Below are 57,671 nucleotides of genomic sequence, written 5' to 3'. Positions count from 1 at the left end.
GAATGTTTCAATTCCTCTTGCTCCCAGTTCCTGACTCAAAGTTTTTGCTTCAGCGATACTGTTTGAAACTCCGATAAAAAGGGCAAACTTCCCGCTCATACCTAGATTCTCCATATCCATTACCTGGGCGGGAATCCCCTTATTCCTCAGTTTAGACTGCTCTTCGTAAGCCGTTTCTTTTACAGAATAAATTCCCGCTTGGACAACAGAGGCGGTTATAGGCGGAAGTTCTATTTCACCGCTCCCCACTGCAGCTGCGGGCGGCTTTGGCTGTTCTTGCTGTAATACAGGCTCACTCCTTCTTGCAGCTCCTTCATCGGGCAAAACCATCTTCAGCATCGTTAAGCCAAAAATAGTGCCGAGAATAACGGCGCAAAGGATAATGAGAAAAATGGTTGTGACCCATTTCCGCTTCTCCGGGTTTAGCTTTTTCCCTTTGTTATGCATAAAAGGAAGTTTTTCAGGCCTCTGTTCCTTCTTCTTTGAACCTTCTTCTACCTTTTGTTCCAGTTTTCCCTCCTCAGCTTCTGTCGGAAGAATCCACTCAAAGGGCTCCTCTTCAACGGCTGCTTCTTTTGCAGCCGCTGATTCCAGCTCGATATGATTGGCTGCAGGGGACTGTGTACTAACTTGTTCCTTTGCTGGTTCTAGTACTGGTTCTTGTACTGGTTCTAGTACTGGTTCTAGTACTAGTTCTGGTACAGGTTCTGGTTTATTTTTCTTTTTCGGGCGTTCATTTCCATCTATTTTAATGGTGATCGTCCTTCCTTTTTGCGGCTTGTCCATTCACTTGCCCCCTTCCGGCTTCTCTCGTGGTTTCATCCTATCACAGGAGGCAAAAAAAATAACAAGACTTTTGTCGTCTTGTTATACAATGCTTTCGCCATTTTTTTACAGATGGCTGTTTGATTTTCATATACAATTACAAATGAGACTTACACGATAGGGAAAACACCTATTTCCCACTGTTCGTTGGAAGTTCGTTAAACGGATTCTTTTTATTGGCTGCATCCGGTGTATCAATTGGAGGAAGCTCGCTGTGCAAATCTGCTAATTTAGGAAAATAAAAAGCGGAAACGGAGAGATCAAAGGTGATCTTCTCATTTTGTTGCCCGGCATCCATCACTTCAGTTAATCCTTTAAACGATAAATTATCAAGCTTTATTTTCCGTGGCAATGCCTGCAGGCTGTCGAGAAATTTCTGCAGTTCAAAGTAGTTTTTTGCCTCACCGTTAATCGTAAACGGCGTTTTCTTCACGCCGCTTGGCAGAACGGCAGCTTGCTTGTCGGTTTCTTCATCGAGCACAGTCGTTGACGCCGTTTCTTTTCCATTTGTCTGATCCTGATTATCACTCTTCGTGTCGGCTTGATTTTCATTTGTATCCTGCGGCGTCTGCTGAGCTGCTGTCTCTACACTCTCATCGGCTCCCGAACTCCCCATTGTAATGGTTTTGATGGTTACATTTGAAACGGTTTCTGCCTTTTCAATGTCCAACATTAATTGTTCCACCGAGCGCTTCACTGGAATCTGCTTCTGCAGCTTCATCGTACTGTTCGCCGTTTCCTCGCTTGTATTGCTTAACTTATTTTCTAGTATTGTTAATTGCTGATTCGCCATATCCAATTCCGCCTGCTTGCTTTCCAATTGATTGTTCAATGGCTGTAAAAAATAGAAATATCCCCCTGCCGCAACAGCACCGATAAGTACAATACCTAAAATCATTATGAGGAGATTTTTTTTCGACATGATTAGTTCTCCCCTTTCTTCTCATCAGTCTGTCCAGCAGCTTTCTCTAAAGCCTGAAGATTGAGGATAATTTCATACTGCGCGATATAGCGCGGCAAAACATTTGATTCATTATAGTAAGAAACAGAAGCCGTTTTTCCTTCCTCTGTATCTGCTCCCAAATCTAATTCATCACTTTTTGCCTCTGAAATAACGGCTTCCTCGACCCAATCATGTGCCAGCAAGGTGTGTAAATAATAGGCCGCGTCACTTCTTGTGTCGAATTGGATCACTTGATTAATCTTATAATTTTCATCGATTTTAAAATCTAAGATAAACCCGCGTTCCGGCAGCATCTTTGTCAGTTGATCTAGAAGAAAGACGGAATCAAACGATTGGGTATCTGCCCATTTGATCGCCTGCTCAAGCTCCTGTACCGATGTGGAGGCATTATATTCCTTTAATTGCTGGTTTTTTTGTTCAATCATCGCCAATTTGGTGTCTAATTGATTTTGTGTCTCAGAAAGTTTCGCTTCTTTTGCATTGATCTGCCAGACAAAAAAAGCTGAAGTTGCAACGAAAAGGAAAATAATGATGCCGATCATAACAAAGATTAACTTACTTTTACTGTTTTTTTGCGGAAGGAGGTTGATTTCAACTAACATTAGTCCACCTCTTTCAAACCAAGGCCAATATTGAGATAAAACCCAGGGTCAACGGGATCGCCCGTATTGGTCACAATGGATGGGCAATTCATGATCTCGATTGGAATATCAATCTGTTGTGCCAAATTGCGGCAAACTTCCGCTAACCATGGATGATCGCCATTGACAACTATTTTATTGACCAATCTGTTGCCATAGTTTAATGAATAATTATAAAAGTTCCTCACCCGGTCAATTTCAAGAAATACATCTCTAAAGGGGAAGAATACCTCCTCTTTATCTCCTTGATAGGTATCAAGTTTATGATTATTCGGATCTTTTTCCCATTTATCAAGATCGACATCCATTAATAAGTGACGGGCTACAACCGGTTTATGGGCTTGGAAAATACAAAGGTTCACCGAAAGCAAATCGATTTGCACCAGCATGATATTATCCCGATCGTCAGGACGCTGCTGATGGTAAAGACGATATAAGCCCAAGGAAGAAATATCGGCGCTTATCGGCTGCAGCTTGACCTCCTCAAGCAATTCTGCATATTCTTGAATGACTTCCTCCGGACCGGCAAACAGGAGCAGTTCCTGCTCATTTTTTTGCTGCGGCAGGAGCGCATAATCAAATATCGGATTCTCAAACGGAAGATGGATACTCGAACCGATTTCCATAAAGATATACCCTTCTATTTCATCTTCCTGAATATCATTTGGTACGGCAATTTTCTTCAGCATGATTAACGATTCCGGGACAATGAAACGCACCTGGCGTTTCGCAATTTTCCAATCCTCGGCACATTCTTCTAAAATCGCGGTAAAGATTTCCGGATCTTGAATTCTGCCGTCATGAATAATCCCTTTTGGTAAATAGCGTTCACCATATCTTGCGATGGCCAAAGGATTCTTTTGCTTTAATTCGACGAAGCGAATAATATGATCCTTAATCGTTAAATTAATGATTTTCTTTTTACCGATAGTTAATGGAAAGCCCATCAGCAAAACTCCTTAAATAAAAAATTGAAAATACCATTGTAGTATTCTGCCGCCAAAAAAATAGGCGATCAAGACAGCGAAACATATATACGGTCCGAAAGGGATCGCTTTGCCCTTCTTCACTTTTCCCATCAGCATCCCAATACCGCCTATGAAAGCACCGAAAAAGACGGCAAGGAAAAAGCTGAGCAGCACGAGCTTAAAGCCGAGGACAATTCCTAACACACCGTAGAACTTAATATCGCCGCCGCCCATGCCGCCTTTACTGACTACGGCAATTAAAAGCAGCAGGCCAAAGCCGGTACCTGCTCCGAGCAAGGAATCCCACCATGGAGAGAGCGGGATAAATATCCGCTCCAAGACAAAAAGCGGCAGGAAAAAGAGCAGCACTTTGTCCGGAATAATCAGATATGTATAGTCGGAGACAAAGACAATGATACAGAGTGAAATCAGTGTCAATGCCACAAATAATTCCGGTGTCCAGCCCAGCATAAGCGCTGCAAAGAGAAACAATAACCCTGTCGTGAGCTCCATAATAGGATAAAGAGGGGAAATACCAGCCTTACACTGGCGGCATTTCCCCCCTTGGAAAACATATGACAGAACCGGAATTAATTCCAGTGCTCCTAATGTATGACCGCATTGCGGGCAATGCGATCGCGGTTTCACAATTGATTCTCCCGCTGGGATGCGGAGACCTACTACGTTGTAGAAGGAACCGGGGATGAGACCAAATAGAAAAATGCTCAGATAATAATAAGAGTACATTTTCTTTTCCCACTTTATTTAAGAATAAAAATTATTTAGCTTAGTTCTGTTTGACACTATCTCTTACTAACGCATGTTCAGCAGTTAGTGCAATGCTTTTTTCAGATCCAACAAGTGCTACAGAATAAGATAATTTTCCAGCAGTATTTGCTACTTCAACATAAGATTCTTCTTTTGCACCTGTATACGTACCATCTGCCGCAACTGCTGTTCCTCGTGCATAACCATCAGTAGCGGTAAGACCTCCATCTGGATCTTTGAGAGTTTCCATATAGCCTTTTTTCTCTAAATAGTCAAGTGATAAGTAAACCTTTGTATTTACTTTTGGAAAAACCCCATTGTCTGATGATACCGCCATTTTCGCCGCACTAATCATTTGCTGAGCATTAGCTACATGGGCATCTTTTCTTGAATTATCAATAAGTCCACCAATACTAGGAATCGCAATCGCAGCAATAATCCCCAAAATAACAATTACTGCTAACAGCTCAATCAATGTCATACCCTTCTGATTCTTAAGTCTCTCTTTCATTTTCTTAATCATGTCATTTTCCCCTTTCCATAACTTTCATCCTATGACATATGTCTCTATTTTTAGTATATTACATAAAACAAAATATGAATATAGTAAAATATTAACAATAATAAATTTTTCATCCGACATACTGATAAATTTTAAACATCGGGATCATAATCGATAATACAATCGTCCCGACTAAGGCCGCTAAAATGATAATCATCACTGGTTCAATGAGCGATTTCAGACGCTCTGTCGTTGTTTCCACTTCTTTTTCATAGAAATCCGCTACCTTTGACAGCATTTCATCCAGCGCACCGGATTCTTCGCCAATCGCGATCATCTGCGAAACAAGGGGCGGGAAAACCCAGTGAGTTTTCATTGGTACGGTCAATGACTGTCCCTGTTCGAGGGAATCATGTGATTCTCTAATGACCCTGGCAATAACTTCATTATCAACGACATTTTCGACAATCCGCATCGATTCTAAGATTGGCACGGAACTGGCAAATAAAGAGCTTAAGGTGCGCGTCATTCTCGCAATGACGGCCTTTTGCAGCACCTTGCCAAAAATAGGAATCCGAAGCAATGCATAATCAAAATAATAACGGCTCTTTTGCTGGTTGCGGATAACCATAATTGCCGCTACAAGTCCAATCGCTAAAATCAATATCAGCCACCAATAAGCCTGCATAAAGGCACTGGCATTCATAACAAACTTAGTAATTACCGGCAGCTCGCCGCCAAAATCATTAAACATATCGACGAATGTCGGAACAACACTGACTAAGAGAAAAATGACAACACCGACAGCCACAACTGATAAAACAGCCGGGTACATTAACGCCGAGATGACCTTCTGCTTCGTATCATGCTGTTTCTCATAGTAGACCGCGAGACGGTCTAATGTTTCGTCAATCCGCCCGCCTGCTTCCCCGGCGCGAACCATATTGATAAACATATTGGAGAATATCCTTTTATGTTTTGCCGCTGCTTCTGATAAAGGACGCCCGCTGCGTAAATCTACTTCAACATCCAATAAGGCCTTTTTTAATGCCTTACTTTCCGTTTGCGCGGCAAGGATCGAAGTGGAATCAACTAACGAAACGCCGGCACGGATCAAAGTGGCAAATTGACGCAAAAAAATGACAAACTGCTGTGATTTCACACCGCTCCCCAATTGAATATCCTTTGTTAACAGCGTTTCCGGAACCTCATTGATTTCTGTGACTTTAACGCCCTTTTCCTTCAGCTGCAGCAGGGCATCTCTTTTCGAGCCGGCATTGATACTGCCTGTTTTTTTTCCTTTTAAGTCCCTGCCGCTAAATTTAAATCTTGCCATCTTCAAACACCTTTTCCTGCAGATATGGCTGCACTGTTTCCATGGTGATCATGCCTCTTTGCAGCAGGGAATGAATGCTCGACTCAAGGGTATGCATTCCCTGTGCTCGTGAAGTTTGGATCACGTTCATGATTTGCTCGATCTTTTGGTTCCGGATTAGATTGGCCACTGCGGCATTATTGAGCATGATTTCTGTTGCTGCAATCCGCCCGCTGCCATTTGCGGTGGGAAACAAACGCTGTGAAATGACAGAAACAAGAACAGAAGCCAGCTGTGTGCGAATCTGCGATTGCTGTGAAGGTGGAAATAAATCGATAATCCGGTCAATGGTCGAAGTCGCGCTCGATGTATGTAAAGTGGCATAGACAAGATGCCCTGTTTCTGCTGCCGTAATCGCTGTCGAAATCGTTTCAAGGTCGCGCAGCTCTCCGACGAGGATGACATCCGGATCCTGGCGCAGGGCCGCTCTTAACCCGGCGGCAAAGCTTTTTGTATCATGGCCGATTTCCCGCTGGTCAATAATACAGTTTCCATGTCCGTGCAGATATTCGATTGGATCCTCCAGCGTAATAATATGCTTCGACATCATTTTATTCATGTAATCGATCATGGATGCCAGAGTCGTTGTTTTCCCGCTTCCTGTCGGTCCTGTGACAAGAATCAGCCCCTGCGGTTTTTTCACTATTTTTTTCAGCACCTGGGGCATATTCAGATCTTCGAGAGCGGGTATTTTCGTTGGCACGACCCTGAAGGCAATGGCGATACTGCCCCGCTGCTGGTACACGTTCACACGAAAGCGGGCAGCACCGGAAACCTCATACGACAAGTCTACTTCCCCTTTATCGTGCAGGACATTTTCCATTTGCTCATGAATTACAACCTTGGCGATCTCTTCTGTATCTTCAGGGGATAGAACTTCTTTGCCGTAGCGTTTTAACCCCCCATGAATTCTCATAATGGGCGGTACCCCGGTCGTAATATGAATATCAGAGGCCTTAAACTCCACCGCAGCCCGAAGAATGTTGTCAAGTCTCGTCTTCATTCTCTCACCCCCCTATTAATCTGGTACTGCCACTCGCAATACTTCTTCCGTTGTCGTCAGTCCCTGTTTGATTTTAAGCAGACCGTCATCAATAAGGAAGATCGTTTTATTTTTAATAGCAATATCTCTTAGTTTCGAAAATGGTTCGCCATCCATAATCGGGCGGCGCAGCCCCTCGTCCACTACTAAAACCTCCTGCAGCGCAATCCTTCCTTTATACCCTGTCATATCACAGGATGGGCAGCCCTTGCCGCGTGCTACTTTTTCAATTTTTAACCCTCTTTTGGCGAAAATTTCTATTTCTCGTTTCGATGGCGGATGAAATTCTATACAGTCACGGCAGACTTTTCTCACCAAACGCTGTGAAACGATTCCGGAAATTGAAGAAGCCACGAGGAAGGGTTCCACTCCCATATCCTGCAAGCGGGTAATCGATCCTAAAGAATCATTTGTATGCAGGGTGCTTAAAACTAGGTGTCCCGTTAAAGATGCCCGTACGGCGATATCGGCTGTTTCTTTATCACGGATCTCCCCAACCATGATAATATTGGGGTCCTGCCGCAGGATCGAACGCAATCCTGCAGCAAAGGTCATGCCAACATTGGCATTGACCTGAATCTGATTAATCCCTTCAAGCTGGTACTCAACCGGATCCTCAATCGTAATAATATTGACTTCTTCATTGTTTATACGATTTAACGCAGCATATAAAGTGGATGATTTACCAGAACCAGTCGGACCGGTAATCAATATAATTCCCGTTGGTTTTTCCAGCATGTTCAGAAAACGTTTTAAATTCAAAGAATTAAAACCGAGATTATTTAAATCAATGAGAGCCGTCCCTAAATCCAAAAGACGCAGGACAATTTTCTCACCGTAAATCGTCGGCAATGTTGAAACACGCAAATCTAACGGATGGTAGCCGACATTGATTTTAATACGGCCGTCCTGTGGAATACGGTGTTCGGTAATATCCAAATTCGCCATAATTTTAATCCGCGCTGTGAGCATGCTTTGCATATGCTTTGGCAGTGTCCGTTCTGTGCGGAGGACGCCATCGACACGGTAGCGGATTAATAATTTTGTTTCATGCGGATCAAGATGGATATCACTCGCTCTTGAAGTGGTCGCATTGGTCAGGATTTGATTAACAAGTTTGACAATTGGAGAGTCTTGATCCACAATTTTGTCTTTTGAAACTTCAACATCCATTTCATTTTCACTGAATAATTCTTCAAGTCCTTCATCCATGCCGTAATACTTATTAATTGAGCGCAATATATCGTCCTTTGTCGCAATCGCAGGTTCAATTTGAAAGCCAGTAACGAGTTCGAGATCTTTTATTAAGTAGTAATCCATCGGATCGGCCATCGCAATAATTAATCGATCCGCATCTTTCTTTAACGGAATAATGATATTGCGCTTCGCCATATCTTTTGAGATCAGGGAAAACAACTGCTGATCGAATGGGTACTGATATAAATTTACATGGGGAATGCCCAGCTGGAATTCCAATACTTCAATCAGCTGCTGTTCCGTAATTAACCCGCGTTCAAGCAGAGCATCGCCGAGCTTTTGCTCGGGACCTTTTTCTTTAATGGCCGCATTCAGCTTTTCCTCTGTAATTAATCCGAATTCAACTAGGATATCGCCTAGTCTTTTTCTAGTTTTCTTCAATTTCATCCCTGCTTAATTCTTATTTTGTATGATTCATATAGTATGAGTTATCGCTAGTATCCTTATTGGTATTATTTTCTTGCTGTGTTTGCTCTGCTTGAGGAGCTGTCCCATTCGTATTAGCATTTGCATTCGCTTGTGGAACATCGGTCTGAGTTCCTGATGCTCCTCCGGTACCAGGCGGCATTTCACTTTCAGGGATCTCAGGTTTAGGCTGAATGCTTTGCAGCACGACTGTGTGGATAGGCGGATAAAAATCCTCCGATAACAGCTCCCGATCCGTTGTAACCCCAGTGCTGTCAACGGTTTCCCGGTAAACCTTCTGCAGGAAGCCCTCTGTCCCTTGAGTTTTCACTTTTTGTTGGCCATAAGCAAGCTTTGCATCATACTGAAAAATATTTTTCGGCTTAAAGGTTTCCTTTTCAGAAAGAACGATCTTGTATTGGTATAATAATTCAGGTCCGGCGAGCGAAACATGCAGCTGATTGTCTGCCTGTTTAAATTCGAGAACATATTCATCGTCATTTGGATTGGCAATAATCAAATCCATATTCTTAAAGTAATCAACCTTCGCTTCATACCCTGCCTCAGCATAATAAGGCAATTCCCGGCTGATGCTTCTTTCTGTAATAGAAAAATTCGTCGGCAGGACAGCCTTATAAATGGCTGTTGCGGCAATGCTTAAGCCTTCTGATGTAAAGGTTTTGATCCCCTTCTCAGCAACTGCATCCATGATGGAGAACTGGGAATGCGGCTTGATTGTTACAGTTGGAAATTGGGAAACCCAAAGATCCATTTGTTCACTGTTATCGCGGAACGTAACCGCCGCTTCAGAAATGACTTTTTTTCCCTGCTGTTCCTGAAGGAAATCCTCCAGCTTTATGCTATGTACACCCTTTTGCAGTGTAGAAGGATAGGAGAGCAATTCCTGAATAAATGCTTTTCGATTAAATGACCCTTCCTCAATAGCAAAATCAATCAACACAGCAGAAATCATTTCCCCAGCAACATCAACAACCAGCGGGTTTTTGACCCCTGACGCTGCCCCGTCAATCGATTTCCCCGGTGAAAATATGAAACTGCTATTATCAAATGGTATTTTCTTTTCTTTATACTGGAGATTAATCGTTGTTTGCTTCATCCAAGTATTCTGTTCCTGCTGAAGTTTTTTGAGCGCCCCTTCGCTTGTTAACAGCGAAACATCAACAGGACCGATTGCCGTATTTTCTTGAAATTCCGCTTTCGATGCAGAGACTCGATCATAAGCCTGTTCGCCAAATATTGAAAAACTAAAGAAGAAACCCGTACATAGAAGCATAAGCAGAATCAATTTTAGATCACGTTTGTTCTCCAACCCCAAACCCCCTTTTAACTAAAAAAACAGGCAGTCTGCCTAAAAAGAGAAAACAATAGGACAAGACATACCTGCGGAACGTTCTACTCCTCCACATTCATGGATAATTCAACCACTGTACTTGGACTATCCTCCTGGGCCTTTGTAATATCCTCAGGTGTTAAAACAATTCCTGCCTCGAGCAGTACCTGTCCATTTGTACTGTAAATGGTTTTTGTTAATTTTTTTCCCTTTAAAATATCAATTTGTTTTCTTTTTAAGGCAGCTAATTCATCATCTTCAACTGCTGCAGCAGCATCTGCTTTTGCCTGTACCCCCATTTCGGGAAGTAATTCACTTACTGGATCGGCACTATTTTCTAAATTAACTGCTTCTGTCTTTTTTACTGCGGGATCTAACTCATTTGTACTGGAAAGAAAATGCTCCGTCGCCTCTTCTTTCACAATGATGATATCTTTCCCGTAGGTTAGGACAAATTCGGATGGAAGCGCCACTTCTCTATCTGAAGTTTTCAAGGCCATTCCAAGAATGAGTCCATTGTCTTCATCAACGTAGAATTCATTTATTTCCCCGATCAGTTCACCTTTTCTTGTCATCACTCTGGTGTTAAGGATCTTAATTTTTTTGTTAACAAGCTGATTGGCAATTGGAATTTCATTTAAATCAATAATGGCACTATCGCTGTCAATGGTTACAGCAAATTCCCCTACCCCGATTACCTTCTTAAACGGGATCGCCTTCACACTGACCTGCCAATCATCCTGTTCAATGGTTAAAAAATCAACGGCCCCTTTTTCAGGGTTTATGACTAATGATTTTACTTTTCCGACCTGTATACCGTCTGTAATACTGATGATCGGTAAGCCTGTAATTTGAGCACTATTTTTCATTCATATTTCACCACGCCTAATTATTGAGATACATTCAGCAAACATTCATATAGCACTATAATAAATGATTCCTTCGTATAATGCTCTTGTAAAATAATGAAACTCCTGTCATATTTATGAAAAAATAAGAATAAATCTCCTCTTAATTTTCCCATAAAAACAAAGAAAGAATCATTATTTCATTATCTTTATATAATCTTTCAATAAATTCTTTAGCATTTTATAACGTTCATTATCTGATTCATCATAGGTCAGGAAGCTTTCTACTATTTGTTCAAACTGCTCTTTGTTTTGCATTTTCTTCGCAATTTCAGCCTGCAGCAGCAGTGTTTCGAACACTTCTCTATGTTCGATTGTTCTGCCGTTATTTTCTGAAAGGGCTGGATGTTCCTCAGGAAATACTTCTGTTTCCGCTGCCGCTTCCTGAATCTCTGCTAATGCTTCCATTGGATTCTGCTGCTCCGCAAAAGGCGTTACTTGAATTTCTTGAAGTTTCATTTCATCAATTGTGTCTTCATACACAGCGCCACTTCCATCGCCTTCTGCCCCTTGAACTGGGTGCTGAACATCTTCTATTATGTTTTCCGGTGCCGCTTCAACGACAGGTGCTTCATTCATCGTTTCCTCAGGTTCCACTTCTTCGTTGTAAACAACCTGTAAATCTTCATCAGAAAGATCGGTTAAGTCTGGATATCCGGCCGTACTGACTTGCTCCATATCTTCTTCAAGTGCAGCTTCTGTTCTACTATCGTTATCGTGTTCAGTCTCTTCCTCCAGCTGACTGTTGAGCAGTGTTTCAATATCAGCCGTATCGTCTGATTGAACTCCCGTTTCCGGTTCGAATTCAGTATCCGTTTCTGTTTCAGGTTCAGCAAATATTTCAGAAGAAGCTGCGACTTCTGCCTGTGATTCAAGCATGAATTCTTCCAATTCACTTAAATAGCTTAAATCACCATTCACTACCATTTCTTCTTTCTCCGCTTCCGGCTGCTCTTCCAAAGCGATAGGTGCAAGCTCCTCAATCTCCTCCCATTCCAAATGACTTAACGGGGGAGTTTCTTTATTCTCAATAAAAGCTGCAGATTGTAAAGAAGGGCTGAATAATGCATCATCATTAGGAAAAATGACCTCTTTTTCTTTGTCCGCGTTATTTTCAAACGCATGCAGTTCTTCTAGTTCATTTATCTTATAATCCTCATTTTTTTGCCAAACAATCGTTTTATCTTCTGGTTTTTCAAGCTCTAATGACTCATTTCTCATATCCGCGTTTTCGTTCATTCCATATGAAGGCATTACAGGAATCGATTCCATCTTAGTGAAATTTGCAGTTTTCGTATCCTTTTCGTGATCATCACTTTCAATTTCATTAGCAGAACCATTCGCGGCGCTAAATAGGACAGGTGAGAATTTTTTCGTTAAAATCATTGATAATAAAAGGATGAGTCCGATCAACAACAAAATACTTTGCCATAATTGCATAAAGACCTTTGTCAATAATCCTGCTATTGCTATAAGAAAGGAAACAGCAATGACTGTTATCTTCCCCTTTTTGGTTAAATTCAGAGGCAAGAAATAAATAATTGGAATCAGTATAATTAATGATATCAATGAAAATATCAGTAACTCAGTATTCACCATAATCACTCCTTTCTTACTGGTAAATTTATACTATCCTTTTGGCAGATCAAATCGACAAATATCATCAATTCTATCTTTACGACTTTTAATGACAATATTCGTTATAAAATATTGTATAATACTCAAGAGGTTTTTAAAAGAAAGGAATTAATTATTCATTAAAATTAATTCATCTAAAGTCCTAAAATATTTTTAATTCACTGTTTATTACAGGATAATTTAGTATATTCTTAGATATTTTACCATTACTAAATAACTATTAAATAGGTATAAGAAGTGGAAACACATACTGTCTCCGCCTTATTCACTTCCTTCGAACACCCTTCCTTGGGAGATTAATTTTATATCTTTAAATTCAACGCTATTGTATGAATTGGAATGAATGATTAATGTTCCTCCACCGCTGATTTTAATATCACCAATTACTTCTCCGTTTATGATCATGGTCTGTCCTTCCGGTATAACCACCTCAATGCCATTTTCTGCATAAAAAAGACCATTATAGGAAGCACATTCCACGTTATTTTCAATCGTCAGTTTGTCTTTTACGAATAAGCGAAACATCGAGGAATCAGACTGAATGCAAGATTTACGAATCACGGCATTGTGATGGACATAAATATTGCTGCCTGTATTTTTTCCATCATCAATAAACTTAACTTTCGCACTGTCGATCATGAAATCTCTCATCGCAACCATATCACCACCCAACTCTAGATGATTTTCATTTTTTCCAAACGCTTTATCCAGTTCGGGGATATTATATTTTACCCGCTCTCCTCCAACCAATAAAGTTTGAGTAACAAATAATCCATTTTCAAAAGTAAAACGGCGCATATTCTGCTCACAGCTTTTTAAAAATTGATCCTTACAATCATTTTTATCTTGTTGAATAATGACATTTCCAACCACCGATAATTTTTCAAAATCGATATCTTGATGACCTCCTTCAAGAGGAATAAGATTCGGCAAGAGAAACCCCAAAATCTTGTCTAATGCACTTGATACAAGAGGTACTTTAACATTTCCATAATGCCCATTTATTAAGACGTTTACATTCTTTTCTACTGGAAGCTTAAGGATATCAAGAGAAAGTAAATTAAATTCACCAATTTTCAACAGATCAAGTCCAACAGCTTTCGCGTCTCGGACTGCAACTACAGGATTATTTTCCATTGTATGAAATCTTGGAATCTCTAAATCTAACGTTCCACCGGAAATAGAATTTATTAAATTTAACAATAGATCAAAGGTTAATCCAAGCAGATTGACTTCAAGGGCATCTCCTAATAAATCAATATCCAGGATACCATCATCAGGTACCGGATAATAGCCATCGTCACCATGCCAGAAAATAAAATCGAGTGCATCCACCCCGACCAAACCTGCGATAATTTCCAAGCCAAGCAGTTCCCCGCCTGCAAAATCAACTGCTTTTGTTCCTTCTTCAAATTGAGCGAAAAGAACAGTCGGTGTATTAACATCAAATTCAAAGTCCAGCTTATAATGGCCGGTTAGCTCTGTTACCGTGGTACCATCATCCCCCTTACTATACACTGTAATATAGTTACGCTTTGCAGTCTCATCACTATATTCAATTCCATCTGGATTACTTTTGATGATATCCGGATGACTAACCTTTATTTGGATTTTTTCATTTTTTTCATCCCTAATCGTCATCCAGCCTTGTTCAGGATATTTAGCATCAGAAAAGAGCCCCTTCAATTCATTGAGTGTTATGGGTTTGTTGTTATCAATATAATCTTTAAAGGAAGTTTCAAAATAGATCAGGCCGTCCCTGGCTAAATTACGCGTCTGAACGTTAGAATCGGTAATATTCACCCGCTTATTTTCCCCAACAACATTGATCATTAATGATAGCCCTAATACAGAAAAAATCAGGATAACGAGCAGTACCTGTATCAGTGTCGACCCTTTCTCATTTCTCATAGAAACACCCCCAATATTTCTCTTTCTTTATTTTGACAGCCCTGTCACTTTTGTTAAATGATTTTGACACAAGTGTCACTTTGAATATAAATTAGACTTAGCTCTTAATCCATATCAATAGCTAAGTCCAATTAATCATTTCCCATGACAGATCTATTCGTATGTTCTTCCTTGAGGAATTAATTCAATATGGTTGACTTTTACTTGCTGCAAAAATTCAGGCTTCGTATTAATGGTTAACTTATTATTCGGATCATTACCGCCATCTACTGTTAAATCACCAATTAAACCACCATTGATGATCATGGATTTATTATTTGTTATTACATCAATTCCATGTTCAGCATAGAATAACCCATTAAATGTATTACAGTTGCTATCAACACTATTATTTTCAATGGTTAATTTTCCTTTCACAAATAACCGAAATCCTAAATTTGTATCCCCAGGATTGATACAGGAATTTTTTATAACCGCATCTCCTTCAATGTAGATATTGCTCTTAGCAGATAATTCTGCATTATTAATAACCAGGTTTTTCGCTACCATCCCCCCATTTCCATCTCCATTTTTATCCCCATCTAAATTCAATTTACTATTTTTTTCATTCCCAGAAACATCATTAAAGCTGCCGATATTTAACGTTTTACCTACATACAAACCATTATCAAAGCTAAACGTTCTTCTATCATTATCTTTTTGTTCGATTAATGCCGATCCAGTTACGGCAAATTTTTTAAATTTAATATCCTTGTACCCGCCAAAAAGTTTTAATCCCAGCAGCCCTAAACTCGTATAAGCACCGTTAATTACAACATTTGTTTCCTTTTCAGGTGCAATTTGAATGAGACTTAGTTTAATAAGACCTTTAATTAAGTCTCCCCCTAAAATCCCACCTTCCCGAACAGCGACAACTTCAGAATCTTTATACTCATCAAAGGAGCCAGCACCTAAAGTTAATAAACTACCTGAAAGAATATTGCTATCCGGTACTGCGTAGTACTGATTATTGCCTCCTGGCAATTTAAGAACAAAAAGATCTGCTAGCCCCCCCAATTTTGCCCCAACTAATGTGTTCGAAAAATCCTTTAATGCTCCGCTTTGAAAGGTCTTCAAATCTGCTGTTATCCTATCAAAGTCGATATCAAAATCTAATTCATAGAAACCATTTAATACTTTTTCACTAGAACCCTTACTGCCAAGGCTTGCAACCTTCACTATATTTGGGTTTTTGTCATCTATTTTAATCTCTGTAATTTTTATCCCGTTACTTTCATCATTTTTATTTACATATTCAGTTAAAAACAAATTAAAACTGTTTAGATTTAACGAATCAGGAGAGTTCTTCTCTACATATCTTTGGAAAGATGTACTAAAATGCGTAAGACCATCTCTTGCTATATTTCTCGCATGTGTATCTGATTCCGTTTTATTGACCCGTTTATTCTCCCCAACGGTATTCCCCAGCAATGAGATTCCAAGAACTGAGAAAATTAGAATGACAAGCAGAACTTGGATAAGTGTTGATCCTTTTTCGTTCCCCATCATCACACCTCCACTCTATTCAACTTTTACATAGGTTACATCTTCGGTTAGTTGAAAGCTTCGATTATTGTCATCAGTAAGTTCCAAGTGAATATGGACGATGCCATTTTCCTCATCAACTGCAAAACTAGAGGCAGATTCTTCTACTGTTACAAATGGCGAATTAATCGGGGCTCCATTTATGTTTGCATTCCCACCAGCAAATCCTAACGTCGTGATAACATCACCACTCCCATATTTTTTTATATGAATCTCTTTCACTGGTTCCACTGAATTTGGTTCAACTTTCGTTGCGACAAAAATCTCATTGGAAAACTTAGTCATGATTGCGTTAGCCTCATCATGGAGAGAAATTTGCTTATTTACCGACCTATAACTATCCATACCGCTTACTAATACCCCTATAATGAGAACAGAAACAACACCAATTAAGGAAAGTGACAACAGTAATTCAACAAGAGTTAGTCCTTTTGCTGATGAAAGAATTTTTCTTTTCATAGTTCTACAAGACCTTTCACTTCGCTTAGAGGTTTTTCTTTATTCATTTCCCCGTATATTTTCACCGTAATCTTATAAATTCGTAAGTCCTCCTGTTGGGCACCAACTGTAATCTGGGCTTCATATTCATTGTTATTGAACATGAAATAATACCTATCGTTACAGGTAGTATCCTCTTTTTCACAACTGTACGTTTGTGCTTGAGGTTCTCCTTCCACGTACACAAAATCATCCTGATAACCATTTTTATTACTAATTATTTGCTCTAAAACTGTTTCCGCAAGCTTTAACGCCACTAACTGTTCTTTATTATCCGTTGTTGTTTTTTGTGAAAAAATAAAAAATTGAAAAAATACAGTTAGAACAATACTGAGGATAAATACACCTGCGAGAATTTCAATTAATGTATAGCCCCCTTCATTCTTCATACCCATCACCTTATTCGTTAGTAATCTATGTTGTTGCGTAAACAATTTATAATTCTTTATGCTATTATAATACCACTTTAGCCATAAAATAGTAAATTAGTCTGAGTGATTTTTATCACGCAGATTAAATAGAACTTATATTATATTATAGGATTAGATGAATTAAATTCCCATATAAACACATTTTTAAATTTAAAATCAACTCATATGAAAGTTGATATGATAAAATATGAGTATTTTATATTAGTAATTTTTAACTATTTTAATCACGGAATAAACTAAGTACAAGTTCATATAAATATAGTAAAATAAAAATGTTCTGTTGCTAATAAAATTGTTTTAATTCTGTCATAATTGCAAGGGGTTAAAGATGAAGAAATTTATAGAAAATATTAAAGGGATTACTTTGATCGAATTATTAATCTCTCTATCTATATTATCGATCGTTCTAATCAGTCTTTTCGCTTTTTTTACCAATACTTTTCGCTTTAATTCGCTTAATTCAGATGATATTCAGGCGATGAATGTGGCACGGGAATACAAAGAATTAATAAAAAAAGACTATGCTCTCACAGATGAAATTGATAATTGGAGTAAAAACCCCAATAAAGAACTTATCATGGAGCCCAAAAATAACGATACTCATTATGATGTAATTATTTCCATTTCAGCTGCTGAAGAAACCGCTGCCGTTTTCCCAATATACCTTGTACATATAGAGGTGCGAAAGGAAAACGAATTGTTATCCGAAACTTATACGTATTATGAACCGGCCGATAAGGAGACATCCGCTGAATGAAAATGAAGAACCTAAATCAAAAAGGGATTACTTTGATAGAATTATTAGCTGTACTGACCATTTTTTCTATCATAGCAGGAGTTCTGTACAGCGTCTTTATGAACGGACTCAATTATTCGACCAAGGCGAAAGATACTGTATTAATTCAACAAGAAGCAAACTATCTGCTAAATCTGTTAAAAAAACAACATGAAAAAGACAGAGACTATACGGTAAAAATAGAAAACAATGAGACATTCATGATTCTGGAGGGAGAAACAGTAGTAATTAGCGAGAACGATTCAGACTTTCTCTATTTTATTTGCGACCTTGATAATCAGGGTGAAAATTCCTGCGAAAAACCTTATGCGGCAAATTTTTCGAAACAAATAAATCCGCTGAAAGAACCTTTTCGCATGAAACTGATGCTAAAAAGCAAAAAAGATCATAACTTGCAATTTGAAGTTGAAACTATATTATCCCGACTGTAGGTGATAAATTGAAGCTGCGTAATCAAAATGGTGCTGCATTAGTCGTTGTTTTATTAATGATTACGGTTTTTTTCGTCCTGGGACTATCGCTTCTCAGTTCTTCACTCTCCAATACAAAACAAGTGAATAAAACGGAAAAAGAGATGCAGGCGCTTGATTTAGCCGAGATGGGTGTCCTGCATTACCAAAATCATTTTAAGGTAAACGCATATAAATATTTAAAGATCCCAATTGAAACAGCCATGAATAATGCAAAAAATGATACCATGAAGAAAAAACTGGATGCTGTTTACGGATTACTTGATAAAGAGGATTTGACATATGAATTATTAAACTTTCCCAAACGTACGATTGATGAACATGCCGATTATGATGTAACGATTAAAAATTCAAACAGTATTTTCTCTACAGAAAATGATAAGATCTCTGTTAACATATCCAGTTTGGGCACAATACACTCTGATACACAAAATACCATCGACGCGACAATCGAACTTTCAATACAGCAATTAATCGAAGATATATTGAATGAAAAGAGTACTTCAGGGAATGCAGAAAATGATCTGCCAGTACCGGCTGGATTAGAAAGTTGTCAGTACACGAATAATTTGATACTAACAAACGGCTGTTTTTACGATAACCTTCCGGCTACGGCAATGTTTGGGACCGTTATCGGCGGCATTGATAAAGATACGATCGCATATATAAATGGAAATGCCATCATTGGAGCAATCTCCGGCGGCATTAATAAAGATACCAGGATTGACATTAATGGAGACGCGACTTTTGGAGCCATCACTGGCGGTATTAATAAAAATACCATCATTAATATTAACGGAAATGGCATTTTTGGTGAGATTTCCGGCGGCATTAATAAAACCTCAACCATCTTTATTAAAAAGAACGCGACTTTTGGAGTCATTAGCGGCGGAGTGAAAGATGAGGCAAAAATATGTGTTGGGGGAAAAATTAATGGGTTAGATTTATTAAAAATATTGGGGAAATATCCGAGCGGAATCTATTCTTATGTGGAGGACCCGAATTCTTATAATGAAGCGGGCTGTCCTCCACCAAATAATACGCAATTTGATCCGTTGTCATTAACATCACAAACCCTTGCTACTCATACAGCGATTGTTAATGTAAAATATCATTAATCAACGGATACGAAAAACTGCGCCATACTAAAACATGGCGCAGTTTTTCTTTTACATCATGTACTGATCAGCATTTCCTTCAAAAGCGCCTTCACCTGCTTGATAAAATAAAGCGACCCGGTTACGACAAGGATTTCATTCTCCTCTAGTGAGCGAAGCTCTTCTGTCAGGGTCTGCTGCCAATCTTCAGCGATATGCTTATTTTTCAATGTACTTAAATTGTACAGATTTTCCGCTGTGGTTGAACGCGGATGGTCGAAGGTGACGAAGGTGATTTTGTCCGCGACACTGTCCAATCGAGCAATCATTTTTTCCAAACTTTTATCACCCAGGGCAGAAAAGATAATCTTTATTTTTTGCTCATAGTAGCGTTTGTCCAGTTCAGCCGTCAGTGCTGTGATGCCTTCCTCATTATGAGCCCCATCGAGAATGACCACAGGATTTTGCGATACCATTTCAAAGCGGCCGGGCCAATAGGCACTCTTAAGCCCTTCGCGAAGCTGCTGCTCTGTAATCCGCAGCGAATGTTCTTCTTGCAATAGGTATGCTGCCATAATCGCCAGTGAAGCATTTTCTGTCTGGTGTTTCCCATACATTGAAATGGAAATATCCTGAATCGTTATATCTTCATACTGCCAGGTAAATTTTTCACCGCTGTCGATAGAGATATGATCGAGTATCGTAAATTGGTCATTTAATAAATAAACAGCGGACTCTTGTTTCTTGGCATGCTGAAAAATAACTTCCTGTGCCTCCAGCTGGCTGACGGCGGAAATCAGGCTTGTCCCCTGTTTAATAATCCCTGCTTTTTCATACGCGATTTCTTTATGGGTTGTTCCTAGAATCCTTACATGGTCGAGCCCGATATTGGTGATAATGGACAACAGCGGCTGCAGGATATTGGTTGAATCCAGCCGCCCGCCGAGCCCCACTTCAATGATCGCGATATCGACCGGGTGTATTTCTGCAAAATAATAAAAGGCCATCGCTGTTATGATTTCAAACTCCGTTGCTCCGCCATACTCTGTGTCTTCAAGTTCCATGACAAGCGGATACATCACATTGACCAATTCAAGAATTTCAGCTTCTGAAATGGGCTGTCCATTTATACTGATGCGCTCATTAAATTGTTCAATATACGGAGAGGTAAAGGTTCCTGTTTCATAGCCTGCTTGTTCAAGAATCGAGCGTAAGAAGGTAACGGTTGAGCCTTTGCCGTTAGTGCCCCCGACATGTACAGCCTTTAATTTTCGTTCCGGATGACCGAGGCGCTCCATCAACCATTCCATCCGCATCAAACCAGGCTTGATTCCCAGCATTAAGCGGGATTCGATCCAGAAAATCGCTTCATCATATGTAGAAAACATAGCTGTCTCTCTCCTAACCTGTATAAAGGGATTTTGGTCTAACAGGAAGAGGCGAACCGTAAATGGGTTCAGCCTCAACACTTAAGTTTATTCACCTTTTAATTCTTTAATCCGCACTTCCACAGCTGTTCTTTTTTCTGTGTAATCTTTTTCTTTCGCTTGTTCTTCTTCAATAACCTTTGCCGGTGCTTTTTTAATAAAGCCTTCATTGCTTAATTTCTTTTGCACCCGCTCTACTTCCTTATTTAGTTTATCCCATTCTTTCTGAAGGCGGGCGATTTCTTCGTCAAGATTAATTAATCCTGCAAGCGGCAAGATAATTTCCGCCCCGGTAACGATTGATGTCATGGCTTTATCCGGAATCGTTACTTCTGTTGCGAGCGACAATTCTTCCGGGTTACAGAAGCGCTCTAAATAGGCACGGTTATTTTCGAGAATAGATAGAACGGATGCGTCTTTTGCCTTCACGATCATTTTGATTTTTTTACTCATTGGCGTATTGACTTCGGCACGGCTGTTCCGTACAGAACGAATGATTTCTACTAACAGCTTCATTTCTTCTGCAGCATGTACATCTGTTAATCCAGCATCGATTTCCGGCCATTTTGCCACGGTAATCGACTCGCCTGCATGCGGCAGGTTTTGCCAGATTTCTTCCGTAATAAACGGCATGAATGGATGTAAGAGCCGCATCGTGTTATCCAGAACATAGGCTAGAATGGAACGGGTCGTTTTCTTCGCCGCTTCGTCCTCGCCATAAAGCGGCAGCTTCGCCATTTCAATATACCAATCGCAGAATTCATCCCAAATAAAGTTGTACAGCACGCGTCCTACTTCACCGAATTCATAGCGGTCGGAAAGTCGTGTTACCGTCTCAATAGTTTCATTTAAGCGAGTTAAAATCCATTTATCAGCCACTGATTTTTCGCCGCTTAAGTCGATTTCATCATAGGTTAATCCGGCCATATTCATTAAAGCAAAGCGGGAGGCATTCCAGATTTTATTAGCAAAGTTCCACGTTGATTCAATCTTTTCCATACTGAAACGTAAATCCTGGCCTGGGGATGAACCTGTCGCAAGAAAATAGCGCAGTGCATCGGCACCGTATTGGTCGATCACATCCATTGGGTCAACCCCATTGCCTAATGACTTACTCATTTTTCTGCCTTCTGCATCACGAATCAAGCCGTGGATCAGCACATCCTTAAATGGACGCTTGCCGGTGAACTCAATTCCTTGGAAGATCATCCGCGATACCCAGAAGAAGATGATATCGTAGCCTGTAACAAGCGCGTCTGTTGGATAATAGCGTTTAAAATCGGCTGCGTCTTTATCCGGCCAGCCTAATGTAGAGAACGGCCAAAGAGCTGAACTGAACCATGTATCGAGTACATCTGTATCCTGTTCCCAATTTTCGATATCTGCCGGCGGCTCCTGGTTCACATATACCTCACCCGTTTCCTTATGATACCAGGCAGGTATGCGGTGTCCCCACCAAAGCTGACGGGAAATACACCAATCGCGGATATTTTCCATCCAGCGCAGGTATGTTTTTTCAAAACGGTCCGGTACAAATTGAACCTTCCCGGACTTTTGCTGGAATTCAATCGCTTGGTCCGCAAGCGGCTGCATTTTCACAAACCATTGTGTAGAAAGATAGGGTTCTACCACCGCGCCGCTGCGCTCTGAATGACCGACAGAGTGCATATGGTCTTCAATTTTAAAGAGAACCCCAAGCTCCTGAAGGTCTTTGACAATTTGCTTGCGGCACTCGAAACGGTCCATACCTTCGTATTTGCCTGCGCGTTCATTCATTGTGCCATCTTCATTCATGACCAATACACGTTCTAAATTGTGGCGGTTGCCGACTTCAAAGTCATTCGGATCATGAGCCGGAGTAATTTTTACGGCACCGGAACCGAATTCCATATCGACATAGTCATCACCGACAATCGGTATTTCCCGTCCGACAATTGGCAGAATAACGGTTTTGCCGATGAGATGCTTATAGCGGTCATCTTCCGGATGAACGGCGACAGCTGTATCACCCAACATCGTTTCCGGACGAGTTGTCGCAATTTCAATGGAACCGGAACCGTCTGTGAGCGGATAATTCATATGATAGAAGGCACCCTGCACATCCTTATAAATAACCTCAATATCGGAAATCGCTGTTTTTGTTGCCGGATCCCAGTTAATGATATATTCGCCGCGGTAGATTAGACCTTTTTCATAAAGCTTGACAAACACTTCGCGAACCGCTTTTGACAGCCCTTCATCCATCGTAAAACGCTCGCGTGCATAATCAAGGCCAAGACCCATCTTTGCCCACTGCTGACGAATAAATCCGGCATATTCTTCCTTCCATGCCCATGTCTGTTCAAGGAATTTTTCACGACCTAAATCATAGCGGCTCTTGCCTTCTTCGCGCAGTTTTGCTTCAACCTTAGCCTGCGTAGCAATTCCGGCATGGTCCATTCCTGGAAGCCAAAGGACATCATAGCCCTGCATTCTTTTCATTCTTGTCAGGATATCTTGCAGCGTTGTATCCCACGCATGACCTAAATGAAGTTTTCCGGTAACGTTTGGCGGCGGAATCACAATCGTATAAGGTTTTTTTTCTGGATCATCCTTTGCTGCAAAATATTTCCCGTCAAGCCACCATTGATATCTTCCTTCTTCAATGGATTTTGGATCGTATTTCGTTGGCATTGTTAACTCATTTTGTTCCATTTACCTTTTCCTCCTAACATTTCTCATCCGTTCCTTTTAAGAACAACAAAAAAACCCCGATCGTCATAAAAGGACGAATGGAGCTAAAGTTCGCGGTACCACCTTTTTTCCAGCAGAAATAGGCTGCTGGCACTTAAATCGATAACGGATTGTCCGTCTCTCACTACTCGAAAAATTCTTTCGCGAAAGAAGCTCAAGGGCGACCTTCCAATGTTCTTGCCTAGAAAATCTTTCAGCATTTGATTTTCCTCTCTAAAAGCAAGGGTTCATCGTACTCTTCCCTGTCAAAGCCTGGTTATGTAGTTGAATCAAATCTTCTTTATATTACCGAAAAATGAGGATGATCGTCAATAAGCTTCCCTTTATTTTTTGCAGTTTATTCAAGTATTTCCCCTTTTGTGATGAATTATTCAAAACCTGCCAGCCTGCTCATGTGACTATACACTGAAAATTCAAAAAGGAAGACACTTATCCATTGAAGGTACATAAAATAGGAAGAAAGAATATCCGAAAGGAGAAGAGGAATGAAAAAGTGGCATTATAATCCTTATACACTGCCGCCTTGGGCACGAAAAATCAGAGGTGTCTGCTGCCAGTTTGCACTTCCATTCTGTGTGTTCCAAGGGATTCGCGTGATTATTATTCCAACGATATTTGATGTGCTCTTTTTATTAATTCTGATTGCACTCACGATTGCTCTCGCGTTTGATATCCTCTGAAAAGCCCGGAACTTATTGCTCTTTCCGGGCTGCTTCTTCTTGCTGCTGTTTTTTCTGTCTTTCAATCTCATCAATTCGCATCACAAGATATTCTGTATTTTTCAAATTCCAATAATCCTTTTGCAGTTTTTGCACAGCTTCTAACTCATTTCGATTATTTCCATCCTTAAAAAAGCGCTCTACTGTCTTTATCGCGGCACCTGGGTGGGCAATATAGCTTAAAAACAACTTCATTTCCTCTTCTTTAAAGGGGAAATATTTAAAATACATATAAAGCCAATCCAGCAATTCCTCATCCTGTTTCGGCCACCCTCGTAAGGCTTTAACTAAAAAGGGGAGTAAATCATGTGTCGGCGGACCGATGGCTGCCTTTTCAAAGTTTATAAAGTAGCCGTATCCCCTCTCATCGAATAAAAAGTGTTCGCTCGACAGCTTACCATGAATCACGACAACCCGAACCTTTTCCTGTTCCTTTGTCGCCTCGTACCATTCTTCCAATCTCTTTTTCGAAAAAGATAAAGCCTGATTGAAATCATGATAATAGGTCACAAACGTTAATTCGAATGGAGACATATAGACTTTCCTTTCACATGTCTCCAATAAACTGAGAAGAAATTCCTCTTCCTGATCCAAATCGATAATCATTTTCTCAAAATGACGGGTTCGTTCTTCTTTATTGATGGTCATATCCTTCACTGATATCGAATGAAGCCGGGCGAGCTCACGAAATAACTGCTGCTGTCGTGCAGTACGCTCGCCCTTATTTTCATCCGGCAGCCAGGGCATTAAATAATAAAGCTCTTGGTTATCAAGAACCGCATAGCGTCCATCTATTGTTGGGTATATGGGAACGATGCGATTATAGCCCTTCTGGTACAAGGTTTGTACATATTTAATAAAGTCAATCCCATGATGGGGGTCAATTTTTTTTAAAATAAAAACGCCCTTACTCGTATAGATTTTCTGTACCTTGCCCATTTGTTCTACATAATTAGGGCTTAATTGATAGTTTTTTAAAATCGATGTAATTCTTTGCAAGCTTAGCATTTCCCGCATATTCTGATCCCTCTGCTATTGGGACTTTATTTTTGATTTTGCACAACAGGTATATACAACACCTGGCCTTCATATACATCCTGATTAAGTTCAAGGTTGTTCACCCGCTGCAGCTGTGAGACCGTAACATCGTACCGATCTGATAATTTATCAATGGTGTCATCCTTTTGCACAATACATACCTTTACTCTCGTGTGGGTCTCAGACTCTTCTTCTTTCCGCGCAAGAAATTCTGTTATCGAAAGACTTTGCTTCTTCTTCCATTTCTTTTTCTTCCCTTTAGGCTCGGGTGAACTTTCATCTTCCGGAGACTCCACTTCCTGCTCATGTGCAGGCTCAACTTCACTGACCGGCTGGGTTTCTTGCAGCGGTTGGATTTCACTAGCAGGCTGAGTTTCCAGCACCGGCTGAGATTCTTCGAGCGGCGCTATCTCCTGTGGTTCCTCATCCGCCGTTTGACTTCCTTCAGCTTGCGCCTCTTTCCGTTTCGCCGCAAAAAAGATCTCCGGAACCCCAGCGGTTTTGCTATCCTCTTTTTCTATTTCTTCCGGTTTATAATCCGCTGCGTGGTTTTCTTCTTTTTCCTGCAGCAGAAAATCATAGGTTTCCGTAATCGGCTCCTGCTCTTGCTTAAACTGTTGATAACGCTGAATTTCTTCCCGTTCCATTTCTTCAGTCAAGCTTTTCAGCGTTTCATCCGCCTTTGCTTCCTTCCGTGCTTCTACTTCAAAGGGTTCATATAACCCCTCAACTGCCTCTTCAGCCTCTTCTGTCCCTTCTTCCTCTTCAATATCCGGTCTGGAAAAAGGAAAACGACTTTCGCCGCTAAAGTCAGCAATGGGAATCTCTTGATTTTCTAGGAACACAGTTTCATCATCGAATTCAGTCTCCTGATCGTCTTCCAGTTCATCCTCACGGTACAATGGAGCATATTCAGGTTCTTCCTCATCGTCAAGTTCTTCTTCGAGGAACTCCTCTTCTTCTTGCAAATATTCATGCTGCTGTTCTCCATATAATCCCGTAATCATCAAATCAGCAGATAATCTCAGGCAGCTTCTGTCCGGGAACGCATAGTCAAATGTTTCGACTGCCACCTCAATATTCTCAATGTCCTGGATCCTATTTTTTGGAATGGTTATTTCTACAGGAAAATGATGGGTAAAGAAATAAACTCCTTCGCCCCTGACTTCAACTGTTTGCACAAATTTAGGGTTTGAAAAGAAGTCATTCTCTTCATCGTTTGTCTGTTCATCACGATTATATTCACCATTTAACTCCAGTGATCCTTTAATGGTTACATATTGATCACTTTCATTGATTGCAATATTGGGGTCAAGCGAGATCGAAATTAACTCTTCTACTTCCTGTCCTCTTTGAAACCAGACCGATTCTTCCAAGGAAAATCTTAAATAAGATTGATTTCCATGAGACAAAGCGACTCCTCCCTTCCATTCCATACGTTAATCACTATGTCACTTAAACTGTATGAACGAGGAATCATATTTATGATTTTTTTTAGCAGGACAGGACGCTTTCTCAAATAAACAAAAAAAGAGACCTCGTCCTTAGACTCAGCCTCTTTTCTATCATGATTGTAAGGTTGAAAATGCATGCTCAATGGCTTGAATTGTTTTTTCAATGTCCTCATCTGAATGAGTAGTGGACAGAAACAGCCCTTCAAATTGAGAAGGAGGTAGAAATATACCGCTATTCGCCATTTCGCGGTAATATGCCGCGAAAAAGTCAAGATTAGAGCTTTTCGCAGTATCATAATTAATGACATCTTCATTAGTAAAAAAGAAACCAATCATGGAGCCGGCACGATTAACAGTTGCCGGTACTTGATATTTAACTGCCGCAGCCTCTATTCCTGCCTGCAGGCGGTCCCCTTTACGTTCAAATTCTTTATAATCAGCAGGAGTTAATTGGCTTAATGTTTCATAGCCGGCTGTCATGGCCAGCGGATTGCCTGATAAGGTTCCTGCCTGGTAGATCGTACCACTAGGTGCAACCTTTTCCATGATTTCTGCTCTGCCGCCGTATGCACCTACAGGAAGACCGCCGCCGATTACTTTTCCCAAACAGGTAATGTCAGGCGTAATATTAAAGTAGCCTTGGGCACAGTTATAGCCAACACGGAATCCGGTCATTACTTCATCAAAAATCAGGAGCGCACCATATTCAGATGTTAAATCACGCAGTCCTTGCAAAAAGCCCGGCTGCGGTGGGACTACCCCCATATTACCTGCTACCGGCTCTACAATCACCCCGGCTATATCTTTACCATGTTGTTCAAAGGCATATTTTACACCTTCTAAGTCATTATACGGTACCGTAATCGTATTTTTCGCTACTCCCTCAGGTACCCCCGGACTATCAGGAAGTCCTAATGTGGCCACTCCGGAACCGGCTTTGATTAATAAAGAATCTGAAGCACCATGGTAGCAGCCTTCGAATTTTAAAATAATATTCCGGCCGGTATACCCGCGGGCTAAGCGCAGGGCACTCATGGTTGCTTCCGTACCGGATGATACCATACGGACCATCTCGATAGACGGCACCCGTTCTTTAACTAAATTGGCCAGCTTGTTTTCCATCAACGTCGGAGCACCGAAACTTGTTCCCAGTTCCGTCATTTTTTTCAGTGCTTCCACAACCTGCTCATTGGCATGTCCTAAAATAAGAGGGCCCCAAGAAAGGACATAGTCAATATATTCATTTCCGTCAATATCATATATTTTCGAGCCTTTCCCGCTTTCCATAAAAATCGGATTCATATCAACCGATTTAAACGCGCGAACAGGGCTGTTCACACCGCCCGGCATTAAGGTTTTTGCTTCCTTAAAGGCTTGGATTGACTTATCGTATGTACGCATATAATCCCTCATTTCAATTTGATTTCCCCGTCAAATGGAAAGCCTCCTGCTTAACGGGCATGATGTACACTCCATATGAACAAATGTTCATTTTCGGTGTCAGGCACCGGCATTTGGAGGTTTTTAGGGAAACAGGAGAACCGTCCCCCTGTTTCCCTTATAACCAGCGGGCAGCATCTTTGGCATGATAAGTAATGATGAGGTCCGCACCGGCACGTTTCATACCTGTTAACATTTCTAGGACAACTCTGTCCTCATCGATCCAGCCATTTTGCGCGGCAGCTTTCACCATGGAATACTCTCCGCTTACGTTATAGACGACAACCGGCAGATTGAATTCGTTTCTGACATCACGGACGATATCAAGATATGGCATACCCGGTTTTACAATCAGGAAGTCCGCACCTTCATTGACATCAGAATCTGCTTCCCGTAACGCTTCGAGTCGGTTTGCCGGATCCATTTGATACGCTTTGCGATCCCCGAATTGCGGTGTACTGTCTGCTGCATCACGGAATGGACCATAGAAAGAAGAAGCATATTTTACCGCATAGGACATAATCGGTACATTTTCAAAACCTGCTTCATCAAGTCCTTGGCGGATGGCTGCGACAAATCCGTCCATCATATTAGAAGGGGCAATGATATCGGCACCTGCTTTCGCCTGGCTGACGGCGGTAGATGTCAGCAATTCCAATGAAGGGTCGTTCAGAACCTGTTCGTTCTTGATTACTCCGCAATGACCGTGGCTTGTATATTCACACAAACAAGTATCGGCCACCACAATGATATCCGGATAATTCTGTTTAATATAGCGGGTTGCTTCTTGGACAATCCCATGGTCATGATAGGCACCTGTGCCGCATTCATCCTTTTCTGAAGGAATGCCAAATAATAGGACGGACTTAATTCCTAATTCCGCCACTTCATCCATTTCCTCCGACAAGCGGTCAAGGGAGAATTGAAAAATTCCCGGCATGGAGGAAATTTCATTTTTAATATTATTTCCCTCAATAACAAAAATCGGATAAATAAAATCCTCCACATGTAAATGATTTTCTCTCACAAGTGCACGCATATTGGCACTTGATCTTAGTCTTCTATGGCGATCAAATTTTAACCCCATTGTTTTCCCTCCTATATTTATCGAGACTATTCCAGCCCCTGTGAAATATACTCCGCAATACTTTTAATCATCTCATCAACGGTATAAACATCCGGGACTACATGCACGGTCAGACCTAGACTTTCAGCTCTTTTTTGGGCTACTGGTCCGATACAAGCAAAGATACAGGATTGAATTCTGTCCTGCAGACCATGGCTTGCAACAATTTCCATAAAGTGGTCAGCAGTGGATGGACTTGTAAACGGAATAATATCCAAATTATGTTCACTCAGCAGCTGGACTAAATCATCCTCATTCTCCTGCGGAAAATAAGTATCATAGATAATCATTTCATCCACTGATGCTCCCTGTTTTCTTAACTGTTCAGCAATATAATCCCGCGCTAAATTCCCTTTTGGAATAAAGATTTTTGTTCCCTGTTTGATCTTTGGTGCGAATTCCTTTACGAAACCCTCAGCAACAAATTCTGCCGGGATGAAATCCACCTTTATGCCTTCTTTCTCCAGGACTCGGGCTGTTTTTTGCCCAATTGCGGCAACATGCGGCAGCTGCGTTCTTTCTCCTTCATAAAAAGATAAAAAAGTTTCTACCGTTACATTACTGGTAAAAATAATCCAATCATATATATGTATGTTTCCAATCAGCGCTTTTTCTTCTTTTGACAATTCTGCCGGTTTGAATGCCAGCAAAGGAAGTTCAATTGGCACACCGCCGTATTTTTTTACCACCATTGAAAAGCCCTTAGCAGAAACTTTACCTCTCGGATTTAATACCGTTCTATTTTGCAGGGAACAGGAGGATGTCATTCACCCTCGAGCTCCTTTTTCACTTCATCAATTAAAGACTTCGCCCCATTGGCGATTAAATGATCAGCTGTTTCCTCTCCAACACTTTCCGGCACAGTGCCTGACTTCTGTGTTTTAAAAATTGTTTTTCCATCAGGAGAAGCAACGAGCCCTGTCATGACGATTTCATCGTTGTCATTGATACGAGCAAAACCGGCAATCGGAACCTGGCAGCCGCCTTCCATTTTATTTAAATAGGCTCTTTCTGCACGAACGGTCCGGCTTGTTTGACTGCAGTTGAATTTCTCAAGCAGATGAAGCAATTCCTGATCATTTCCGCGGCATTCAATCGAAAGAGCACCTTGTCCAACAGCAGGGAGGCAGATTTCCGGCTCGAGGAATTCCGTTACCACATCACGCGCCCAGCCCATCCTTGAAAGTCCTGCAGCAGCTAAAATGATCGCGGCATAATCTTCATTTTTTAGTTTTTCAAGCCTTGTATCGATGTTGCCTCTAATCCACTTAATTTCTAAATCAGGTCTTTTTGCCAGCAGCTGGGCACCTCGGCGCAGACTGCTTGTGCCGATTATGGATCCTGGTTTCAAGTCATTAAACTTTTCATGATTTTTTGAAATCAGCGCATCCCGATGATCTTCTCTTTCAGGAATACAACCGATGACAAGTCCCTCAGGCAGAACAGCCGGCATATCCTTCATACTATGTACAGCCATATCGATTTCTTCGTTTAGCATAGCTTGTTCAATTTCTTTGACAAACAGCCCTTTGCCGCCGACTTTTGAGAGTGTGACATCAACAATTCTGTCACCTTTTGTGACGATTTCCTTGATCTCAAATTCAAATGAATCATCTATTTTTTTCAATTGCTCGATTACCCATTTTGTTTGGGTCATCGCGAGCTTGCTTCTTCTTGAACCGACTATAATTTTTCTCATGATGTTCCTCCTAAATCAAAAGTTAAAGCCAAATATGAAAACTTGAAAAACTACCTATTAAGAAAAAGTTAATTAATACAATAAGAAACGCAGCCACATTCCACAAGGCCAGCGTCTTTCCGGTAATCCCTTTTCTAATACGCATATACAGAATCACGCAATAGATGACAAGAGTAAAGATCGAACCAAGAATTTTCGGATCGAGCCAAGAGATATCCGGTATTTTAAGAATAGCCCATTGCGTTCCCAGTATAACTCCAATCAAAAGCATCGGGGTCCCGGTAACGTTCATAATATAGGACGTTTGCTCAAGCTTCATTAAATCAGGTATTCGCCAAAGCCTTTTTCCCCATTTTTTTCGTTTAAGTAAATTATACTGCAATAAATACAAAAGGGAAAAAACAAACGATAAAGAAAAGGCTCCATAAGAAAGGATCGCGGCAGTGATATGAATCAAAAGCAATTCTGATACAAGCTGCTCAGCTGGTACCGTTCGATCAATTTGAATCGGAGCAAAGGTATGTATCACCATCATACTGAAACCAATGACATTCGTGAAAAAGACAATGAAGTCCACTCTCATTAAACGATTGATGACTAAAGAAAAAGTGATCAAAACCCAAGTATAAAAATAAAGTCCCTCTGCAAGGGTAAGGACAGGAAACCTGCCTGCTTCAAGCATGTACAAAAATAAAAAAATGGACTGCAATATCCACACAAATAAAAGTAACCAGAAGGCAGTTCTATTTGCCTTCCGGTTATGATGTAAAAAGTCAATAAAATATAGCAAAACGGATAAGGCATACAGAACAATTGTCAATTCGTGCAGCCTTGTCATAAAATTATCCATCATAGCCCATACCCTCTTTTATGAAGGAAAAGCAGGCTGTGCAGATTTTCCGTATCCCGGTTTTCGTTCGGCCTCTTTCACTTCCTGATGCTTGGCAGCTAGTTCCTCAATATTAAAGATTTTTACGAATAAATCCAGAGCCTTATCAGCATCCTTTGAGCCGGCAAGTTCTTTTGCCTGTAAAATGGGATCTTTCAGCATCTGATTGATGATGCTTTTCGTATGTTTATTTAATACCTTTATATCCCTCTCGCTTAAATGAGGAAGTTTTCTTTCCAAACTGTCCATTGTCTCTGCCTGAATCGTCAATGCTTTCTCTCTTAGCGCTGAGATAACCGGTACAACACCGAGCATTTTGACCCACTGCTTAAATTCTACGATTTCGCCTTCGACCATAAGTGAGATGGTTTCAGCCGCTTTTTTCCGTTCCTTTAAATTAGCTTCGACAATTCCCTCTAAATCGTCAATATCATAGAGAAAAACATTTTCCAGTTCAGCAAGCGCAGGATCTAAATCTCTTGGTACCGCAATATCCACCATAAATAATGGTTTGCCTCTCCGCTGCTTCTGAACACTCTCCACCATGTTTTTCGTGATCACAAAGTCTTTGGCCCCTGTTGAACTGATTAGAATATCAGCTTCTCCAAGCGCTGACTGGAGTTCATCCATTGCTTTAGCAGCTCCGCTGAAGCGTTCTGCAAGCTGCTGTGCCTTTTCATAAGTGCGGTTGATAACGGTTACCTTTGTCGCACCATTTCCATATAAGTTTTGAATGGCAAGCTCTCCCATTTTTCCGGCACCTAAAATAAGGATATGCTTTTGTTCAAGCGTACCAAAAATCTTTTTCGCCAGTTCAACAGCTGCATAACTGACAGATACGGCATTGGCACCGATATCTGTTTCAGAATGGGCACGCTTTGCCAGCGTTACCGCTTTTTTAAATAATTCATTAAAGACTGTTCCTGTAGTATGTTCTTCCTGTGCTAATAAAAAGCTTGAACGAACCTGCCCTAAAATCTGCGTTTCCCCAAGGACAAGTGAATCCAGCCCGCACACAACTTTTAATAAATGCTCGATTGCACCATCTTCCTCATAGATGAACAGAAATGGTGAAAATTCAGCAAGTTCTATGTTAAACCATTGCGATAAAAATTCTTTAATATAATATCTTCCTGTATGCAGCTGATCGACAACCGCATAGATCTCCGTACGATTACAAGTTGATAGAATGACGTTCTCTAATAAACTTTTTTTGTCATTCAAGCTTTTCATCGCATCCCCTAGCTGCGATGGATTAAATGTTAACCGTTCACGAATTTCAACAGGGGCTGTTTTATGATTAATTCCAACTACTACTATATGCATATTTATATCCCCCTAAAAAAACATCACCCATTATTTCCATTATATCATTTGAACTTTATATGATATGACAAAATTGTGAACAGATCTTGAACTCCCATCATCCATCATTATAGGAGAAAAACAACGGTATACAAGCACGCCCACGGTATCAAGTGCTAATCTCCTATAAAATTGAAGAGTACAAAATCACTTTGCTACAAAAAAAGACAATATTCTTTCATATGTACAGTACCAGAAAAACATATAATATTCAAGATGCCGTAATGGAAAAAGCAACGCTTTACCAAGCGCCGCTTTTTCCGATTCATTATGACATGAAGCTATTCAATACAGCCCAAGCCTCGTCTTTTCCATAGCCAGTTTCTGATGAAAAGAGAATAATGGGATCATTTGGATCTAACTCCAATGTTTCTTTTGTAATTTTTATATGCTTTTGCCATTTCGATTTTGGAACTTTATCAGCTTTTGTATTGATAATGATACAAGGCAGATCATAGTGTTTTAAAAAATGATACATCATCACATCATCCTTTGTCGGCGGATGACGTAAATCAACAATTAATACGACGGCACGCAGCTGCTCTCTTTTTGTTAAATAAGTTTCAATCATTTTTCCCCATGCTGCACGTTCTGATTTTGATACTTTTGCATAACCATAGCCCGGGACATCAACAAAATGAAATTCTTCATTAATTAAATAAAAATTTAATGTTTGTGTTTTCCCTGGCTTTGAAGAGGTTCTTGCTAAATTTTTTCGATTTAATAGCTTATTAATAAAAGACGATTTCCCCACATTTGAACGGCCGGCTAAAGCACACTCCGGTAAATCCTGCTCAGGGTATTGCTCAGGCTTTACCGCGCTGATCACAATATCGGCACTTGTTATTTTCATTCCTGTCCCTCACTTCTAATTGCATGCTCCAGTACTTCATCCACGTGGGAAACAAGAACAAATTCCAGTTCTCCCCGGACGCTTTCTGGAATGTCATCTAAATCCTTTTCATTATCTTTAGGGCAGATAATTTTCGTAATTCCGGCGCGATGCGCACCTAATGATTTTTCTTTCAATCCGCCGATTGGCAGTACTCTTCCGCGAAGAGTAATTTCTCCGGTCATTCCTACTTCCTTGCGAACCGGGTTTCCGGTCAAAGCAGAAACAAGAGCAGTTGCGATCGTGATCCCTGCGGAAGGCCCGTCTTTCGGCACGGCCCCTTCCGGAACATGGATATGAATATCATACTTTTCATGAAATTCCGGATCAATGCCTAGTTCAAGTGTCTTGGAACGGACATAACTAAAAGCTGCCTGTGCCGACTCTTTCATCACATCTCCCAATTTCCCGGTTAAGACCAGTTTTCCTTTACCTGGGGCCAGCGACACCTCAATCTGTAATGTATCACCGCCTACAGTCGTATAGGCCAAACCGGTTGCAACCCCCACTTGATCTTCCGCTTCAGCTTGTCCGTAGTGGAAGATCGTTTTCCCAAGGAATTCTTCCACATTCTTCTCTGATAAAACAACCCGCTTCTTTTCACCTGAAACAATAATTTTCGCCGTTTTGCGGCATATAGACGCTAATTGGCGTTCAAGACTTCTTACACCTGCTTCTCTGGTATAATAACGGACAATTTTTTTAATCGCCTCATCGCGGACCTGCAGCTGTGTTTTTGAAAGCCCATGTTCTTTAAGCTGCTTCGGCAGCAGATGATCAATGGCGATGTGGATTTTTTCCAATTCCGTATAGCCGGCAATGCTAATGATCTCCATCCGGTCACGCAGCGGACCTGGAATAGATGCTAAATCATTTGCAGTAGCGATGAACATGACCTTAGATAGATCATAGGTTTCTTCTATATAATGATCGCTGAAATTATGGTTTTGTTCAGGGTCCAGCACTTCCAGCATCGCAGACGATGGATCGCCGCGGAAGTCATTGGACATTTTGTCAATTTCATCAAGGAGGAAGACAGGGTTTATCGTGCCTGCTTTCTTCATTCCTTGAATAATCCGGCCTGGCATAGCACCGACGTATGTTCTTCTGTGACCGCGAATTTCAGATTCATCACGAACGCCTCCAAGGGAAACACGAACAAAATTCCGGTTTAAGGAAGTCGCAACGGAGCGGGCAAGACTTGTTTTTCCGACTCCAGGAGGACCAGCAAGACATAAAATCGGTCCTTTTAAAGAGTTCGTCAGCTTTTGCACGGCTAAATATTCTAACACACGCTCTTTCACTTTTTCTAGTCCATAGTGATCTTTATTTAGGATTTTTTCCGCTTTTGCTATATCAATATCATCTTTAGTGGCTTTAGACCAAGGGAGAGCGATAAGCCAATCAATATAGTTACGGATTACCGCACTTTCAGCAGAACTTGACGGTACCTTTTCATAACGCTCTAATTCTTTTAAGGCGGTAAGCATGACATGTTCCGGCATTCCGGCATTCTCGATTTTCTCGGTTAATTCAGCGATTTCCCCCGTTTTTCCTTCTTTATCACCGAGTTCTTTCTGAATCGCTTTCATCTGTTCACGCAAATAATATTCCTTTTGCGTTCGTTCCATCGATTTTTTCACACGCTGACCGATTTTCTTTTCCAGATTTAATACTTCTTTTTCATTATGAATGATTTCAATTACCCTATTCATCCGGTCTTTTACATCAATCAGTTCTAATATTTCCTGTTTTTCGTTCAATTTTAGCGGTAAATGGGACGATATAATATCAGCCAGTCTGCCTGGCTCCTCAATATCACTGACTGTCGCATACGTTTCAGCAGAGATTTTTTTTGATATTTTTATGTATTGTTCAAAGTATTCAAGCATGGTTCTCATTAATGCCTGATCTTCCGTATCCCTATCAGTCCGGTCTTTATGTGTCTTTAACTGTACGGAATAATAATCCGGGTATTCCGTAAACTCGGAGATTTCGGCACGGACCAATCCTTCTATTAATACCCTTATCGTTCCATTTGGCAGCTTTAACATTTGTTTTACTTTTGTTAAAGTACCCATTCTGTATAAATCGTCTTCAACCGGCTCATCAATTGATAAGTCCTTTTGTGTAGTTAAGAAAATTAAATGATCATCGACCATTGCTTTTTCAAGGGCCTGTACTGATTTATCGCGGCCAACATCCAAATGCAGCACCATGGTTGGATAAACGAGCAAACCCCGGAGTGGAAGCAAAGGGACGATATATTCTTCTTGATTGTCCATTGCTGTATACCTCCAAAGTATATTTTTTCCTCACTTGACTTTATTCATCCAGGGTTTATCCTGACTGAATTTTCAAACGCTAAACTTTCATCCCACCACTTAAAGAAGCGGAAGACTTCTACTGAATCAAGTTATGCCTAATTTTTATTTTATCGTAATAATGATCCCATGTCTATTAAGGCGAAACAGCACAGCCGTAAACATTTTTCATCTTTAAGATGGAAGAAAAAAAGACGACCTTTTTCAGTTTTCACTTTATTTCACGCTGCTATGCAAAGGGCAGGCTTCGGTTTCAACACAGCGTGAACCGAAGCCTATTCTAATTACTCATCATCCTGCAGGTATTTTAATCCAACATTCCATCAGATACTTTCCTTTTTACCTAAGTCAATCGAAGTAGCTGTATAAGCTTTATTGGAAGAGTAATCTTTTTGCAGCGCAAGCTGAAATACTTCGTTTAAATGGGTTACCGGGATAATTTCAATGTCTTGAATCTCATTTAAAATGGACTGCATATTTTCTTTTGGAATGATAACCCTCTTCACACCGGCCTTCTGCGCTGCCTTCACCTTCGGAAACACTCCGCCAATTGGCTTCACATTCCCATGAATACTGATTTCACCAGTCATGGCAATTTTGTTGTCTACAGGGAGCTTATAAATAGCTGAATAAATTCCTGTTGCCATCGCAATGCCGGCAGACGGACCATCGATGGGAACCCCTCCCGGGAAATTAACATGGATGTCGTATTCATCAGCCGGTACCCCCATGGCACGTAAAACCGTGATCACATTCTCAACTGAACCTTTCGCCATGCTTTTGCGGCGGATAGATTTACTGCGGTCACCAATACTTTCCTCTTCTACGATACCTGTAATATTGATTGAACCTTTAATTTTAGCTGGAATGACGGTTACCTCAATTTCTAGCAGCGCCCCCGTATTCGGTCCATGAACAGCCAGCCCATTCACCAGTCCTATTGCCGATTCGGGATTGATCTTCCGTTCCATCCTTGGGGTTAATTGACTGGAATGTACCACCCATTGAATGTCATCTTCTTTTATGTAATCACGCTCTTCCGTTATGGCCAGTCCGGTAGAAAGCTGAATCATATTGACGGCTTCACGTCCGTTTCTTGCATAGGAGGATAGAATTTCAAGCCCCTTTTCACTGATATGTAAATTCACTTTATCGGCTGCTTTTTTCCCAACAATCGCTATTTCATCCTGTGTTAACTCGCGGAAAAATACCTCCATACACCGTGAACGGATCGCCGGCGGCAATTCACTAGGCGTTCTTGTCGTAGCACCAATCAGACGGAAATCGGCAGGCAGTCCATTTTTAAAAATATCGTGGATATGAGTAGGTATTTGTGCGTTCTCTTCATTGTAGTAAGCGCTTTCCAAGAAGACTTTCCGATCTTCCAGCACTTTTAGAAGTTTATTCATTTGGATCGGGTGAAGTTCTCCAATTTCGTCGATAAATAAAACTCCGCCATGGGCATTCGTGACTGCGCCCTGCTTTGGCTGCGGGATTCCCGCTTGTCCCATCGCGCCGGCTCCCTGGTAGATCGGATCATGAACGGAACCGATTAATGGATCTGCAATTCCTCTTTCATCAAACCTTGCCGTAGTCGCATCAAGTTCAATAAAAACGGATGTCTTTTGAAAAGGAGACTTTTGATTTTTCTTCGCCTCCTCTAAAACGAGCCTCGCGGCAGCAGTTTTTCCTACCCCAGGAGGGCCATATATAATCACATGCTGTGGATTAGGACCACATAAAGCAGCCTGCAATGCCTTAATTCCATCTTCTTGGCCAACAATATCATTGAAGCTTGATGGTCGGACTTTCTCTGATAATGGTTCAGTTAATGAAATGTCTCTCATTTTTTTTAATTGATCCATTTCTTTTCTTGATTCACGGTCAATTGAGATTTTTTGTGTTCGCTGGTTTTTTAATAAATTCCAAAAATATAAGCCGATCACAATGCCGAAGAATAATTGTATTAATAGAGCAATTCCTGTCCAACTCATTGTATTCCCTCCTGCAATTTAGTACTAGGTTTATTTGCTAGTATTTCCTTGACAAGTTAGGAATAAACAAGATTTTGCGAAAAGCAAAGGTCCGAAACAGACAGCTTATTAGTTAGAAAATAAGAAAAGGCCGGATCATAGGACAAATTCGGCTCTGTCAAACGATGTCAGACAAGAGGTGAATTCGATCATATGATCCAGCCTATCTTTCATTTGTTTTTACAGTAACTAGAAAAACTTAGTCCATTAAGCGGATGTCTTTCTCTTCTCTTCCTCAATCGTTCCATCGGAAAGAATAAGTTTTGGCGCACTGTCGCCTAAAACAGTATCTTTTGTAATGATACATTTAGAAATATCCTCCCGAGATGGAAGATCATACATGACATCCAGCATAATGCCTTCAATGATGGAGCGCAGTCCGCGGGCTCCTGTTTTTCGTTCAATTGCTTTTTTGGCAATCTCGCGAAGAGCATCCTCTTCAAACTCAAGATCCACTTCATCGAGTTCAAGCATTTTCCGGTATTGTTTTACTAACGCATTTTTCGGTTTAGTCAGGATTTCAACTAAAGCGTCTTCATCTAATTGTGAAAGACTGGCGATAATTGGCAAACGGCCAATAAATTCAGGAATCAAACCAAATCGCAATAAGTCCTCAGGCAATACTTTTGCTAAAAGATCCTTATCATCAATTTCCTGCTCCTTCATATCAGAGCCGAATCCAATTACTTTCTGACCTAAACGGCGTTTAATAATCGTTTCAATTCCATCGAATGCGCCGCCGCAGATGAATAAAATATTCGTCGTATCAATTTGAATGAACTCCTGATGCGGATGCTTTCTGCCTCCTTGAGGCGGAACACTGGCAACAGTACCTTCTAATATTTTTAACAATGCTTGCTGAACCCCTTCACCGGATACATCTCGTGTAATGGAAGGATTTTCAGATTTACGGGCAATTTTATCAATTTCATCGATATAAATAATGCCTTTTTCAGCTTTTTCAACATCATAATCTGCTGCCTGAATCAGCTTTAAGAGGATATTTTCAACATCCTCCCCTACATAACCGGCTTCTGTTAAAGAAGTCGCATCAGCAATGGCAAATGGCACATTTAAAATCCGCGCTAATGTTTGGGCCAGAAGGGTTTTCCCGCTCCCTGTCGGTCCTATCATCGCAATATTACTCTTTGAAAGTTCGACTTCATCAATTTTACTATTTGAGTTAATTCGTTTGTAATGGTTATAAACGGCTACAGATAATGATTTCTTCGCACGGTCTTGTCCAATGACATAATCATCTAATATTTCACGAATCTCAGCCGGTTTAGGAACATCTTTAAACTCGATTTCTTCTTCAGTTCCAAGTTCCTCTTCTACAATTTCAGTACATAACTCAATGCATTCATCACAAATGTAAACACCTGGTCCTGCAACAAGTTTCCGCACTTGATCCTGCGTTTTACCACAGAAGGAGCATTTTAATTGCCCTTTTTCATCATTAAACTTGAACATAATTTCACCCCTTGAAATACTTTATCTAATCTATTACAAATGCGGATCACACACGGTATAAGAATGTAAAAACTATGTATTGAATATAACACATATTATGAATGTACAGGAAACAATACAACTTGAGAATGACAAAACTGCCATAAATAAATTATCAGGCAGATTGCAGACTCGTTTATCATATGCAGAATTCCAAAAATTTAGCTTATAATGATGATTTCTATCTGCACAAAAGACCTTCAGTAATCCGGTGCCCTATACTTCATGGTGTGATCCCTTACCTAATTATGTACTACTTTCAGCATAACCTTAATTGTTAAATTTAACAATTCAAAGATATCAACTATTTTATGTATGTTCATAGAATTTTCCTATACATTCTTTTACATACCGGATTAATAGGAAGGTTTTCATCTATTATATGTGATTTTACCATTAAATAAAACAAGGTACGAGAATTTCGCACCTTGTTTTGCAAGAAATTTTTTCATTTCTATTTAAATAATGAGACTAATGGTTAAAATTACTCTTATTTTTCAACAGTTTTGCTGTTTTCAACTAGGAAATCAATTGCTTTTTTGATTTGAAGGTCAGCTTTAATGCCTTCAAGATTACCTAATGCAGCTTTAATATTTTCTACTGTCATGTTGTACATGTCAGCCATTTTTTGTAATTCAGCATTAATATCTTCTTCAGTTGCCTCAAGATTTTCTGCCTTAGCAATAGCTTCAAGAGTAAGGCTTCCGCATACGCGTTGTTCAGCTTCCACTTTCATTTCTTCACGAAGAGCAGCTTCATCTTTACCTGAGAATTGGAAGAATAAATCCATATTCATCCCTTGCATTTGCAGACGTTGTCCAAATTCTTGAACCATACGGTCTACTTCGTTATCAATCATAACAGCGGGAATATCAATCTCTGCATTTGCTACCGCTTTTTCAACTACTCCATCTTGAATATGATGTTCTTTTTGATGTTCTTTATCATGCTCTAAACGAGATTTGATTTTCTCTTTTAATGCAGCTAAAGTTTCAACTTCATCATCAACATCTTTTGCGAACTCATCATCTAATTCAGGAAGTTGTTTTGCTTTGATTTCATGTACTGTTGTTTTAAATACAGCTGGTTTACCAGCTAAGTCAGCAGCATGGTATTCTTCAGGGAATGATACTTCTACATCCTTAGATTCGCCGGCAGCAAGACCTACAAGCTGTTCTTCAAATCCAGGAATGAATTGACCTGAACCAAGTTCAAGAGAATAGCTTTCAGCTTTTCCTCCTTCGAAAGCTTCACCATCAACAAATCCTTCAAAATCCATTACGACAGTATCGCCTAATTCAGCTTTGCCGTCTTCTTTCACAACAAGCTCAGCTTGTCTTTCTTGCATAGATTTGATTTCATTGTCGACATCTTCGTCCGTTACAGTTGTATCAAACGCTTCAACTTCAAGACCTTTATATTCGCCAAGCTTCACTTCTGGTTTTACTGTTACTTTAGCAGTAAAGACAAATGATTTGCCTTTTTCAATTTGCTCCACATCAATTTCAGGACGATCAACAGGTTCAATTCCTGCTTCTTCAACAGCATTCATATATGCATCTGGCAGCATAATATCAATGGCATCTTGATATAATGATTCAACCCCGAAACGTTTTTCAAACAAGCCGCGAGGCATTTTACCTTTACGGAAACCCGGTACTGTTACTTGTTTTACTACTTTTTGGAATGCAGAATCTAAACTTTTACCAACTGTTTCTGCATCAACTTCTACTGTAAGAACGCCTTGGTTCCCTTCTAACTTTTCCCATTTTGCAGACATACTATGTTTTCCCTCCAACAATCTATTTCATTTACATTCACTCACAAAATCTTCCGTGAATATGTTTTTGTAAATCATTTTCTTATTTACACGTTTTTGCGTAAAGTGCAACCACTATATTATATCACAGGATTCTGCTGTTTCAACAGTCAAGCTTAAATATTAGGATAAGAAATTTCTTCGATCATTCTAATAAAGGCATCCGCTCTAGCGAAATCAGCCTCTTGAACATGATATTCTTCCAATATTTCACTTTTATTATCATGATTTCCAAAATACTCACAACCCAATACATGATATGCCGCAGCCCAGACAGCTATATCACGAGCTTCTAATGGAAAGGGATATAAAAGAAAGAATTGCCTATGTATTAACATTTTTATACTTTCATAAAGGATCGGATCATCATGCTCTATCCGGCCGCCTATTAAATTGGTCATTTCTCGCAGTTCCGGAATGTCATTGACATTCACTAAATCTTTCGGTATAACCGACATGGTCTTGCCAAATTTATGGACTTCTACGGGTTGTTCCACTTGATGCTCCATTAAAACATTCAATAGCAGTGTTTTAAAAAAGGGGTCCTCCTTTACCGTTTCGGTACGATTCATTCCCTTATCTGAACAAAGATAGGACTTTATTTCATTTAGATACGGCTGAATATTGATCTTGGCAAGGTTGGCTGCCAGGATGAGCTGTTCCTGCGGATCAGTATATTTCTTCAGCTGAAAATCCTTTTCCATATCTGTAAAAACATCATGATCCGTCTGTTCCGCCGCATCCTCCTGCTCTATCTGCCTAGCGATATCCAGCATTGAATAATAATGTTCAAGCCTATCGCTTGGTATCGTTCTCTCCGCCAATAGACCCTCGATTAAAGTGACAATTTCTGAATACTGGCGCACTTGAAAAAGGAGCTTGATATAGAGATCCATGATGTCAAAATAATTCCCGATTCCTTCATGAAGCATGACTTTCGCCAGTTCAACGGCATCTTCATGGTAACCCGCACCATAATAAGCCAGTATAAGACCTATGCAGCCTTCGCTATTAGAAGGATCCAATTGAACCGTTTCTTGAAACAGCGTAATCGCCTCATGATAGTTCTCCCGCTGCAGATATTCCTGTCCCTTTTCCAGCAGTCTTTTATCAAGATCGGGGAATCTTATAATATTACCGTCTTTTCCACCATGCTTTGTTTTCTTCAACATGATCCCGCCTTAAACAAACAAGATAAAAAACAAAACAAACATTAATATGCCCCTTTTATCCTTTGCCTATACTTAAACGTTAAAAAATCCACAGTTCTTGTGGATTTTTTAACGTAATATCAGTATGAATGAAATAGCTGTACCGCTTCTTTTACACAGCTATTACAATCAAATGCGCCTTGGCGTATTTGTGCCCGATTTTTTTCACGCTCAGAGCGCCACATCCTGTGGCTTCGCCTGACTAGGACGTCCTGTCCGTCGTCGAGCTTGCTCGAAAAATTTCCTTTGAAAAATCGAGGCATCCGCCGGAGGCTTAACTTTATTCAGCAGGGTTTGAACCCCCACTTAAAGCGGTAAAGTTATTGCATTCATCCCACCACTTATAAAAGTGGTGTACTTCTGCTGAATAAAGTTCAATCTTTTAGCTTCATATAAAGTTATTTAGCAACAGTTTCTTCCTGGTGCTGCTCGTACTTTGAAATTTGCTCATCAAGCTGAAGAGTAATTTCAATTTCATCCCATCCATTGATCAGCATTTTTTTCCAATACTCTGTTACAGCGAATGATACGGAAAAACCTTTGTTATCAGAAATGGTTTCATTTTCAAGATCAACAGTCAGTTCATACGGCTGATTTTTCGCTGCTTTAAGTAAGTATTCTACTTTATCCTTTTCGAGTCTGATAGGAAGCATACCATTTTTTAAACAGTTTTGAAAGAAAATATCAGCGAATGATGGGGCAATAACCACCTTAAATCCGAAGTCCTGAAGTGCCCACGGTGCATGCTCACGTGATGAACCACAGCCGAAGTTTTCATTGGCAACTAAGATCTCGGCACCTTGGTTTGCCGGCTGATTTAATTCAAAATCTGGGTTTAATGTACCGTCTTCCAGATAACGCCATCCGTAAAAAACAAATTGTCCAAAGCCAGTTTTTTCAATTCGTTTTAAAAATTGTTTTGGTATAATTTGGTCTGTATCAACATTTACCCGGTCAAGGGCAACCGCTTTGCCTGTAAGTGTAGTAAATCCGCTCATGTTTTTCCCCCCTTATTTCACTAGTTCTTTACGAACATCCACAAATTTTCCGTAAATCGCAGCATTTGCAGCCATCGCAGGGCTTACTAGGTGAGTTCTTGCTCCAGCACCTTGTCTGCCTTCAAAATTACGATTTGAAGTAGATGCACAATGCTCTCCTGAAGGCACAACATCATTGTTCATGCTTAAGCACATACTGCAGCCGGCATCTCTCCATTCAAAGCCTGCTTCAGTAAATATCTTGTCCAATCCTTCTTCTTCAGCTTGCTTTTTCACCTGCTGTGAACCAGGAACAACTAAAGCTCTTACTGATGGATGTACTTTTCTTCCTTTTGCAACAGCAGCTGCACTGCGTAAATCTTCAATGCGTGAATTTGTACAAGAACCGATAAACACATGCTGAATCGCAATATCTTCGATTACTTGTCCTTCTTTTAATCCCATATATTGCAGAGCACTTGCTAATGCTTTACGATCTGTGTCCGTTTCACATTGAGCTAATGTAGGTATGCGGTCGCTGACTTTAGCTGTCATAGATGGGTTGGTTCCCCAGCTTACCATTGGTTCGATATCATTTCCATCGATTGTAATGACTTTATCAAATTCTGCATCTTCGTCAGAAACTAATTCCTTCCATGCGGCTACCGCCTGGTCAAAATTCTTCGGTGCATATTTTCTGCCTTTTACATAAGAGAATGTCGTTTCATCCGGTGCTACAAGTCCTGCTCTTGCTCCGCCTTCAATGGACATATTACATACAGTCATTCTTTCCTCCATTGACATATTGCGGATAGCTTCACCGCAATATTCAATTACATGGCCTGTACCAAAGTTAACGCCGTATTTGCCAAGAAGATAAAGAATAACGTCTTTCGCTGTTACGCCTTCAGCTAATTTCCCATTGACTTCCACTTTTAATGTTTTCGGCTTAGACTGCCAAATCGTTTGTGTGGCCATTACGTGTTCTACTTCACTTGTACCAATTCCAAATGCCAGCGCGCCAAATGCACCATGTGTAGCTGTATGACTGTCGCCGCAAACGATTGTTTTACCAGGCTGCGTTAAGCCTAATTCAGGTCCAATAACGTGAACAATCCCTTGCTCAGGGCTGTCTAGTCCTGCTAATGGCACACCGAATTCCTGACAGTTTTTCTCTAATGTTGTCATTTGGTTAAGAGCTACTTCATCTTCAATGACAAAACGGTTAAATGTTGGTACGTTATGATCCATTGTCGCAAATGTTTTATCAGGTCTTCTGACTTTACGTCCTTTCATACGAAGACCTGAAAAGGCTTGTGGTGATGTTACTTCATGTACTAAATGTAAATCGATATACAATAAATCCGGTTTACCTTCTTCTTGATGGACGACATGCTTTTCCCAGATTTTATCAATAATTGACTTTCCCATCTCGCTCCCCCTTAAATATATCAAATTCGCCCCGTCGAATTTGCGCCCGATTTTTTTCACGCTTCAAAGCGCCACATCCTTATGTCTAGCCTGACTAGGACGTCCTGTCCGTCGTCGAACTCGCTCGAAAAATTTCCTTTGAAAAATCGAGGCATCCGCCGGATGATTTAGTATGAATGATAAAATTCCTGCATAACTGTATGTGGTTTACCAACTCATTCAGTCTGCAGGAATTTTTTGTTTTCGCATTTTTAGAGTATTTTAGCTCTTATTACTAAAATATCGTATAACAATACGATTTAACAACAGTTAAATTTAGGATCAGAATGTTAAGTCCATCCTTCTAGCAATCACTTTCCAGCTAAAATGGCTGATTTTACTTGAGCCGTCATTTCAGTAGTAGAAACTGATTTTTTGCCTTCTGCCATTAAATCGCCTGTTCTGTAGCCTGCATTTAGCACTTCATTAATCGCATTCTCTATGCTTTCAGCCTCTTTTTCCAGCCCAAAGGAAATACGAAGCATCATGGCTGCTGATAACATGGTTGCAAGAGGATTAGCTATATTTTTACCGGCAATATCCGGTGCTGAGCCGTGAGCAGGTTCATAAAGGAATGGACCATTTTCAGATAAACTTGCTGATGAAAGCATACCAAGGGAACCTGTTAAAACAGATGCTTCATCGCTCAAGATATCACCAAACATATTTTCTGTTACGACCACGTCAAATTGTCTTGGGTTACGAACTAATTGCATCGCAGCATTGTCAACAAGCATATGCTCTAACGTAATCTCCGGAAATTCCTTGCTGATTTCAATCGCTGTTTCACGCCATACGCGGCTTGATTCCAGTACATTGGCTTTATCGATGGAAGTGACTTTCTTTCCTCTTGCAGAAGCTAATTCAAAAGCTTTTCTAATAACTCTTTCCATTTCAGCTTTTTCATAATAAAGAGTGTCTACGACCGCTTCTTTGCCGTCAACAACCTTGCGCTCTCTAGGTTGGCCAAAATAAATCCCGCCTGTTAATTCCCGAACCATCAGTAAATCTACACCTTCAATAATATCTTTTCTTAAAGGAGAAGAATCAGCAAGGCTTTCGTAGTAAGTGGTTGGACGTAAGTTAGCAAAAAGATTCAGCTCTTTTCGGATTTGCAATAACCCTTGTTCCGGACGCAAATGTACCGGCAGAGTATCATATTTTGGACCTCCAACAGCACCGAGAAGAATGGCATCACTTTCCTTGCAAAGGCTGATTGTAGCCTCTGGCAGCGGTACACCTGCTGCATCATATGCCGCTCCGCCAATTTCACCATATGTAAAAGTAAACTCATGATTAAAGCGCTCAGCTATTGTTTGTAAAACCTCAATAGCACCTTGTACTATCTCTTTCCCAATACCATCTCCTGGCAGTACTGCGATTTTTTTCTCCATGGTTATCCCTCCGACGATTTCCTATCATAAATAATAAAAAAATAGCAGGAGATACCATGGAATCAGAATAAAGCCAGGGTATCTCGATACTAATATAATCAAATTCGCCTCGGCGAAATTATGCCCAGATTTTTATCGAGCTTGCTCGATAACTTCCTTTGAAAATCTGAGGCATCCGCCGAAGGCTTTAACTTTATTCAGTATGGTTTGAACCCACACGGAATTTTATAACAAATTTACATTCTAAGCGCTAATAAGATGGAAGACTTCTGCTGAATAAAGTTAAACAATTTCTGTTTCTGCTGCTTCTTTTAAATAAATCACTCTATTAATGGCATTCAAATAGGCTTTAGCTGATGCTTCCAATACATCCTGAGCAAGTCCGCGTCCGCTTGTTTCCATTCCTGAACAGCTCATTTTAACAAATACTTGGGCCAATGCATCTCTGCCGCCGCCGACTGATTGAATACGGTAATCTAATAGACTCACATTTTCCTCAACACATTGTTCAAGGGTATTATATAGCGCCTCAATACTTCCAGCACCAGTACCGCTTTTCTGAATCTCTTCATTGTTGCGGCCTGATAAGGTGACAGATGCCGTATGTTCTTGATTTTCTCCGCTTTGGATGTGAACATTCACTAATTGGTAGAATGTTTCTTCATCCTTGGAGATTTTATCTTCCAATACAATAGATACTAGATCATCATCTGTCATTTCTTTTTTCCGATCAGCTAAATCTTTGAAAACCTGGAACAGATGATCTACATTTTCATCTTCTGTTACTAATCCAAGTTCAACTAAACGGTTTTTAAAAGCATGACGTCCTGAGTGTTTTCCAAGTACTAATGAATTGGATGATACGCCGACTAATTCCGGTGTAATGATTTCGTATGTTGTCTTTTCCTTCAACACACCATCCTGATGGATGCCTGATTCATGGGCAAAAGCATTTTTTCCAATAACCGCTTTATTCGCAGGTACCGGCATACCGGTTAACTTGCTGACAATGCTTGACGTTCTGCTGATTTCTTGTAGATTCATGCGGGTAGATGCGTTGTAATAATCTTTACGGATATGAAGAGCCACTGCTACTTCTTCTAATGCCGTATTTCCAGCTCTTTCTCCGATTCCGTTAATTGCGCCTTCAACTTGTGTCGCCCCGTTTTCAACGGCTGCAAGTGAGTTGGCCACGGCCATACCTAAGTCGTCATGACAGTGTGTAGAAAGGGATATTTTATCAATAGAAGGAACATGTTCTCTTACATATTTAAACATCTGTCCGTATTCGCCTGGCGTACCATATCCTACTGTATCAGGAAGGTTGACCACAGTGGCACCAGCTTTAATGACTTCTTCGATAATTTCAGCCAAAAAGTCCAGTTCTGTACGGCTTGCATCTTCTGCTGACCATTGTACATGCGGGAATCTGGCTGCAGCGTATTTAACCGCTGCAACAGAATTCTCGATAACCTGTTCTTTCGTCATATTCAGCTTGTACTGGCGGTGAATCGGAGAGGTCGCAAGGAATATATGAATCCGGGGTTCTGCTCCATCCTTTAACGCTTCCCAGGCAGTATCCATATCCTTTTGCAGGCAGCGGGCCAAACCAGTTACCGAACAATTTCGGATCGTGTTGGCAATTTCACGGACAGAAGCAAAATCACCCTTTGAGGCTGCAGGAAAGCCAGCCTCAATGATATCAACATTTAAACGTTCAAGTTGTTTAGCAATTTGTAGCTTTTCAGAAAAATTAAGATTAACACCGGCAGTTTGTTCGCCGTCTCTTAGTGTTGTATCAAAAATCTTAATTTTTTGCACTACCCACCACCTCTTCCTTTTTACGTGTATCGTTAACGAATGGCATCATTTGTCTTAATTCACGGCCGACCACTTCGATTTGGTGTTCATTTTCACGAGCATTGATTGCATTGAACATTGCACGGTTAGATTGGTTTTCTAGAATCCATTCTTTCGCAAATTTACCAGTTTGGATGTCAGTTAATACATCTTTCATTTTTGCTTTAGCTGAAGCATCTACTACGCGTGGACCGCTGACAAAGTCTCCCCATTGAGCTGTGTCAGAGATTGAATAGCGCATGTTAGACATACCGCCTTCATAGATAAGGTCAATGATTAATTTCATTTCATGTAAACACTCGAAGTAAGCAACTTCAGGTTGGTAGCCTGCTTCAACAAGCGTTTCGAAACCAGCTTTAATTAAAGAAGTTAACCCACCGCAAAGAACGGCTTGCTCACCGAATAGGTCGGTTTCAGTTTCTTCTTTGAATGTTGTTTCAATTCCACCAGCACGTAATGATCCGATTGCACATGCATATGATAATGCTAATTCTTTTGCATTTCCTGTTACATCTTGATAAATAGCAAAGATTGCTGGTACGCCGGCACCTTCAGTGTATGTTCTTCTTACTAAGTGTCCTGGTCCTTTAGGAGCTACTAATAGAACATCACAATCTGCTGGAGGTACGATTTGGCTGAAGTGGATGTTGAAACCATGAGCAAACATTAATGCTTGACCTTTTAGGTTTGGTTGAATTTCTTCTTTGTAAACTTTTGCTTGCTGTTCATCTGGTAATAAGATCATTACTACATCTGCTTTAGCTGTAGCTTCTGCAACAGAATATACATCAAAACCAGCTTCTACTGCACGATCCCATGAACGTCCTTTACGAAGACCGATGATAACATTTACTCCGCTTTCTTTCATATTTAAAGAGTGAGCATGACCTTGTGAGCCATATCCAATCACTGCTACTGTTTTTCCATTTAAAAATTCTGCATTTGCATCTCCGTTATAGTACATTTTTGCCATTGTAATAATACTTCCTCTCTGATAATAAGTTTAATTTTTTTAGTTCGAATACAGCCATAACTAAAGTATGTGTATTTCGTAAATATATAATTTCCTGTTTTGCGGATTTCTCTTTTTGGGAGCCTCACAACAGGGGATTATCCAATTTTTCGATTTTCCTGAAAATCACACAATTGAGATTTTTGGCGAATTTGATTGTAATTGCATTCCTCTTGGGAAAGCAGTTGAACCCGTTCTTGCCAGTTCTTTTATACCGTACGGTTTAATCAATTCAATAAAAGCTTCAATTTTTTCCGATTCTCCGGTAATTTGAATGACAATGCTGTCTTTGCTGACATCTACAATTGAAGCACGGAATGGTTCAATGAGTGAATAAATCTCATTTCTTGTTGTTGGCAGTGTAGGTACCTTAATTAACGCCAGCTCCCGTGCGACAATCGACTGATCGGTAATATCTACTACCTTTAACACATCAATTTGTTTGTTTAGCTGTTTTGTAATTTGTTCAATAATTCTTTCATCTTCCACTTGCACAACACAGGTAATCCTGGAAACACCTTCCTGCTCCGAAAGCCCTACCGAAATACTCTCAATATTATAGTTTCTTTTCGAAAACAAATTGGTAATACGGTTAAGCACTCCTGGACGATTCAAAACTGTTAAACTGATGATTCTTTTGATCATGGTTTAGCACCTACCATTTCATGTAGTCCTTTTCCTGCTGGAATCATAGGATAAACATTTTCACCTGGATCCACTCTAAAATCTAAAACAACGGGTTCGTTGTTATGCAGTACCTCATCTAAGATAGTATTTGCTTCTTCATTCGTCTGAATACGGTAGCCTTTGATGCCATATGCATCTGCAAGTTTAATAAAATCTGGCTGTCCTGGAATCTGACTGTGGGAATAACGCTTATCAAAGAAAAGCTCCTGCCATTGTCTAACCATACCAAGTGCCATATTATTGATAATCACAATTTTCACAGGAAGATTATGTTCTCTAATAACGGCCAGCTCCTGCGGATTCATTTGGAAACCGCCATCGCCCAGAACCGAAAGAACTGTTTTTTCAGGCGCGGCAATTTGTGCTCCAATGCTGGCAGGAAGACCAAATCCCATTGTGCCCAGACCGCCTGAAGTGACCCATTTGTCAGCTTCCTTAAATTCATAATATTGAGCTGCCCACATTTGATGCTGCCCAACGTCTGTAACAACAACGGCTTCCCCTTTAGTCTTTTCATAAAGCATCTTTAAGATATTTTGTGGTTTTAAGTGTTCACAGTCCTTGTCGTCAAAGAAGTATGGATAGTCCTGCTTCCATTTATCAATCTTTTTAACCCATTCCTGATGAACAGGCTGTTTACCCTGTTGGGCGATCAATTGTTTTAATGCTTCTTTCGCATCGGCAACGACAGGAATTTTTGTTGGTATATTTTTTCCAATTTCTGCAGGATCAATATCAATATGAGCTACCGTCGCGTTTGGAGCAAAATGCTCTAGACTGCCAGTTAACCGATCATCAAAACGGGCTCCAATATTGATTAATAAATCACATTCATACATAGCCATGTTCGCAGCATAGCATCCGTGCATACCGCCCATACCAATAAATAATTTATGATCCGCTGGAAATCCGCCAAGCCCAAGCAAAGTGTGAACAACCGGAATATTTTGCTGTTCCGCGTATTCCTTTAATTCAGCCGTTGCTTTAGAATGAAGGATTCCGGCACCAGCTAAAATCAAAGGCCGTTTTGCTCTGCTTACAGCTTCGGTTAATTTACGGATTTGTAAATAATTCGGCTGTAAAGTCGGTTGATATCCCGGCAAATTTATTTCAGCTTTTTCCTGCATTTCAACGATTGCTGTTGCAATATCCTTAGGAAAATCAATTAATACTGGTCCTGGGCGTCCAGTTGATGCAATATAAAATGCTTCTTTAATGACACGGGAAATATCATTAACATCGCGCAATTGATAATTATGTTTTGTAATTGGAGTAGTAATTCCAAGGATATCTGCTTCTTGAAATGCATCCGTACCAATCACACCCGTAGCAACCTGGCCTGTGAATACAACTAATGGAATAGAATCCATCATCGCGTCAGCTAGTCCTGTAACTATATTTGTAGCTCCCGGTCCTGATGTGACGATAACAACTCCTGGTTTACCTGAAATTCTTGCATAACCTTCCGCCGCATGAATCGCTCCTTGTTCGTGACGCGGCAGGATGTGACGAATCTTTGAATCGTAGATTTTGTCATAAATCGGTAAAACAGCTCCACCAGGATAACCAAAGATGACATCTACATTTTCCTCTTCCAAAGCTTTCAAAAATAATTCCGCTCCGCTAATCGGTTGTTTTTCGGCCTTTATCCCGGCAAAGGCAGTTTCCTGCAACATCGATTAAACCTCCTCTGTTCTTCTAAAAATGAATGCAAAATAAAAAGCCCTTCCATCCCTCACTTACCATCTATTAGGCAAAGGGATGAAAAGGCTTTGAAACCTGTTCCACGGTACCACCCTTGTTTACGCTATGCGTACACTCATGAACAAAAAATATTGTTCGTTTTTGTAACGAGTGCAATGCACCCGGCCAGCCTTAATTAATTTCCATTGTTCAGGCAGGCACTCAGAGGTGAGTTCATTCAATACTGGATTCACCGGTTCACAGCAATCCCGGCTCTCTGGGCAATCCCGAGTATAAAACTACTTATCCTCTTCATCGTTTTAGTCATTTAATTCTATCATATGCTTGCGTCTGTAAACTATACTAACATTCTAAATTGGAATGGATGAAATATTCTGTAAAATACATTTAAATAGAATCGATTTCTTTCACATCACATTTCACTGCTTGATTTATATTGCTTTTGTTGAGACTATATTACGCTCAATTTACGTTTGAGTCAATACCCATTCATGAGAATAATTCGATAAATTTAAAAAGATAATCTATTATGAATTCGCTTTCATTGTTGATTTATCAGTGATTTTGTTTGAAAATTTAGTCGTTTAATAAATTTTTTTAGAATATATTGGGGAATTTTGTCACATCCATCAGATTGAAAAATCCACGAATGACACATATCGAAAACAAAACATAAAGAAAACTCGCCAAGTGGCGAGCCTGGAAGGCGAAGACAGAGGCGTATGTCGCGCAGAGCCCGATTGATTTTACTAAGAGCTGAAGCTCTAAGTAAGATCTTATTGCACTTATACTGATATCCTTAAAATTGCAACTACGTCGAGATGCTTCTTCGCTGCAATTTTATGCTTTTTTATCAGTACAAAAAACTCATCTTAAAGGAAAGATGAGTTTCATTTCAAAGCAGAATATATGTAGTTGGTGTTCAAAATGGCGTCCCAGGAGAGATTCGAACTCCCGACCTCCTATAAAGGACAAATATACACAAATACATAACTAACAACGTTTACATTACATTTTAATGAATGGTCAAAAAACGAACTTGACCGTTATTGACTTTCTTCTATTATAATGGAGAATTTTGGGCTTGTCTATAAAATTATGCAGTCATTTCACAAGTTAAAATTAATAACCCTCTTTTTGTCCGATCATCATTTAAAACTTTCCAATTCTTATCCATTAAATTAAATGTACCGTTGACCGCAAACTTATTCCGATTCACTTCATTATCTTGTACAATCACAATAATCTGATTATCAGCCACTAATAATTGACTTCCACTAACTGCAAATGATTTATTTTCCACAATAGAAGGAATTAAAATTGGTTCACCCTCTACATCTTGATAAACAGGTCTACCATAACTATCATATCCTATCAATTCTTGAACAATTGTCGGTATTTCTATCACATAATTACAATGTCTAATAAGTGCCTTATATTTTCCGTTACGTTTTGTAATGGTTTCAGTCATAATAAGAAACTTTTCATCATCAATAGAAACTAAATCACCCATAGAAACTTTATCTAATGTATGTAAATATCTTTCTTCATTTTCACTTAATGTTTTATTAGTAATAATGGTTTTACGTTCCACATCATTAATTAATACTGTTTGTCCCATTAATTCAAACATGTATTCTAGATCAATTTGATTGACTTGAAACATTCTGTAACCTCCTTTCAAATACGAAACTGATTTCGCAATTAATCCGCAAACAACATAAAGAAATTAGATTCATTTTGTATCTGTTCATCCGTTTTCAAATTTCTTATTTTATGTTCCAGTTGATCTATACGATTCATTAAGTTCTGATGAAAATAGGATAATGTCATATCATCTAATTTAATTGTTTGCATACGGTTTGTATCATTAGCAATTGATTCAAGTGCAGATAAAGCCGATTTATAAATATTACGTTTGTTGGTATTACTGGAAGGATTATATTCTGTGAATGGCTGCAAGTCATTTTCTTGTAAATATATAGTTAGTTCATCCTGTTCCAATTTAATTCCTTTTGTTTCTAATTCTAAGCGTTGAAGGTTATTCAAATTTATCATTCCTTTCTATATTAGATGGCACAGATTCAATTCTATTGCTAAAAAACATGTTTATTTATTAATAAAAATAAGTTGTAATGTTTGGCTGGGGTATTTGTAAGGGTAAATAGTTATGTGATTTATTCATGTAAATAAATAAGAAAATAAGGGTAATTGTATATGTTCCATTTCTATTGATTTAAAATTTTAATGTGATACTTTACCCACAATTGACAAATAAAATGAATAGAAATGAATGTATAGAAAATAATGTCTCAAAAGTGTTGATTTATAAGGGTTTTCACTACTTTTATAATATGTGTCGAATCCGTTGATATATAAGGGTTTGAAGGTGATTGAAATTTAAAGAAAATTCAGTAGCAAAATCTTTTTGAGTTTTTGGCAGATTAACATTATGTGAATCTGGTTCCTTGTATTGATTCCCTCTGTCTCCACCATTTCTGATCCCATAAATTCTTTCCAACTCAATAATACATCTAGCCATTTTCATAGGATTGACATTGTGAATTTAATCCAACCGCCTATATTTGGTACTTTGCATTTATAACCAATACCAATTCCATAATGTTGAATATAATAAACATTACACTTCTTACATTTCCATAAGTTTGATTGTGTAGATTTATGTTCAGCAATACATTGATAATCGTGATTACAAAAATATTGTTTTAGATTTAACATTAATTCACCTGATTTTTTTCTAAATTTTTTCTACATGTGTAAAATGGTATGCTGTAGCCCCTTTATTCTCAATTAGGGGTATCAACATTATCAATTAACCTACAAATATTCAAATAAAAGCAAAATTTTATCAGGATTCTATACAGTTTTATGTATTGTATATCCATATATAGTTTACATAATACTCATTTTAGGAAATTCATAGGTTGCATAAACGTTGATATAATAGGGTTCTTGGAAGTACCAATTTTATGAGATATGCAGGATTTTATACATTGTTGATATACCAACCTTTTCAGCACCTCATAATATTAGAAATGGATAGTTTTCTGCATAAAATCAGCCGAATAATAATAGATTAGAATAGTTATAATTTAAGCCGTCAAGTATATTAACTTTACGAACACCCGTTTGTATAGTATTTATTCGATTGTAAACTTGTTCTTTATATAGGTTGACAGGTTCTGTATAACATAACAGGGCGAAGTGACATATCACCTTATCACTCCAACCCTTGATATTCCTACCTTTTCATTAAATCAATTTTCCACTACTCAACTAGGTTATTATTATCAATCACATTAGGATCAATACTCACATTATCCCCTTCACCTTTTAACCTTTCCATCTCTGTTACCACATCAGTTGTATATGGTGACTTTTCAAGTAAGGATTCTAAACTGATACCGCCCATTTCTCTCAACTCTTTTAGGTTCTTTATAACTTCTGTATTGTTACTTGGTGTATCATACTGGAATACCATATTTAAAGTATCATAATCATCATCACTGAATGTTGTCCCTCTCAATGCCAACAATGTTCTAATCTTATCGAATCGTTGTTCCAAACCTTCACGCATATATTCTTCATTCATACTTGCTTTCACATTAGCCAATGAAAATAATAATTTAATACTAACCTCTGACAAATTACTTACATCTGTCTTATTTAAACTTACAGCAGGTGTCTGACTTACATCTAATAATGACTGTAACAATGTCTTATAAATTGTCTCGAATGATTTATAATCCAATCCATTACTAACTAATTTAAAATCACTACCATCATCAAGAGTTACACCGCCACCAATGATCTGACTAGGCAAGCCCTCACCCTTCAACTGCTGACCAATAGCAACAGGAATAGGATTCATAAATTTATAAAATGAATCAGTATACTTACTAATCAAATCTTCCATGCTATCAAGAATCTCTATCCAATCATCTAACTCACTTCTGCCCTCTGTATCATCTAATTCATTATCATTATGATATACAATAGGTAAGCCACTAAGATTATGATACCTTCCTGTTAATCTCATATCCCCACCAGCATTATTATATTCACTTACAATGGATTCCTCATAGACTGTATAGTATTCAATGCCATCATTCATAAACGCTTGAATATAGGCAATTAGGATATTATTCTCGTCATATACAGGATAACCCTCACTAGAATCAATTAACTTAGATTTAATGATACCATTATCCAAATAGACATATTCAGCCACCTGTCCATATTTCAATACCTTATCAAGAATCTTTAAGTTAATCCGATCATATTTGCCTTTACGACTAACCCTTTGAAATTCCTTTACTACTGTTTCATTTCCTGTTAATGTAATGTTATTTGCTAATAAGAATGATTTTTGAAAGTTTAATAATGTTTTTGCATAACTCAATACAATCTTTCTAGGATTAAACTCTTTACCATTATATTTATATGATGGTGAATTTTTAATTGCATGGCTGCCATTCAAATATTCCTTCTTTGAGAATACATCTTGCACCCTCAATTGATTAGGAATTTCTTGAACAAACTGTACAAACCAATCACTTGAACTATCATATTTATCTTTTATGTATTGTTCTAACGTACTCAATTAAATTCCTCCTTTACTAAAATTAAAAAGGTCTAGTTCACATTGAATTGAACCAAACCTCACACATACCACTTACCTATTTTCCTTGCCTGTACTGATAACGCTAAACTAATCACAAGGTCATCATGATTCTTTTCGCCCTTCTTATTCCCCATTGAACCATTTGCATTTTCAATAAATAACTGCATTTGCTGTAATGATTCTTTACATTCAATTAGAATTAATCCCTTTTCAAAATTTTCCTTGAAGTCACTAATCAATACACTCTTTGTACTGGCTGTAGTTGTAAATCCTAATTGCATTTTCTTTTTACCTGTTCGTTGGTCAAATAGTTTTTGTTTATATAAATTGAGATAGTTATAATCCTTCCTTAACCTTTCCAATACAGGTAAACCATAACTATTTCTTTCAATGGCATAAAAACAATAATTGTACCATTTACCGATACAATCAATAATTTCCGCAAACTCATATACTGGCACTCTATTATTATAGAAACTTAATACTTGCTGCCCATCTTCATCAAATATTGAAATAGTGGAATAGTCATTTCCTCCACCTGACGCACTATCCGCACCACCATAATAACGAATACTTCTTTTAGGTAAATGAAATATTTCTAATCCTTTACCGATAAACTTATGTAATAATTCCGGCACATCAATAAGTAGTTCACCCTTTTTGTAAGGTTCAATAACTGTATTTAATCTTGATAATATTAACGCTTGATCGAATATGATTATTTCACTGTTAGGGCAACACTGTTTCGTATTTGAGCAACACCTATTCGGAAAACAGCATCACTAGATGGTTTTGTCAGGATTCGCACAA

The 57,671-nt window shown here is 39.5% G+C and carries 47 protein-coding genes and 2 other annotated features (1 of these 49 running past the window's edge); of the genes, 4 read left to right on the top strand and 43 right to left on the bottom strand.

The features are described 5' to 3' along the window. From HNR53_RS12235 to HNR53_RS12160, 16 genes are all read right to left on the bottom strand, one after another. Positions 1 to 786, bottom strand: the 5' portion of a protein-coding gene (locus HNR53_RS12235) for an SPOR domain-containing protein (protein WP_184526324.1). It extends 351 nt beyond the left edge of the window; the window shows 786 of its 1,137 coding nt (coding positions 1–786); it begins with the start codon at positions 784 to 786; the stop codon falls past the left edge of the window. A gap of 169 nt (positions 787 to 955) precedes the next feature. Then, positions 956 to 1,747 (bottom strand): pilus assembly protein PilO, encoded by a 792-nt coding sequence (locus HNR53_RS12230; protein ID WP_184526321.1) that lies wholly within the window; start codon positions 1,745 to 1,747, stop codon positions 956 to 958. A 2-nt stretch (positions 1,748 to 1,749) separates the two neighbouring features. Continuing rightward, positions 1,750 to 2,391, bottom strand: coding sequence for a PilN domain-containing protein (locus HNR53_RS12225; RefSeq protein ID WP_184526319.1), 642 nt, complete (start codon positions 2,389 to 2,391; stop codon positions 1,750 to 1,752). Continuing rightward, entirely contained in the window at positions 2,391 to 3,377 is a 987-nt protein-coding gene (gene pilM / locus HNR53_RS12220; protein ID WP_184526317.1) for a type IV pilus biogenesis protein PilM, read from the bottom strand. The genes HNR53_RS12225 and pilM overlap by 1 nt, the downstream gene beginning before the upstream one ends. A gap of 12 nt (positions 3,378 to 3,389) precedes the next feature. Then, a complete protein-coding gene (locus tag HNR53_RS12215) occupies positions 3,390 to 4,145 on the bottom strand; it encodes a prepilin peptidase (protein WP_184526314.1) in 756 nt (251 codons plus the stop codon). Between the two features lie 40 nt (positions 4,146 to 4,185). Beyond that, a complete protein-coding gene (locus tag HNR53_RS12210) occupies positions 4,186 to 4,689 on the bottom strand; it encodes a type II secretion system protein (protein ID WP_184526312.1) in 504 nt (167 codons plus the stop codon). Positions 4,690 to 4,798: 109 nt separating this feature from the next. Further along, the gene (locus tag HNR53_RS12205; RefSeq protein ID WP_184526310.1) at positions 4,799 to 6,004 is read right to left on the bottom strand and encodes a type II secretion system F family protein; all 1,206 of its coding nucleotides are present in this window, start codon (positions 6,002 to 6,004) and stop codon (positions 4,799 to 4,801) included. Continuing rightward, positions 5,991 to 7,046, bottom strand: coding sequence for a type IV pilus twitching motility protein PilT (locus HNR53_RS12200; protein WP_184526308.1), 1,056 nt, complete (start codon positions 7,044 to 7,046; stop codon positions 5,991 to 5,993). The genes HNR53_RS12205 and HNR53_RS12200 overlap by 14 nt, the downstream gene beginning before the upstream one ends. A 15-nt stretch (positions 7,047 to 7,061) precedes the next feature. Beyond that, positions 7,062 to 8,729, bottom strand: coding sequence for a GspE/PulE family protein (locus HNR53_RS12195; protein WP_184526301.1), 1,668 nt, complete (start codon positions 8,727 to 8,729; stop codon positions 7,062 to 7,064). Between the two features lie 13 nt (positions 8,730 to 8,742). Beyond that, entirely contained in the window at positions 8,743 to 10,077 is a 1,335-nt protein-coding gene (locus HNR53_RS12190) for a G5 domain-containing protein (RefSeq protein WP_184526299.1), read from the bottom strand. Positions 10,078 to 10,160: 83 nt separating this feature from the next. After that, a complete protein-coding gene (locus HNR53_RS12185) occupies positions 10,161 to 10,967 on the bottom strand; it encodes a PRC-barrel domain-containing protein (protein ID WP_184526297.1) in 807 nt (268 codons plus the stop codon). A gap of 174 nt (positions 10,968 to 11,141) precedes the next feature. Then, a complete protein-coding gene (locus tag HNR53_RS12180) occupies positions 11,142 to 12,605 on the bottom strand; it encodes a hypothetical protein (RefSeq protein ID WP_184526295.1) in 1,464 nt (487 codons plus the stop codon). A 300-nt stretch (positions 12,606 to 12,905) separates the two neighbouring features. Then, positions 12,906 to 14,555 (bottom strand): type IV pilus modification PilV family protein, encoded by a 1,650-nt coding sequence (locus HNR53_RS12175; RefSeq protein WP_184526293.1) that lies wholly within the window; start codon positions 14,553 to 14,555, stop codon positions 12,906 to 12,908. Positions 14,556 to 14,708: 153 nt separating this feature from the next. Further along, a complete protein-coding gene (locus HNR53_RS12170; protein WP_184526291.1) occupies positions 14,709 to 16,103 on the bottom strand; it encodes a type II secretion system protein in 1,395 nt (464 codons plus the stop codon). Between the two features lie 12 nt (positions 16,104 to 16,115). Beyond that, on the bottom strand, positions 16,116 to 16,598 hold the full coding sequence (locus HNR53_RS12165; protein ID WP_184526289.1) for a hypothetical protein: 483 nt from the start codon (positions 16,596 to 16,598) through the stop codon (positions 16,116 to 16,118). Further along, positions 16,595 to 17,026, bottom strand: coding sequence for a type IV pilus modification PilV family protein (locus HNR53_RS12160; RefSeq protein WP_184526287.1), 432 nt, complete (start codon positions 17,024 to 17,026; stop codon positions 16,595 to 16,597). Before HNR53_RS12160 ends, HNR53_RS12165 begins: the two co-directional genes overlap by 4 nt. Before the next feature lie 370 nt (positions 17,027 to 17,396). On the opposite strand from HNR53_RS12160, the gene HNR53_RS12155 reads away from it, so the two are divergent. From HNR53_RS12155 to HNR53_RS12145, 3 genes are read left to right on the top strand one after another with little or no spacing between them, the layout of a single operon-like run. Continuing rightward, entirely contained in the window at positions 17,397 to 17,825 is a 429-nt protein-coding gene (locus HNR53_RS12155; protein ID WP_184526285.1) for a prepilin-type N-terminal cleavage/methylation domain-containing protein, read from the top strand. After that, the gene (locus HNR53_RS12150) at positions 17,822 to 18,295 is read left to right on the top strand and encodes a PilW family protein (RefSeq protein WP_184526283.1); all 474 of its coding nucleotides are present in this window, start codon (positions 17,822 to 17,824) and stop codon (positions 18,293 to 18,295) included. Before HNR53_RS12155 ends, HNR53_RS12150 begins: the two co-directional genes overlap by 4 nt. Positions 18,296 to 18,303: 8 nt before the next feature. Then, the gene (locus HNR53_RS12145) at positions 18,304 to 19,452 is read left to right on the top strand and encodes a hypothetical protein (protein WP_184526281.1); all 1,149 of its coding nucleotides are present in this window, start codon (positions 18,304 to 18,306) and stop codon (positions 19,450 to 19,452) included. Positions 19,453 to 19,508: 56 nt separating this feature from the next. Here the strand turns inward: HNR53_RS12145 and HNR53_RS12140 are convergent, their stop codons facing one another. After that, positions 19,509 to 20,819 carry a bifunctional folylpolyglutamate synthase/dihydrofolate synthase gene (locus tag HNR53_RS12140; protein WP_184526279.1) on the bottom strand — a complete coding sequence of 437 codons (1,311 nt, stop codon included), beginning with the start codon at positions 20,817 to 20,819 and terminating at the stop codon, positions 19,509 to 19,511. A gap of 87 nt (positions 20,820 to 20,906) precedes the next feature. Then, on the bottom strand, positions 20,907 to 23,552 hold the full coding sequence (locus HNR53_RS12135) for a valine--tRNA ligase (protein WP_184526277.1): 2,646 nt from the start codon (positions 23,550 to 23,552) through the stop codon (positions 20,907 to 20,909). Between the two features lie 66 nt (positions 23,553 to 23,618). Then, positions 23,619 to 23,849: a binding site (T-box leader), on the bottom strand. Between the two features lie 227 nt (positions 23,850 to 24,076). Between HNR53_RS12135 and HNR53_RS12130 the strand changes: the two genes are divergently transcribed. Next, on the top strand, positions 24,077 to 24,271 hold the full coding sequence (locus HNR53_RS12130; protein WP_184526275.1) for a hypothetical protein: 195 nt from the start codon (positions 24,077 to 24,079) through the stop codon (positions 24,269 to 24,271). 12 nt (positions 24,272 to 24,283) lie between these two features. On the opposite strand, the gene ysxE is transcribed toward HNR53_RS12130, so the two are convergent. The 25 genes from ysxE to HNR53_RS12005 all read right to left on the bottom strand — a co-directional run bounded on the left by ysxE (position 24,284) and on the right by HNR53_RS12005 (position 57,499). Continuing rightward, entirely contained in the window at positions 24,284 to 25,327 is a 1,044-nt protein-coding gene (ysxE, locus tag HNR53_RS12125; protein WP_184526273.1) for a spore coat protein YsxE, read from the bottom strand. 26 nt (positions 25,328 to 25,353) lie between these two features. Beyond that, positions 25,354 to 26,760 (bottom strand): LysM peptidoglycan-binding domain-containing protein, encoded by a 1,407-nt coding sequence (locus HNR53_RS12120; protein WP_184526271.1) that lies wholly within the window; start codon positions 26,758 to 26,760, stop codon positions 25,354 to 25,356. Between the two features lie 153 nt (positions 26,761 to 26,913). After that, positions 26,914 to 28,203: a glutamate-1-semialdehyde 2,1-aminomutase gene (gene hemL / locus HNR53_RS12115; RefSeq protein WP_184526269.1), complete on the bottom strand. Its 1,290-nt coding sequence runs from the start codon at positions 28,201 to 28,203 to the stop codon at positions 26,914 to 26,916. Between the two features lie 157 nt (positions 28,204 to 28,360). Then, complete coding sequence (gene hemB / locus HNR53_RS12110) at positions 28,361 to 29,329, bottom strand: porphobilinogen synthase (RefSeq protein WP_184526267.1); 969 nt, start codon at positions 29,327 to 29,329, stop codon at positions 28,361 to 28,363. A 26-nt stretch (positions 29,330 to 29,355) separates the two neighbouring features. After that, complete coding sequence (locus HNR53_RS12105) at positions 29,356 to 30,060, bottom strand: uroporphyrinogen-III synthase (RefSeq protein ID WP_246439554.1); 705 nt, start codon at positions 30,058 to 30,060, stop codon at positions 29,356 to 29,358. Between the two features lie 71 nt (positions 30,061 to 30,131). Beyond that, positions 30,132 to 31,070, bottom strand: a complete 939-nt coding sequence (gene hemC / locus HNR53_RS12100) for a hydroxymethylbilane synthase (RefSeq protein WP_184526580.1) — start codon at positions 31,068 to 31,070, stop codon at positions 30,132 to 30,134. 19 nt (positions 31,071 to 31,089) lie between these two features. Next, a complete protein-coding gene (locus tag HNR53_RS12095; protein WP_184526263.1) occupies positions 31,090 to 31,920 on the bottom strand; it encodes a cytochrome C assembly family protein in 831 nt (276 codons plus the stop codon). A 15-nt stretch (positions 31,921 to 31,935) separates the two neighbouring features. After that, positions 31,936 to 33,282 (bottom strand): glutamyl-tRNA reductase, encoded by a 1,347-nt coding sequence (gene hemA / locus HNR53_RS12090; protein WP_184526261.1) that lies wholly within the window; start codon positions 33,280 to 33,282, stop codon positions 31,936 to 31,938. Between the two features lie 307 nt (positions 33,283 to 33,589). After that, positions 33,590 to 34,174, bottom strand: coding sequence for a ribosome biogenesis GTP-binding protein YihA/YsxC (yihA, locus tag HNR53_RS12085; protein WP_184526259.1), 585 nt, complete (start codon positions 34,172 to 34,174; stop codon positions 33,590 to 33,592). Then, positions 34,171 to 36,498 (bottom strand): endopeptidase La, encoded by a 2,328-nt coding sequence (lon, locus tag HNR53_RS12080; protein ID WP_184526257.1) that lies wholly within the window; start codon positions 36,496 to 36,498, stop codon positions 34,171 to 34,173. Before lon ends, yihA begins: the two co-directional genes overlap by 4 nt. Before the next feature lie 362 nt (positions 36,499 to 36,860). Further along, positions 36,861 to 38,531 (bottom strand): ATP-dependent protease LonB, encoded by a 1,671-nt coding sequence (gene lonB, locus HNR53_RS12075; protein ID WP_184526255.1) that lies wholly within the window; start codon positions 38,529 to 38,531, stop codon positions 36,861 to 36,863. A gap of 246 nt (positions 38,532 to 38,777) precedes the next feature. Then, complete coding sequence (gene clpX, locus HNR53_RS12070) at positions 38,778 to 40,043, bottom strand: ATP-dependent protease ATP-binding subunit ClpX (RefSeq protein WP_184526253.1); 1,266 nt, start codon at positions 40,041 to 40,043, stop codon at positions 38,778 to 38,780. Positions 40,044 to 40,572: 529 nt separating this feature from the next. Next, positions 40,573 to 41,862, bottom strand: a complete 1,290-nt coding sequence (gene tig, locus HNR53_RS12065) for a trigger factor (RefSeq protein WP_184526251.1) — start codon at positions 41,860 to 41,862, stop codon at positions 40,573 to 40,575. A gap of 155 nt (positions 41,863 to 42,017) precedes the next feature. Beyond that, on the bottom strand, positions 42,018 to 43,073 hold the full coding sequence (locus HNR53_RS12060) for a tetratricopeptide repeat protein (RefSeq protein WP_184526249.1): 1,056 nt from the start codon (positions 43,071 to 43,073) through the stop codon (positions 42,018 to 42,020). Positions 43,074 to 43,510: 437 nt separating this feature from the next. Then, entirely contained in the window at positions 43,511 to 44,110 is a 600-nt protein-coding gene (leuD, locus tag HNR53_RS12055; RefSeq protein ID WP_184526247.1) for a 3-isopropylmalate dehydratase small subunit, read from the bottom strand. Between the two features lie 12 nt (positions 44,111 to 44,122). Next, the gene (gene leuC / locus HNR53_RS12050; RefSeq protein WP_184526245.1) at positions 44,123 to 45,520 is read right to left on the bottom strand and encodes a 3-isopropylmalate dehydratase large subunit; all 1,398 of its coding nucleotides are present in this window, start codon (positions 45,518 to 45,520) and stop codon (positions 44,123 to 44,125) included. A 350-nt stretch (positions 45,521 to 45,870) separates the two neighbouring features. Continuing rightward, positions 45,871 to 46,953 carry a 3-isopropylmalate dehydrogenase gene (leuB, locus tag HNR53_RS12045; protein ID WP_184526243.1) on the bottom strand — a complete coding sequence of 361 codons (1,083 nt, stop codon included), beginning with the start codon at positions 46,951 to 46,953 and terminating at the stop codon, positions 45,871 to 45,873. Between the two features lie 282 nt (positions 46,954 to 47,235). Beyond that, complete coding sequence (locus tag HNR53_RS12040; protein WP_184526241.1) at positions 47,236 to 48,774, bottom strand: 2-isopropylmalate synthase; 1,539 nt, start codon at positions 48,772 to 48,774, stop codon at positions 47,236 to 47,238. Beyond that, positions 48,761 to 49,786: a ketol-acid reductoisomerase gene (ilvC, locus tag HNR53_RS12035; RefSeq protein WP_184526239.1), complete on the bottom strand. Its 1,026-nt coding sequence runs from the start codon at positions 49,784 to 49,786 to the stop codon at positions 48,761 to 48,763. The genes HNR53_RS12040 and ilvC overlap by 14 nt, the downstream gene beginning before the upstream one ends. 165 nt (positions 49,787 to 49,951) lie before the next feature. Then, positions 49,952 to 50,467 carry an acetolactate synthase small subunit gene (ilvN, locus tag HNR53_RS12030; RefSeq protein WP_184526578.1) on the bottom strand — a complete coding sequence of 172 codons (516 nt, stop codon included), beginning with the start codon at positions 50,465 to 50,467 and terminating at the stop codon, positions 49,952 to 49,954. After that, entirely contained in the window at positions 50,467 to 52,188 is a 1,722-nt protein-coding gene (gene ilvB, locus HNR53_RS12025) for an acetolactate synthase large subunit (RefSeq protein ID WP_184526237.1), read from the bottom strand. Before ilvB ends, ilvN begins: the two co-directional genes overlap by 1 nt. 78 nt (positions 52,189 to 52,266) lie before the next feature. Continuing rightward, positions 52,267 to 52,520, bottom strand: a binding site (T-box leader). Between the two features lie 792 nt (positions 52,521 to 53,312). Beyond that, the gene (locus tag HNR53_RS12020) at positions 53,313 to 53,882 is read right to left on the bottom strand and encodes a hypothetical protein (RefSeq protein WP_184526235.1); all 570 of its coding nucleotides are present in this window, start codon (positions 53,880 to 53,882) and stop codon (positions 53,313 to 53,315) included. Between the two features lie 38 nt (positions 53,883 to 53,920). Continuing rightward, the gene (locus tag HNR53_RS12015; RefSeq protein ID WP_184526233.1) at positions 53,921 to 54,265 is read right to left on the bottom strand and encodes a hypothetical protein; all 345 of its coding nucleotides are present in this window, start codon (positions 54,263 to 54,265) and stop codon (positions 53,921 to 53,923) included. Between the two features lie 1,240 nt (positions 54,266 to 55,505). Next, positions 55,506 to 56,840 (bottom strand): phage portal protein, encoded by a 1,335-nt coding sequence (locus HNR53_RS12010; protein ID WP_184526231.1) that lies wholly within the window; start codon positions 56,838 to 56,840, stop codon positions 55,506 to 55,508. A 59-nt stretch (positions 56,841 to 56,899) separates the two neighbouring features. Beyond that, positions 56,900 to 57,499: a phage terminase large subunit family protein gene (locus HNR53_RS12005; RefSeq protein WP_343065320.1), complete on the bottom strand. Its 600-nt coding sequence runs from the start codon at positions 57,497 to 57,499 to the stop codon at positions 56,900 to 56,902. Positions 57,500 to 57,671: the final 172 nt, after the last annotated feature.

The organism is Bacillus benzoevorans, assembly GCF_014207535.1.
In the GTDB taxonomy this organism is placed as follows: Bacteria; Bacillota; Bacilli; order Bacillales; family Cytobacillaceae; genus Bacillus_BD; species Bacillus_BD benzoevorans.
Note: the sequence above shows the minus strand (reverse complement) of the source record. Positions and strands in the feature narration are given on the sequence as shown.

Excerpts from the sequence above, each read along its gene's own strand:
- HNR53_RS12095 (WP_184526263.1), bottom strand. The coding sequence starts at position 31,920 with ATGATGGATAATTTTATGACAAGGCTGCACGAATTGACAATTGTTCTG.
- HNR53_RS12200 (WP_184526308.1), bottom strand. The coding sequence starts at position 7,046 with ATGAAGACGAGACTTGACAACATTCTTCGGGCTGCGGTGGAGTTTAAG.
- HNR53_RS12060 (WP_184526249.1), bottom strand. The coding sequence starts at position 43,073 with ATGTTGAAGAAAACAAAGCATGGTGGAAAAGACGGTAATATTATAAGA.
- HNR53_RS12210 (WP_184526312.1), bottom strand. The coding sequence starts at position 4,689 with ATGATTAAGAAAATGAAAGAGAGACTTAAGAATCAGAAGGGTATGACA.
- HNR53_RS12205 (WP_184526310.1), bottom strand. The coding sequence starts at position 6,004 with ATGGCAAGATTTAAATTTAGCGGCAGGGACTTAAAAGGAAAAAAAACA.
- HNR53_RS12225 (WP_184526319.1), bottom strand. The coding sequence starts at position 2,391 with ATGTTAGTTGAAATCAACCTCCTTCCGCAAAAAAACAGTAAAAGTAAG.
- HNR53_RS12175 (WP_184526293.1), bottom strand. The coding sequence starts at position 14,555 with ATGAGAAATGAGAAAGGGTCGACACTGATACAGGTACTGCTCGTTATC.
- ilvC (WP_184526239.1), bottom strand. The coding sequence starts at position 49,786 with ATGGCAAAAATGTACTATAACGGAGATGCAAATGCAGAATTTTTAAAT.
- hemL (WP_184526269.1), bottom strand. The coding sequence starts at position 28,203 with ATGCGTACATACGATAAGTCAATCCAAGCCTTTAAGGAAGCAAAAACC.
- yihA (WP_184526259.1), bottom strand. The coding sequence starts at position 34,174 with ATGAAAATAACAAGTGCCGATATTGTGATCAGCGCGGTAAAGCCTGAG.
- ilvB (WP_184526237.1), bottom strand. The coding sequence starts at position 52,188 with ATGTTGCAGGAAACTGCCTTTGCCGGGATAAAGGCCGAAAAACAACCG.
- HNR53_RS12165 (WP_184526289.1), bottom strand. The coding sequence starts at position 16,598 with ATGAAAAGAAAAATTCTTTCATCAGCAAAAGGACTAACTCTTGTTGAA.
- HNR53_RS12105 (WP_246439554.1), bottom strand. The coding sequence starts at position 30,060 with ATGGTGGTAAAAAAATACGGCGGTGTGCCAATTGAACTTCCTTTGCTG.
- leuC (WP_184526245.1), bottom strand. The coding sequence starts at position 45,520 with ATGGGAAAGTCAATTATTGATAAAATCTGGGAAAAGCATGTCGTCCAT.
- HNR53_RS12215 (WP_184526314.1), bottom strand. The coding sequence starts at position 4,145 with ATGTACTCTTATTATTATCTGAGCATTTTTCTATTTGGTCTCATCCCC.
- HNR53_RS12155 (WP_184526285.1), top strand. The coding sequence starts at position 17,397 with ATGAAGAAATTTATAGAAAATATTAAAGGGATTACTTTGATCGAATTA.
- HNR53_RS12170 (WP_184526291.1), bottom strand. The coding sequence starts at position 16,103 with ATGATGGGGAACGAAAAAGGATCAACACTTATCCAAGTTCTGCTTGTC.
- HNR53_RS12195 (WP_184526301.1), bottom strand. The coding sequence starts at position 8,729 with ATGAAATTGAAGAAAACTAGAAAAAGACTAGGCGATATCCTAGTTGAA.
- HNR53_RS12160 (WP_184526287.1), bottom strand. The coding sequence starts at position 17,026 with ATGAAGAATGAAGGGGGCTATACATTAATTGAAATTCTCGCAGGTGTA.
- HNR53_RS12180 (WP_184526295.1), bottom strand. The coding sequence starts at position 12,605 with ATGGTGAATACTGAGTTACTGATATTTTCATTGATATCATTAATTATA.
- hemA (WP_184526261.1), bottom strand. The coding sequence starts at position 33,282 with ATGCATATAGTAGTAGTTGGAATTAATCATAAAACAGCCCCTGTTGAA.
- lonB (WP_184526255.1), bottom strand. The coding sequence starts at position 38,531 with ATGAGTTGGACAGGAATTGCTCTATTAATACAATTATTCTTCGGCATT.
- HNR53_RS12185 (WP_184526297.1), bottom strand. The coding sequence starts at position 10,967 with ATGAAAAATAGTGCTCAAATTACAGGCTTACCGATCATCAGTATTACA.
- hemB (WP_184526267.1), bottom strand. The coding sequence starts at position 29,329 with ATGGGGTTAAAATTTGATCGCCATAGAAGACTAAGATCAAGTGCCAAT.
- pilM (WP_184526317.1), bottom strand. The coding sequence starts at position 3,377 with ATGGGCTTTCCATTAACTATCGGTAAAAAGAAAATCATTAATTTAACG.
- HNR53_RS12150 (WP_184526283.1), top strand. The coding sequence starts at position 17,822 with ATGAAAATGAAGAACCTAAATCAAAAAGGGATTACTTTGATAGAATTA.
- clpX (WP_184526253.1), bottom strand. The coding sequence starts at position 40,043 with ATGTTCAAGTTTAATGATGAAAAAGGGCAATTAAAATGCTCCTTCTGT.
- HNR53_RS12130 (WP_184526275.1), top strand. The coding sequence starts at position 24,077 with ATGAAAAAGTGGCATTATAATCCTTATACACTGCCGCCTTGGGCACGA.
- HNR53_RS12020 (WP_184526235.1), bottom strand. The coding sequence starts at position 53,882 with ATGTTTCAAGTCAATCAAATTGATCTAGAATACATGTTTGAATTAATG.
- HNR53_RS12230 (WP_184526321.1), bottom strand. The coding sequence starts at position 1,747 with ATGTCGAAAAAAAATCTCCTCATAATGATTTTAGGTATTGTACTTATC.
- tig (WP_184526251.1), bottom strand. The coding sequence starts at position 41,862 with ATGTCTGCAAAATGGGAAAAGTTAGAAGGGAACCAAGGCGTTCTTACA.
- HNR53_RS12135 (WP_184526277.1), bottom strand. The coding sequence starts at position 23,552 with ATGGAACAAAATGAGTTAACAATGCCAACGAAATACGATCCAAAATCC.
- leuD (WP_184526247.1), bottom strand. The coding sequence starts at position 44,110 with ATGAGCGGATTTACTACACTTACAGGCAAAGCGGTTGCCCTTGACCGG.
- lon (WP_184526257.1), bottom strand. The coding sequence starts at position 36,498 with ATGGACAATCAAGAAGAATATATCGTCCCTTTGCTTCCACTCCGGGGT.
- ysxE (WP_184526273.1), bottom strand. The coding sequence starts at position 25,327 with ATGCGGGAAATGCTAAGCTTGCAAAGAATTACATCGATTTTAAAAAAC.
- HNR53_RS12140 (WP_184526279.1), bottom strand. The coding sequence starts at position 20,819 with ATGTTTTCTACATATGATGAAGCGATTTTCTGGATCGAATCCCGCTTA.
- leuB (WP_184526243.1), bottom strand. The coding sequence starts at position 46,953 with ATGGAGAAAAAAATCGCAGTACTGCCAGGAGATGGTATTGGGAAAGAG.